Source organism: Klebsiella planticola ATCC 33531 (assembly GCF_000735435.1).
Classification (GTDB): domain Bacteria; phylum Pseudomonadota; class Gammaproteobacteria; order Enterobacterales; family Enterobacteriaceae; genus Klebsiella; species Klebsiella planticola.
This window is the reverse complement of record NZ_JMPP01000022.1, coordinates 57,672-115,342: the sequence shown is the minus strand read 5'-3', so window position 1 is coordinate 115,342 and position 57,671 is coordinate 57,672. Positions and strand designations below refer to the sequence as shown.

Here is a 57,671-nt window from a genome sequence, read left to right as displayed (position 1 = left end):
ACCGACGAGATGATTAAAGCCCGCGTCGTCGAGCTGCTGGATAAATATCAGCTGCGCTATACCCTGGACTGGTGGCTGTCTGGCCAGCCGTTCCTCACCAGCCGTGGCAAACTGGTCGAAGCGGTGGTGAACGCCATTGAGCACTATAATGAGATCAAACCCCAGCTGCTGACCAACGGCGGTACCTCTGACGGTCGCTTTATCGCTCGCATGGGTGCGCAGGTGGTTGAGCTGGGACCGGTGAATGCGACAATTCACAAAATCAATGAGTGTGTTAACGCCGCCGACCTGCAGCTGCTGGCGCGGATGTATCAACGCATCATGGAACAACTGGTCGCCTGACGACCTCGACCTGAAAAGAGGAAGCGCACATGGAATGGCTAATCAACCACTGGTGGATTCTGGTGCTGGTATTTTTGGTGGGCGTCATGATTAACGTCATTAAGGATCTTAATCGCGTTGACCACAAAAAGTTTCTCGCCAATAAGCCAGAACTGCCGCCCCATCGTGATTGTAACGATAAATGGGACGATGACGACGACTGGCCGAAGCACGACCAGCCGAAGAAGTAAGATTTCGGCTCTGCCCCCGGTCAATCCCACACGGCCGGGAATCCCCCGGATAGCGGCGTGATACGCCTTATCCGGGGAGTACGTTCACGAAATCAGTTCGCTTAGAGCAATTCGATAATATCGTCGTCTTTTGGCGTACTGCCGCTCAACGCTTCGTCAAAATAGTGTTTCGGCACGGTATAGCGCAGGCGCTCAAGGGCAAACTGCATACTGCGATCGTCAATCGCGTGCCCCAGATCCTCGACAATATCCAGCGTCACGTCGCCACCCGCCTGCTGAAGCGCCTCCTGGGCCGAAACCGCCCACGCCAGATCGATAACGCGATCCTCGCCGCCGTGAATCAGATGGATGGTTGTCGCGGTGGTTGCCGACTGCGGAAGCGTCGCATACCGTCCGTTAAAGGCGATAACCCGTGATGCCAGCCCAGGCTCGGCTTTGATGCTCTCCAGAGACATAATCGCCCCCTGCGAGAAACCTATCAGTGCCGTCGCCCGCGGACCGACGCCGCTCTGTTTCTGCCAGTAGCGAACGGTCTCAATAAAGGTCGGCATAATGGCATCAATACGCGACTGGCGATTTTCCTCCGTCACCCCCTGAACCGAGAACCACTGGCGACCCGGCGGTGGACCGCAAGGTTCCGCGCCACCGATGCTGACGATCAGCGCATCCGGAAACTGCGGCGCAAACAGGCTACCGATTTGCCCCATTGCAACCGGGTTATCGCCGACGCCATGAAACAGCAACAGCAGCTGTTGGGCAGGTGTCGCAGGGCTTTGCACAATAAAATGGTCGTGTTTCATGGCTGTCTCCTTAGTTTACGTGGGCAGTTTACGCCGCACGCGGAATATGACCATGACATTTAACTGAATGAGTTAGTTAAAAAAATTGCAGTTCCCCAACCTGCTGACGCAGTCTCTCCGCCCGCGATGCGTCGAGGTTCAGCAGCGCCAGTCCCGCTTCTTCGCGCAGCCTGGCCAGCAGCGCTTTGCGTCCGGACAGACGCAGCCCGGCGCAAATCTCCGCTTCATCCTGGCGTTGCAGACGGGCGCGAAGCGCCGGAAGCGGCAGCCCGCAGTGAAACAGCAGGCGGTTCAGGCTGCCAATCACCGCCAGCAGCGGGCGATGGGCAAACGCGAACCCCGCCACATCCAGCCAGTCGTCATCCGTAAGCATAGCTGCTGGCGCCATCGGCCGCGGGAATAACGCTTCTCGCCACTCCCATAGCCAGAACTCATCGCGCGCCAGACGCTGCGACTCCCGTAGAACCAGTTCGTGCCCCGCAGGGGTTAACGGATAAAGCGCCATCGCCGTGTAGCACCCGCTGCTTGCCTCACGATGGGTACCTAAACGCACCAGCGTAAAACCGCAGCGCTGCCAGAAGCGCCCTAGCTCTGGCGTATAGCCAAAGCTGACCGATAGATAATCGAGGCCGTGGCTTTGCGCTACCGCCCGGGCTACCAGAGCCTGACCAAGCCCCTCGCGTTGTCGGGTCGGATGCACGGCGATACGGGTGATTCGCTGCCCCAATAGCGTAGCAGCCAGCGGGCTTCCGCCATGGGCCGCCAACGACTGCGCCACCAGATTACCGCGCGGGCGGCGAAAACCGGCCCATACCGCCCGACTGAGGGCGGGATCAAGCCCCCCCTCCTCCACCCGCCATACCGCCGCGGCCACGCCGTTGCTCGTGCGGGCGCAGGTAAAATGCTGACCCGGCGCATCCATCATCCGCCGCAAATCCAGCGGCGATGTGCGGTAATGTGCGCCGGAGAGCAGTTGATACATCGCCTCGGCAAGCCCGTCCTGCTGCTGCCAGCTGTCCTGACTCACCGCCTCAAACGTCACCTCGCCCGCTGGAGATTGGGTAAAGGTTTCATCGCCAAACAGGAGTAATTCACTGACCAATGCTTCCAGCGGGCAGCCAGGGGCCCAGCGGATAGGATCAAGCAGACTAAACTGGCGCAGGTGAGGAAAGCTGGCGCAAAACTTGAGCAGAAAACCGCGGCCGGTCCCTTCATAACCCTGCACGGTCGTGGTCAGTAAGGTGCGAGGAAAACGGGTGACCAGCTGGCGAAGCAGCGGCCCGGGAATGGCTGCCGCTTCATCAACGATCAGCCATGACGCTCGAATATCGCCAGCCAGCAACGCATCCGGCGCCATAAAGCGAAAACCGTCACCGGCGAACGTTGCCATCACCTCGGTCGCGCCGCGCGCTGGGGCGGTAACGATGGCATCGCCCGCCAGCTGACGTATCAACATTCCCGCCAGCGCGGATTTTCCCCGTCCGCGCTCGGCGGTAACCGCGGCAATGCCCGCAGGAAGTGTGCTCAGACTGGCCAGAATAGCGGCCTGTTCGGCCTGAGGATGGCCATCAGCTGGATACCAGTGCGGTCGTGGCTCCTCCTCCGGTAGCATCAGCGGTTCATTCTGACGCCAGACGATCGCCTCAGGATTCGCACAGACTCGCTGACAAAAACGGTGGACAAAATGGGGAGTGGGAATAGGCTCCGACGCGTCGCTCCAGCGCAGAGAATCGGCATCGGGCCGCGATGGCCAACAGGTAAAAGAGGGGGTCAGCAGGATCAGCCAGCTTCCCGCTTTCAACGTCCCGCTCAGCGCGGCAAAAGCCGCCGCGTCGAAGCCGCTGCGAGCATCAAAGAAGGCGTGGTGATACTCACGTCCGAGGAGAGATTTGAGGGCTTGCGGCGAGATACAGGGCTCTTCCATAGGCTGCGGCCCCACCCACAGACCATCGCCGGCCAGCCGTTTACGCAGCAGCAGCGCCTGTTGCAGGCACCACGCGTCGTCGCCGCTGAGCACCAGCAGACGACGAATGCCCTGCTGCGCCATCCGCGCCGTCAGGTTAAGTAATTCATCCATTTACAGCGGCGGTCAGAGCGCATGACCAAATGTATTGCACTGCGCCGGGTCTCCACTGTCAAAACCGCGCTTAAACCAGGTATAGCGCTGCTGCGAAGTCCCGTGAGTAAAGCTGTCCGGGACAATGCGCCCCTGGCTTTGCTGCTGCAGGCGATCGTCGCCGATAGCCTCTGCGGCATTCAGCGCTTCCTGCAGATCGCCGGTCTCCAGCACATCCTGATTCTGCATGCTGTGCCCCCAGACGCCGGCAAAGCAGTCCGCCTGCAGCTCCATTTTCACCGACAGGCGATTAACTTCAGCCTGCGACGCGTGTTGCTGCAACTGACGCACTTTGGATTCAATACCCAGCAGCTTCTGCACGTGATGCCCGACCTCGTGAGCAATCACGTAGGCCTGCGCAAAATCGCCATCCGCGCCGAGCTTGTTTTTCATCTCATCATAGAACGAGAGATCGATGTAGACCGTGCTATCAGCCGGGCAGTAGAACGGTCCCATAACGGACTGGCCGGTACCGCAGCCGGTCCGCGTGGCGCCGCGATAGAGCACCAGCTTCGGCTGCGGGTACTGACGGCCCATCTTTTGGAAGATAGCGCCCCAGGTATCTTCGGTATCGGCAAGAATCACCTTCGTAAACTTCGCGGCCTGCTCTTCCTGCGGGCTGACAGAACGTTGGGTGGTGGTTTGCTGCTGTGAAACGGGCTCTCCGGTCAGCATTCCGGTCAAATCCACGCCGTAATAGCCCGCAACCAGCACGATAATCAACAGGACGATACCGCCCTTCCCGCTGGGAAGACGGAAACCACCGCCGCCGCCCAGGGGCGAGCCGGAATCATTACGTCGATCTTCTACATTGTCGCTTTCGCGACGTCCTTGCCAGCGCATAGGCACCTCAATCCATCAAATTCTCGAATATGAGAGATCGTAGGCGGTTCGGCGTAGAATTACCACTGGAAACAACAAGAAGAGCGCCAGAAGGTAGAGTGACCTTCTGGCGAAGGGAGGATTAGTCGAGCTTAACGCCAAGGCGATGGGCCACTTCTTCGTAGGCCTCAATCAGGCCGCCGAGGCTCTGGCGGAAGCGGTCTTTGTCCATTTTGTCGAGGGTATTTTTATCCCACAGACGGCTGCCATCTGGCGAGAACTCATCGCCCAGCACCACTTCGCCCTTGAACAGACCAAACTCAAGCTTGAAATCGACCAGGATCAGGCCGGCATCATCAAACAGCTTTTTCAATACGTCGTTGGCTTTAAAAGTCAGTTCCTGCATGCGCGCGAGGTTCTTTTTGCTTACCCAGCCAAAAGTCTCGCAGTAAGACTCGTTGACCATCGGATCGTGCATCGCATCATTTTTCAGGAACAGATCAAACAGCGGCGGATTGAGTTCAATCCCTTCTTCAATACCCAGACGCTTAACCAGAGAACCGGCGGCGCGGTTACGGACTACGCACTCCACCGGAACCATCTCCAGTTTTTTCACCAGACATTCGGTATCGGAGAGCAGCGCTTCCATCTGAGTCGGGATACCGGCTTCTTCCAGTTTGCTCATAATGAAATGGTTAAATTTGTTGTTCACCATGCCTTTACGATCGAACTGCTCAATGCGCGCGCCATCCCCTGCTGAAGTATCGTTACGGAATTCGAGTACCAGCAGATCCGGATTCTCCGTGCTGTAAACGGTTTTCGCTTTACCACGATACAACTCAGCTTGCTTTTGCATCTTTGTCACTCCAGTGAAGATATAGACGATAAAAATTGCGCTTTTCTGCCGACGCACACGTTTGCGTCACTATACATGAAAAAGGGCTGGATTGCTCCAGCCCTGTTTATTACTTACTGAATGCGGCCTGGAATACGGCTACCAGGGCGTCATTCTGCGACTGCGTCAACGTATGGCCTTTCGGATCGATGAACTGCAGACTGCTGCGGTTATCGAGGTCACCGACCTGCAGTTTGTAGTCACCTGAAACCAGCTGCGGATCGCTGGCGCCCAGCGCCTGCCAGCTGCTGTCAGACAGCGGCTTGTAGGTCAGCGCCATGCTGCCTTGCGAGCGGGTGCTATCCGTCACCTTCATGCCCACTTTTTCCAGTGCGCCCGGCAGACGTTGCCACACCATGTTGAACGGTGCGCGAACAACCAGCATTGGCAGCCCCGTATCGTCGGCAGCGCTCTGCACATCGAAGGTGGCGCCGGCATTTTTCTGCGCCGCATTCTGCGCATTGGTGGCGTTCATATCCAGACCTTCGGAAATGACGTTCAGCATTGAGGTGCTATAGCGTTGCAGAGAAGCCGGATCGGATACCGGTTTCCCGGCCTGCTCCAGATTCACCAGCTTCACGATAACCGCCTGCTGATAACCCTGCGGTTTCACTGAGATTTGATAGCGACCACGATACTGCTGGTCTTCATCGAGGCGATTCCATTCAACCCAGTCGGTATTCAGCGTCTGGCTGGCATCGTCACGTTTGGTGATGACATAGTTCTTAGACTGTATGATGCTGGCTACCTGCGCCCACAGCGAACCGCTACGACCGTTCTCGACCATCAGCGTGGCGGTATCACCATTGAACTGAGTACGAGCGCCGCTCACCAGTGCCAGAGGCTGAGCCGGTGGGCGGATGTCCAGAGCTTTGCCCACTGCGCCTGTGCTGGTCGCAACCGGAATATTATAATCACCAACCTGAACCGGCAGAATCATACCCGCAGGTGCGTGAAGTTCACTGAGCGGCGTAGCTTGCAGATAGACCTCATCGCCTCCCACCTGACGTTTGTAGCGTGAGTCGGAACTACAGGCCGCGAGAAGCAGGACCAATGAAACACCCGCAACCTTCGTCAGGCGCGACTTCTGTACTGAGTAAGCCATCAAATCTCCCTAAACTTTACAGCAAACCGGCATGCTTCAGCGCTGCGGTAACGGCCTGAGTACCCTGTTCGGTAATCGGCGTCATCGGCAGGCGCAGCGTATCGGTTGCCACAAGACCCAACGCCTTACATGCCCATTTCACGGGGATCGGGTTGGGTTCGACAAATAATTTTGTATGCAATGGCATCAGACGTTGGTTAATTGCACGAGCTTGCGCAAACTGGCCTTCTGCAGCCAGTCGGCACATATCCGCCATTTCGCGAGCCGCAACGTTCGCCGTTACGGAAATCACGCCCTGACCGCCGAGCTGCATAAAGTCCATTCCGGTGGCATCATCGCCGCTCAACAGAATAAAGTCATCTGAAACCAGCTCTTTGATCTGATGAACACGACTTAAGTTCCCCGTCGCTTCCTTAATACCAATAATATTTTTTACTTCCGCCAGGCGACCGACGGTTTCCGGCAGCATGTCGCAACCGGTACGGGACGGCACATTATACAGAATTTGCGGCAGGTCGGTGTGTTCTGCGATGGCTTTAAAGTGTTGGAACAGCCCTTCCTGGGTCGGACGATTGTAATAAGGAGTGACCGTCAGGCAACCGACAACACCGCTATTGTTAAAACGTTTGGTCAGGCTAATCGCCTCTGCGGTTGCATTTGCACCGGTACCTGCGATGACCGGGATACGCCCGTCAGCAAGTTCAAGCGTCATCATCACGACATCGCCATGCTCTTCATGGCTGAGGGTCGCGGATTCTCCGGTAGTCCCTACCGAAACGATCGCCGAGGTTCCGCTGGCGACATGGTAATCAATCAGTTTTTTCAGGCTTGACCGGCAGACATTACCGTTTTCATCCATCGGCGTGACAAGCGCTACAATACTTCCCGTGAACATGGGCCATCCTCAGAGCTGAAGTGCGACAAGATTCTCAATGTTACGTTTGGTGCCGTAATAAAAGCAAGAGACCCGATGCCATCAGGGATGTTGTATGCCGGTTTTTTTTATGCTTTCCTAATGTTACCTCACCTTTTTAAAGGAAGAACAGGTTTGACCGCCTCATTACAACACTATCTGGTTATTACCGCTTTGGGCGCTGACCGTCCCGGCATCGTGAACACCATCACCCGCCACGTCAGCAGCTGCGGCTGTAATATCGAAGACAGCCGGCTGGCCATGCTTGGTGACGAATTCACGTTTATCATGCTGCTTTCAGGTTCATGGAACGCGATTACGCTTATCGAATCGACCCTGCCGCTGAAAGGTGCTGAGCTGGATTTGCTGATCGTGATGAAGCGGACGACCGCGCGGCCTCCTCAGGCCATGCCAAACACCGTCTGGGTCCAGGTTGAGGTACCGGACTCGCCGCATATTATCGAGCGTTTCACTGCCCTGTTTGACGCGTGGAATATGAACATCGCCGAACTGGTTTCTCGTACCCAGGTCAGCGGTGATGACGATTCAGCGCAGTTGTTTATTCAGATAACCGCACACAGCCCTGCAACACAAAATGCATCAAATATCGAACAAGCGTTCAAAGCCCTATGTACAGAACTGAACGCACAAGGCAGTATTAACATCGTTAATTATTCACAACATGATGAACAGGATGGAGTTTGAGTAATGAATCCACTGAAAGCCGGTGATCTTGCACCGAAATTTAGCTTACCGGACCAGGACGGCGAGGAAGTAAATTTGACCGACTTCCAGGGACAGCGTGTTCTGGTTTATTTTTACCCGAAAGCCATGACCCCGGGTTGTACCGTTCAGGCCTGCGGCCTGCGCGATAATATGGATGACTTAAAAAAAGCGGGCGTTGAGGTGCTGGGTATCAGCACTGATAAACCGGAAAAACTCTCCCGTTTCGCCGAAAAAGAGTTGCTGAACTTCACGCTGCTGTCTGATGAAAATCACCAGGTGTGTGAGCAGTTTGGCGTCTGGGGCGAAAAATCGTTTATGGGGAAAACCTACGACGGTATTCACCGCATTAGCTTCCTGATCGATAGCAACGGCAAAGTCGAACACGTGTTTGATAACTTTAAAACCAGCAATCACCACGATGTGGTGCTGAACTGGTTGAAAGAAAACGGCTAACGTTCTACCTGACGCAGGACGCCGGGTCGCAATTCACTGACCCGGCGTCCGTTTTCTTCCCTGCGTTTTCCAGCGCGGACTATTTCTTCTCGTCTTCCACCGCCAGGCCATCCGGCCACGCATGCACCACCGCTTTGATCAGGGTTGCCAGCGGAATCGCAAAGAAGACGCCCCAGAATCCCCACAGCCCACCGAAGATAACCACCGACAGGATAATCACCAGCGGATGCAGGTTGACGGCTTCTGAAAACAGCACGGGTACCAGCAGGTTACCGTCCAGCCCCTGAATAATCAGGTACACCGCAAACAGGCTCCAGAACTCCGGGCCTGCGCCAAACTGGAACAGCGCCACGCCGACCACCGGAATGGTCACCACGAAGGCGCCGATGTAGGGAATCAGTACCGAGAACCCGACCAGCACCGCCAGCAGCAGCGAATAGTTGAGATCAAACAGGATAAAGCCAATCCACGTTGCCACGCCGACGACAATCATCTCCAGCACCTTACCGCGGATATAGTTGGTAATCTGCTGGTTCATCTCTTTCCATACCTGCCCCGCCAGCCCGCGGTTGCGCGGCAGCACGCGGCGCACGGCATTCAGCATCTGCTCTTTATCTTTTAACAGAAAGAACACCATCAGCGGCACCAGCACCAGATAGACCGCCAGAGTCAGTAAACCGACCAGCGAAGCCAGAGAGTATTTGACCACCGAATCGCCGACGGTAAGCACGCGGTTGCGCATATTATCCGCCATGGCGTCGATAATCCCGGCGTCCATCAGCGCCGGGTAACGGCGCGGAACCGTGGCAGCAAAATCGGACAGCTTATTGAGCATGCCAGGCATATCGCGAATCAGATAGATACCCTGCTGCCAGGCAACGGGCATCACCACAAACGCCATCAGCAACAAGACGCCCACGAACAGAATCAGCACGAACGAGGTTGCCCAGGTTCGCGAAAGCCCTACGCGCTCCAGCCTGACGGTTGGCCATTCCAGCAGATAAGCCAGCACGATGGCGACCAGCAATGGCGCCAGCAGGCCGCTGAAAAAGAACATGATCCCGAACCCGGCCAGCAAAATAACCAGCAGCGCTATCGCTTCCGGATCGCTAAACCGACGACGGTACCACTGCATTAACATCTCAAGCATAAAACCCTTCCCTGAAGCGCGTAGCGGCAAAAAAACCGAGGGAATTGTATCTAAATGTCACCTGAAAGACTTCGCTTTTATTAGCAAAGCCACAAACATTCACGCTGGTGTGAATATCATATTTTCAATAGCCTCAACGCCAGCTAAACTCGCATGACGCGCGGAAATGGAACATTACGCCGCCCAATCGGTCAAACTGGCACACCCACATTACAGGACAGAGGTTATGTTCAGGCAGTTAAAGAAAACGCTGGTGGCAACCGTCATAGCGTCGCTGACGCTGGGTTCGATTTTGCCTGCTTTTGCTGACTCCGCAGATACCCTGCCCGATATGGGAACCTCTGCGGGAAGCACGCTCTCTATTGGCCAGGAAATGCAGATGGGGGACTACTATGTGCGCCAGCTACGCGGTAGCGCGCCGCTCATCAACGACCCTCTGCTGGTGCAATATATTAACGGATTAGGTATGCGTCTGGTCTCACACGCTAACTCTGTTCGCACCCCTTTCCACTTTTACCTGATTAATAACGACCAGATAAACGCCTTTGCTTTCTTCGGCGGCAATGTCGTGCTGCACTCCGCTCTGTTCCGCTATTCAGATACCGAAAGCGAACTGGCGTCGGTCATGGCGCACGAAATCTCACACGTCACCCAGCGCCACCTCGCGCGGGCAATGGAAGACCAAAAGCGCAACGCCCCGCTGACCTGGGTCGGTGCGCTGGGCTCGATTCTGCTGGCGATGGCCAGCCCGCAGGCCGGGATGGCGGCACTCACCGGTACGCTGGCGGGAACCCAGCAGGGGATGATCAGTTTTACCCGTCAAAACGAAGAAGAAGCTGACCGCATCGGGATTCAGGTGCTGCAGCGCTCCGGTTTTGATCCGCAGGCGATGCCGGCCTTTATGGGGAAACTGCTCGACCAGTCGCGTTACTCTACCCGTCCGCCGGAAATGCTGCTGACTCACCCCCTGCCGGAAAGCCGTCTGTCTGACGCCCGCAACCGCGCAAACCAGATGCGTCCTGTGGTTGTCCAGTCTTCCGCCGATTTTTACCTGGCCAAGGCCAGAACCCTGGGAATGTATAACTCCGGGGAAAATAAGCTTGGTGACGATCTGCTGAACGCGTGGGCGAAAGGCAATATCCGTGAACAGCACGCCTCCCAGTACGGGCGAGCGCTGCTGGCCATGGGAAGCAATAATTACGATCTGGCGCGCAAAACGCTGCAGCCTCTGCTGAGCGCCGATCCGCAGAACGCCTGGTATCTCGACCTGGCGACCGATATCGATCTCGGACAGAAGAAAACGGCCGATGCGATTAACCGGCTGAAAAATGCTCGCGAAATTCGTACCAACCCGGTTCTGCAGCTGAACCTTGCCAACGCATACTTACAGGGCGGACAAGCGGCGGAAGCGGCGCAAATCCTTAACCGCTATACCTTTAGCTACAAAGATGACAGCAACGGCTGGGATCTGCTGGCGCAGGCTGAAGCAAGCCTCGGCCATCGTGACCAGGAGCTGGCGGCGCGTGCAGAAGGTATGGCGCTGGTTGGCCAGCTCGATCAGGCGATTACTCTGCTGAGCAGCGCCAGCTCGCAGGTGAAACTGGGCAGTTTGCAGCAGGCGCGCTACGATGCGCGTATCGACCAGCTGCGCCAGCTGCAGGAACGATTCCGCCCCTATCAAAAAATGTAAGGAGACAACATGTCTGACGCGGTAAAAATCTATCACAATCCCCGCTGCTCCAAGAGCCGCGACACCTTAAGCCTGTTGAAGGCTAACGGTATCGATCCTGAAGTCGTGCTCTATCTGGAGACGCCGCCGGATGCAGACACGCTGCGCCAGCTGTTGAAAATGCTCGGCATGGTCAGCGCCCGCGAACTGATGCGCCAGAAAGAGGATCTGTATAAATCCCTGGAGCTCGCTGACCCGCAGCTTAGCGAGGACGCGCTGATTCAGGCCATCGTCGATAATCCGAAGCTGATGGAGCGCCCGATTGTCGTCAGCCATGGCCAGGCGCGGATCGGCCGACCGCCGGAGCAGGTTCTGGAAATCGTCAACTGATGCCGATGCGCCATCGTGGTTTTACCGTGATGGCGCAGCGAGTGAACGACGAGGGACGCGGATTTGGCAGATAGCCGAGATCCAGCCCGGCTAGAGCTTGAGGATCTCTTTCACGAAAGGAATGGTCAACTTACGTTGCGCGGTAATCGAAGCGTGATCGAGCTGATCGAGCGTCATAAACAGTGAGCGCATTTCACGATCTAACCGTTTAAGCAAGAAACGACAGACGTCTTCCGGCATCTCAAAACCCCGCAGACGCGCGCGCAGCTGTAGCGCCTGCAGCTTATCTTCATCCGACAGCGGCTGTAGCTTGTAGATTTGCCCCCAGTCGAGGCGCGACGCCAGATCCGGCAACCCGAGATTCAGCTGGCGCGGCGGACAATCGCCGGTAATCAACAAACGCGTTTTACCCGATTCGAGGATCCGGTTATAGAGGTTGAAAATGGCCATTTCCCACGGCTCGTCGCCGGCCACGCACTCGATATTGTCAATGCAGACCAGCGAAAGCTGCTCCATCCCGTCGAGCACTTCCGGTACAAACCACGTACGCTTATCCAGGGGAACATAGCCCACCGCGTCGCCGCGCTGGGAAAGCTCCGCACAGGCGGCATGTAACAAGTGACTGCGCCCCGCCCCTTCGCGTGACCAGATATAGATGTACCCGCTATGTTCCTGCCGCAACACATTCTGTAAGGCAGCAAGAAGAGAAGGATTATCACCCGGCCAAAAACTCGCGAAAGTTTCATCATCGGGAAGATACAGTGGCAGAGAGAGCTGTGCCGGTGCGTTCAGATGGACCTCATCATAGGCTTACAGAAAAACGCGAAGAGTTTATCACGAAGTATGCCTCGAGAGAACCGGGCGGGATCGCCGCCCGGTTGCAGGATTAATGTTTTACTTCTTCACTGTCGGCCGCATCCAGCACAACCTCTTCCGGACGCAGGACGCTGATCAGTTTGAAAATCAGACTCAGACCCACGCCGACAATTGTCGCCAGCGCCATGCCTTTCAGCTCCGCCGCGCCAATGTGCACTTTCGCGCCGCTGACGCCAATGATCAGAATCACGGAGGTCAGAATCAAATTCTGCGCCTTGTTGTAGTCCACTTTCGACTCGATCAACACGCGGATACCGGATGCGCCGATCACCCCGTACAGCAGCAGAGAAACGCCGCCCATTACCGGCAGCGGGATAATCTGAATCGCCGCCGCCAGTTTACCCACGCAGGAGAGCAGAATCGCGAAGACTGCCGCCCCGCCGATAACCCAGGTACTGTAGACGCGGGTGATCGCCATCACGCCGATGTTCTCGCCGTAAGTGGTGTTGGGCGTCGACCCAAAGAAGCCGGAGATCATCGTCGACAGGCCGTTCGCAAACATCGAACGATGCAGCCCGGGATCGCGGATCAGATCTTTTTTAACGATATTCGCCGTCACCACCAGGTGGCCGACGTGCTCGGCAATCACCACCAGCGCAGCAGGCAGAATGGTGAAGATAGCAAACCATTCAAAACGCGGCGTGTAGAACGTCGGCAGGGCGAACCAGTGCGCCTCGGCGATCGGCGTAGTGTCGACAACGCCCATCACGAAAGAGAGCGCGTAGCCGACCAGTACGCCGATGAGAATCGGGATAATGGCCATGAAACCGCGAAACAGCACCGAACCGAAAACCGTCACCGCCAGCGTCACCATCGAAATAATGATGGTTTTACTATCCGGCGACTGCCCGTCAGCCGGCAGCAGGCCGGCCATATTGGCAGCGACGCCCGCCAGTTCGAGGCCGATAACCGCGACAATGGCCCCCATGGCCGCCGGCGGGAACATCACGTCCAGCCAGCCGGTGCCGGCTTTTTTGACAATAAAGGAGACGATGCAGAACAGCGCGCCGCACATAATGAAGCCACCCAGCGCCACTTCATACCCCAGCGGCAACAGCAGCAGAACCGGGGAGATAAACGCGAAGCTCGATCCGAGATAGGCCGGGATTTTTCCCTTACAGATGAAAAGATACAGCAATGTCCCAATACCGTTAAACAGCAGGACGGTAGCCGGGTTGATATGAAACAGAACGGGCACCAGAACCGTTGCGCCAAACATAGCGAACAGATGCTGCAAACTCAGTGGGATAGTCTGTAAAAGCGGCGGTCTTTCACTCACCCCGATTGCGCGGCGCGTCATAGCGTTTTCCTCTAAGAGTCGTTTATTAGTTGCTGTGAGTTTGTTTTATTCAAAAAAAAGCCGACTCTTAAAGTCGGCTTCTTATTATCTATGCAATCACTTGGTACCAAAAATCTTATCGCCGGCATCGCCGAGCCCCGGAATAATGTATCCGTGCTCGTTGAGGCCCTGGTCAATGGATGCGGTATACATCTCAACATCCGGATGCGCTTTCTCCAGCGCGGCAATCCCTTCCGGCGCCGCCACCAGAACCAGCACCTTAATGCTGGAGCAGCCCGCTTTTTTCAGCAGGTCGATAGTGGCGATCATCGAACCACCGGTTGCCAGCATCGGGTCAACCACCAGCGCCATGCGTTCGTCGATATTCGACACCAGCTTCTGGAAATAAGGAACCGGCTCCAGCGTCTCTTCGTCACGATAGATCCCCACCACGCTGATACGCGCGCTCGGTACGTGCTCCAGAACCCCTTCCATCATCCCCAGACCGGCGCGCAGAATTGGCACAACGGTGATTTTCTTCCCTTTGATCTGCTCGATTTCTACCGGACCATTCCAGCCCTCGATGGTGACTTTCTCGGTCTGCAGATCGGCAGTGGCTTCATAAGTCAGCAAGCTACCTACCTCTGAGGCAAGTTCACGGAAGCGTTTGGTGCTGATGTCGTGCTCACGCATCAGGCCCAGCTTGTGTTTGACGAGCGGGTGTTTCACTTCCACAATCTTCATTCTCTTTCTCCTCTGAGGGGCAGCCACAAAAAAAATCGCGGGATTATACCGCTTTTTTCCATTTGCGCCATAGCCGATATGTTTGACCGGGATCAACCAAAATGCTTTGCGCTGCCTGAGCCAGTATAAAACAAAATAAAAAAACCCCGCGCAGGCGGGGTCGCACAAGGCTTGAGGGGAGTTTTACAGCGTTTCGCCGTTGCTGCTGATAACCTGTTGATACCAGGAGAAAGATTGCTTCCGGCTACGGTCCAGCGTCCCGTTGCCTTCGTTATCTTTATCGACGTAGATAAATCCGTAGCGTTTCTTCATTTCACCGGTACCGGCGGAAACGAGGTCGATACATCCCCATGGGGTATAGCCCATCAGGTCAACGCCGTCCTCAACCACCGCTTTTTTCATCTCGGCAATATGCGCGGAGAGATAATCGATACGGTAGCGATCGTTCACCGTGCCGTCAGCTTCGCGCACGTCGATGGCCCCAAAGCCGTTCTCAACAATAAACAGCGGCAGCTGGTAGTGATCCCAGAACCAGTTCAGGGAGTAGCGCAGACCCACCGGGTCAATCTGCCAGCCCCAGTCTGACTTCTGCACGTACGGGTTAGAGACCAGGCTTTGGGTCTCGTCATAATCCAGCAGCGGATTATCATCGGTCGCTTTAGTGGCAAACGACATATAGTAGCTAAAGCCAATATAGTCGACGCAGCCCTCGGCCAGCGCCTGACGATCTTCTGCGGTGATATCCAGCGCAAAACCGCGGCGCGCGAAGTAGTTCAGCAGATGCAGCGGGTACTTACCGCGGACGTGAACGTCGGTAAACCAGTAACGGCGATGCATGGCGTTCATTGCCATCATCATATCGTTCGGGTCGCAGGAGAACGGATAAATCGGGCACATGGCAATCATGCAACCCACCTGCAGCGATGGATTTATCTGGCGAGCGGCTTTTACCGCCAGCGCGCTGGCAACCAGCTCATAGTGCGCCGCCTGATACATCACCGGCTCGCGATCTTCATCCGGCAGATACTTCAGACCTGAGTTGGTAAACGGGGCAAAATCTTCATGGAAGTTAGCCTGGTTATTGATCTCATTAAAGGTCATCCAGTACTTCACTTTGTGCTGATAGCGATCGAACACCACTTTCGCAAAGCGGACGAAGAAATCGATCAGCTTACGGTTACGCCAGCCGCCATACTCGGTCACCAGATGGTAAGGCATCTCGAAGTGAGAGAGCGTAATCACCGGTTCAATGCCGTACTTCAGACATTCATCAAACAGGTCGTCATAGAACTGGAGCCCTGCTTCGTTAGGCTCCAGCTCATCACCCAGCGGGAAGATACGTGTCCAGGCAATCGAAGTGCGGAAGCATTTGAACCCCATTTCAGCAAACAGCTGAATGTCTTCTTTATAACGATGGTAAAAATCAATCGCCTCATGATTGGGGTAATTTTTCCCCGGCAGTACGCCATCGGTGATTTCACGCGGCACGCCGTGTGCGCCGGCGGTCATCACGTCGGCCACGCTGACGCCTTTACCCCCTTCCTGCCAGCCGCCTTCCAGCTGATGCGCCGCCACCGCGCCGCCCCACAGAAAACCTTCTTTAAATCCAGACATGTTCTCTTCCTTATGAGCGATCGCCGTTAAGCGATCGGTTTTGCTGATTAAAATGGTAAACCGCCCCCATCAAACCGGCATCGTTGCCGTGGCTGACGGTGTCGAGATAGTCCGCGATACCGAACCAGGCCAGATGTTCGCGCAGCAGCGCCAAAAAGCCCGGCCGTTCCACAATGCCGCCGCCGATGAAAATGGCCTGCGGATCAAAAATGTTCACCAGGTTATACAGACCGGTACCGAGACCGTTGAAAAAGTCAGCCACCAGCCGCTGGCAAACCGCATCGCCCGCCTCGTAGCGATCGAAGATCTCTTCACCGGTTACCGCTTCCAGCGATTTACCGACATGCCCGGCATAGCGGTCGCGCAATACGCGCATCGTGCAGTTTTCATTCATTGAAGAGCGGCGCACATCGCGGGCGCCGGGGCGTTCGGTCTGCATATAGCCGAATTCGCCCGCGCGAAAACGCGCGCCATGCACCAGCTGGTTGTGACAAAAAATCGCGCCGCCGACGCCGGTGCCGATTGTCAGGACCAGAAAGTCACTCATGTCGACCGCCTTACCCTGCCAGCGCTCGGCGAGCAGGACGCAGTTAGCATCGTTTTCGATGGCGACCGGAAGCCCGGTCTGTTGTTCCAGCCAGCGCTTAATCGCAAAATTATCGAACTGACGGATTGCGCCGCCCATTTCGATAAAGCCGGTGTGCGGGTTGACATAGCCAGGCGCGCCGATCGCCACGCCTTCACACGTCGGGTGAGCAGCAATCCACGCCAGCATCGCTTGCAGTATCTGGTCGCCGTCGCTGTCAATAATCGACTGCTTACCTTTTTCAAGCAGTTCGCCCGCAGCGGTGCTGACGCCCATTTTTAACGCCGTTCCACCGATATCAAATGCGGCAATGTTCATCCCGTCTCTTCCTCCTGAATCCCCGCAGAATCAACCTTCGGCTCTCCTGAACAAAAAAAGAAACCGGTTTCAGTGGCATGATGGCTATTCCCGATGTCAGAGGCAAGTACAAGAATGTACCCGGTTTCATTTTCGTGAACCGCTTCAAATTTGTTCATATCGCAGCCGATTAACGCCGACTGCAAAGCAGGCTCGCAAACGTTTGCTTTCCCTGTTAGAATTGCGCCGATTTTTCTTGCTACCGCAAATGTGTGGAGATTTCGCAGTGACCGATAAAACCTCTCTCAGCTATAAAGATGCCGGCGTAGATATTGATGCAGGCAACGCGCTCGTCGACCGTATCAAGGGTGTGGTGAAGAAAACCCGACGCCCGGAAGTGATGGGTGGACTGGGCGGATTCGGCGCACTGTGCGCATTGCCGCAAAAATACCGCGAGCCGGTTCTGGTTTCCGGCACTGACGGCGTCGGCACCAAGCTGCGGCTGGCGATGGACCTGAAGCGCCACGATACTATCGGTATTGACCTGGTGGCGATGTGCGTCAATGACCTGGTGGTCCAGGGGGCAGAACCCCTGTTTTTCCTCGACTACTATGCAACCGGTAAACTGGATGTCGATACGGCAGCCAGCGTCATCAGCGGCATCGCAGAAGGCTGCCTGCAGTCAGGCTGTGCGCTGGTTGGCGGCGAAACGGCGGAAATGCCGGGCATGTACCACGGCGATGACTATGACGTCGCGGGCTTTTGCGTCGGCGTAGTAGAAAAATCAGAAATTATCGATGGTAGCAAAGTTGCCGATGGCGACGTGCTGGTCGCGCTGGCCTCCAGCGGTCCACATTCCAACGGCTACTCGCTGGTGCGCAAAATTATCGAAGTCAGCGGCGTCGATCCGCAGACCACCGATCTGAATGGTTCGCCGCTGGCCGACCATCTGCTGGCGCCGACCCGCATCTACGTTAAGTCGGTGCTGGACCTGATTGCTAACGTTGAAGTCCACGCGATTGCCCACCTGACCGGCGGCGGCTTCTGGGAAAACATTCCGCGCGTTCTGCCGGATAACACCCAGGCGGTCATCGACGAGTCCTCCTGGCAATGGCCAGAAGTGTTCAACTGGTTGCAGCAGGCCGGTAACGTCAGCAGCCATGAAATGTACCGTACCTTTAACTGCGGCGTCGGCATGGTTATCGCCCTGCCGGCAGACGTCGCCGACAGCGCCATCGCGCTGCTGAACGAGAAAGGTGAAAACGCGTGGAAAATCGGCTATATCAAAGCTTCTGATTCCGAACAGCGTGTGGTCATTGAATGAAAAACATTGTGGTGCTGATTTCCGGTAACGGAAGCAATTTGCAGGCGATAATTGATGCCTGCGCCCGAAAGCAGATTAACGGCACCCTGAGAGCGGTATTCAGCAATAAGGCCGACGCGTTCGGCCTTGAACGCGCGCGTGAGGCCGGTATCCCGGCCCATGCGTTGTCGGCCAGCCAGTTTGCCAATCGCGAAGCCTTCGATCGCGAGCTGATGCATGAGATCGATGCTTATGCGCCGGATCTGGTAGTGCTGGCAGGCTACATGCGGATCCTTAGTCCGGCGTTTGTCGCCCATTATCAGGGGCGCCTGCTGAATATCCACCCGTCGTTGTTGCCAAAATACCCGGGGCTGCATACGCATCGCCAGGTACTGGAAAACGGTGATGAGGAGCACGGTACCTCGGTGCATTTCGTCACCGATGAGCTCGACGGTGGTCCGGTCATTCTGCAGGCCAAAGTGCCGGTTTTTGCCGGGGATAGCGAAGACGAGATTACCGCCCGCGTGCAGGCTCAGGAACATGCCATCTATCCGCTGGTGGTGAGCTGGTTTGTGGACGGTCGTCTGCGCATGGAGGGGAATCAGGCCTGGCTTGATAACACCCCTCTGCCACCGCAGGGCCATGCGGCCGAAGAATAATCATCAGCGTCTCCGGCACTCGCCAGAGGCGCCTTTTATTGGTTCAGCGCCAGCCGCTTTCCCCCGGTTTTGTTCAAATCAGCGATGATTTTTGCCCTGTATATCTCCAGGCACGGCCTCGCTTTGCACACAATATGGGCACTCGCTCGCCATCGTTTTTGTTCACAGCACATTGAAAGAAAACTGTCATACTTCTTTGACATAGTTGGACATTCAATGGCAAAGCTCGCCATAATGAAAAAGCAACATCAATCAACCGGAGTGTGAGTTGTAATGGGCCAGGAAAAGCTATATATCGAGAAAGAACTCAGCTGGTTGTCCTTTAACGAACGCGTACTTCAGGAAGCGGCGGATAAAAGCAATCCACTGATTGAGCGCATGCGCTTTTTGGGCATCTACTCCAACAACCTCGATGAATTTTATAAAGTGCGCTTCGCTGAACTTAAGCGCCGCATCATAATTAGCGAAGAACAAGGGAGTACCGCCCATTCTCGCCATTTGTTAGGCAAAATTCAGGCCCGCGTTCTGAAGGCCGATCAGGAATTTGACAGCCTGTATAATGAGCTGCTGCTGGAAATGGCGCGTAACCAGATCTTTTTGATCAATGAACGCCAGCTCTCGGTGAATCAGCAGTCCTGGCTACGCAACTATTTTAAACAGTACCTGCGTCAGCACATCACCCCGATCCTGATTAACCCTGAAACGGACCTGATCCAGTTCCTGAAAGATGATTACACCTATCTGGCGGTCGAAATCATCCGCGGGGAAACCATCAACTACGCCCTGCTGGAGATTCCGTCAGATAAAGTCCCGCGGTTCGTCAATCTGCCGCCGGAAGCACCGCGTCGCCGCAAGCCAATGATCTTGCTTGATAACATCCTGCGTTACTGCCTCGATGATATCTTTAAAGGCTTCTTTGACTACGATGCGCTGAACGCCTACTCGATGAAAATGACCCGTGACGCCGAGTACGATCTGGTGCACGAGATGGAGTCGAGCCTGATGGAGCTGATGTCTTCAAGTCTGAAACAGCGTCTGACGGCGGAACCGGTGCGTTTTGTTTATCAGCGCGATATGCCGGACACCATGGTTGAAATGCTGCGCGAGATGTTCTCCATTTCACGCTACGACTCAATGCTGCCCGGCGGGCGCTATCATAATTTTAAAGACTTTATCGGCTTCCCGAACGTCGGTAAGGCTAATCTGGTCAACAAGCCGCTGCCGCGCCTGCGCCACACCTGGTTCGATAAGTTCCGCAACGGGTTTGATGCCATTCGCGAACGCGACGTGCTGCTGTACTACCCGTATCATACCTTTGAGCACGTGCTGGAACTGCTGCGCCAGGCCTCATTCGATCCGAGCGTGCTGGCAATCAAAATCAATATTTATCGCGTTGCCAAAGATTCACGCATCATCGACTCGATGATCCACGCCGCCCATAACGGGAAAAAAGTCACCGTGGTGGTGGAGCTGCAGGCGCGTTTCGACGAAGAAGCCAACATTCATTGGGCGAAACGTCTGACCGAAGCGGGGGTACACGTTATCTTCTCCGCGCCGGGGCTGAAAATTCACGCCAAGCTGTTCCTGATCTCGCGCAAAGAGGGAGACGAAGTCGTCCGCTACGCGCATATCGGGACCGGTAACTTCAACGAAAAAACCGCCCGTCTGTACACCGACTATTCGCTGCTGACGGCAGATGCACGTATCACCAATGAAGTGCGCCGCGTCTTTAACTTTATCGAAAACCCATATCGACCGGTGAGCTTCGATTACCTACTGGTTTCACCGCAGAACTCGCGTCGCCTGCTGTATGAAATGATCGACAGAGAAATCGCCAACGCCCAGAACGGTCAGCCTTCTGGCATCACGCTGAAGCTGAACAACCTGGTCGATAAAGGACTGGTGGATCGACTTTATGCCGCGTCAAGCTCCGGGGTTCCCGTTAACCTGTTGATTCGTGGCATGTGCTCTTTGATTCCTGGGCTGGAAGGGATCAGCGAAAATATTCGCGTCACCAGTATCGTCGACCGCTTCCTTGAGCACGACCGCGTCTATGTTTTCGAAAATGGCGGCGACAAACAGGTTTGGCTCTCCTCTGCTGACTGGATGACGCGTAATATTGACTACCGTATTGAGGTCGCCGCGCCGCTGCTGGATCCGCGTTTGAAGCAGCGCGTACTGGATATTTTTGATCTCTTATTCAACGATACGGTCAAAGCACGCTATCTTGATAAAGAACTGAGTAATCGCTATGTGCCGCGCGGCAATCGCCGTAAAGTGCGCGCACAGCTGGCGATTTACGATTATCTCAAATCACTCGAACAACCCGACTAACCTATGCCAATAAACGAAAAAACCCCTCGTCCGCAGGAGTTCGCTGCGGTCGACCTTGGTTCAAACAGTTTTCATATGGTGATCGCTCGCGTCGTCGACGGAGCCATGCAGATCATCGGCCGCCTGAAACAGCGGGTTCACCTGGCCGATGGACTGGATGAAAATTCCGTGCTCAGCGAAGAGGCGATCGCCCGCGGGCTTAATTGCCTGTCGCTGTTTGCCGAACGCCTGCAGGGTTTTTCTCCCTCCAGCGTCTGCATCGTCGGGACACACACCTTACGCCAGGCCGCCAACGCCGCGGAATTTCTCAAGCGCGCGGAAAAGGTGATTCCCTATCCGATAGAGATAATCTCCGGTAACGAAGAGGCGCGTCTGATTTTTATGGGCGTCGAGCATACGCAGCCGGAACGGGGCCGTAAGCTGGTCATCGATATCGGCGGTGGGTCGACAGAGCTGGTGATTGGCGAGGATTTCGAACCGCGTCTGGTTGAGAGCCGTCGTATGGGCTGCGTCAGCTTCTCGCAGATCTATTTCCCCGGCGGCACCATCAACAAAGAGAATTTCCAGCGCGCGCGTCTGTCGGCCGTGCAGAAGCTGGAAACGCTGGCGTGGCAGTTCCGCATCCAGGGCTGGAATGTGGCGCTGGGCGCCTCCGGCACCATTAAAGCTGCGCAGGAAGTGCTGGTGGCGATGGGTGAGAAAGACGGTTTTATCACCCCGGAACGCCTTGAAATGCTGGTGGATGAAGTGTTGAAGTATAAAAACTTTGACGCGCTCAGCCTGCCGGGTCTGTCGGAAGAACGCAAAGCGGTGTTTGCTCCTGGGCTGGCTATCCTCTGCGGCGTTTTCGATGCGCTGGCGATCAAAGAGCTGCGCTTGTCTGATGGCGCGCTGCGTGAAGGCGTGCTGTATGAGATGGAGGGACGTTTTCGCCATCAGGATATCCGCAGCCGCACCGCGCAAAGTCTGGCAAACCAGTACAACATTGACCGCGAACAGGCGCGTCGGGTACTGGAAACCACCACCCATATATTCGAGCAGTGGCAGGAACAGAACCCCAAACTGGACAACCCGAATCTGTCGGCGTTGTTGAAATGGGCGGTGATGCTGCACGAAGTGGGGTTGAATATTAACCACAGCGGAATGCACCGCCACTCGGCTTATATTCTGCAAAACAGCGATTTGCCGGGCTTCAATCAGGAGCAGCAAATGCTGATGGCGACGCTGGTTCGCTATCACCGTAAAGCGATCAAGCTGGATGATTTGCCCCGCTTTACGCTGTTTAAGAAAAAGCAGTTCCTGCCGCTCATTCAGCTTTTACGCCTTGGTATTTTGCTGAACAACCAGCGTCAGGCGACCACCACCCCGCCCACGCTCAGGCTGAAGACCGAAGCCAATCACTGGACGCTGGTCTTCCCGCACGACTGGTTCAGCCAGAATGCGCTGGTGCTGCTCGATCTGGAAAAAGAACAGCAGTACTGGGAAGGCGTTCCTGACTGGCTGTTGAAAATCGCCGAAGAAGAGCCGGACAGCAAAAACTAGTCCCGAGGCCGGGTTGCTCTCACCCGGCCCGTTTCTTCCCCGTCAACTCGCTTCAGCCGTCACCAGAGACGCCAGTGGAACCGGTTGGCCAATCTCATACCCCTGCAGATAATCAATCCCCAATGACAGCGCCGCCTGTCGAATCTCCGGCGTTTCCACATACTCCGCAACCACCTGCATATTCTTCATCCGCGCCAGATGGCAAATCGATGCCACGACCTGATAATCAAGACTGCTGGAGTGCAAATTACGAATAAAGCTGCCGTCAATCTTCAGCAGATCAACGTTCAGAGTTTTCAGGCGCGCGTAGCTGGCATAGCCGGTACCAAAGTCATCGATTGCCACCCGACACCCCAGCGCCTGCAAATGCGCCAGCGTTTGCCGTGCCTGCTCAGGGTTGCTGAGCGAATGGTTTTCCGTTAACTCAAATAGTAACTGCCACGGTTCAACATGATACTGCGCCAGCAGTCGTTCCACCTCGCCAGGGAACTGGCTCCTGCTGACGGAGGCCGGCGAAAGATTCACCGCCAGCCGCAGCCCGGGTAAAACTTTTCGGTGCAGGTTCATAAAGGCGAGCGTATTCTCCAGCACCCACAGGTCAATACGGGATGACAGGCCAAACTCATGCGCCACCGGGAGAAAATCATCCGGGTAAATGAGCTTCCCGTCATCTCCCGCCATGCGCAGCAGAACTTCATAATAGTTGTCACCGCGAATACCGACGATCGGCTGCGCCATCAGACAAAAACGATTCTGCTCCAGCGCCTGCTGGATCTGGTTCATCATCGCCACTTTATCCCGTAAGCCATGCTGAATATGCACCGCCCCGCGACGCTGCATATTTTCTGGCTGGCCGCTGGTCAGAGACAGATCTGCAATATTATTCAGCTCGCCTAAAAGCAAATAGAGGTGCTTCACCGGTGAGCGGACGCTGCAGTAACTCATCCCTACCGCAGGCTGCAGAGGTATACCATCCCAGATAAAGCGAAACTGTCGTATACGCTCATCCAGCGCGGCAATACGCGCCTTATGATCGCCGCTGTTCAGACGGAGTACCAGCTCGTGTCCTGACAGATGGTGAACGGCCTCGTTCGGCTGGAGTAAGTCGCCCAGATGTTCAGCCAGTTTTTGTTTATATTGAATGCGCAGCATAACGCCATAATGGCGCCCCAGCAGCTCCAGCTCAGGAATGCGTAAAAAGCACAGCACCGACCACATTGAACTGTCCAGCGACCGACTCAGCGCCCGTAAATTGGGCATATGGACAACCGGATCGAGAAACGCCATCCGCCGTACCCTGGCATGAATCAGACGCTGCTGGGTCGCCAGCATGGCCATATAAGTAATAATAAATGAGAACACCAGATAGCTCGAAGAGGTAATGGCCAGCTGATTGTCATATCCCGGAGAAAAAGGCAAATAGCGATAATGAAAGTGAATAATGATGATTAAAACCGGCGTCCAAATCATTGCGATACAGCGATAGCCAAAGCGCATCGCTCCCCACAACATTACCGGCATGAGTAATGACAATGTATAGTTTGTGCTAAATATCGTACTCTGACCATTCAGCGGTATTAATAACAAACCCAATAACATTAACAATGTTATCGACCATAAAACAAATTCACCACATTTTATTTTTGGATCAACCTGTAACTTCGCTTGTGAAATAAAACTACGCAGATAAAAAGGATTGCGAAGAATACGAATCAAGAAATAGCACAGCGGAACACCGGTTAAACCGCCCACCATCAAGGCCTGAAAAGTAATCAGCGAGCGTAAACTTAACGGATCAACCCCAGCCAGTTCCGTCATCCGCGGGTGCATGCCAAGATACTCGGCAACCTGAGAAAGCACGAGAAAAATGAACGAAGGCAGCAGCATCTGCCAGAACAGACGATACGGCATCAGGCTCACGTTACCATGGTAAATATGCTGCCGGCGCGGCACAAAAATCCGATAGCCGCCCCAGCACAGAACCGCCGGGATAAGAAAATGAAAAACGACCACAATGGCTTCCCACGGACTCATTCCCCGGGCCACGGTGCACAGCAGGCCGATGATAATGCCGGGCAGCGCCGCCACATCAAAAAACAGCATAAGACTCTGGACCAGCGCCAACGGCAAATAGTAAAGCGAAACTTCACTACCGCCCAGCTCAGCATAGGTATTTGCCCCTCGTGCCAGAGGCAGTAAAAGCAGGGGTAAAATCAGCGGCAGCGCCCACCATTTATCCCGATATTGTCTGTATCGTTTAATTATTTTCATTGATGCTCGACAGATAACCCAAATTCCCGCAGGGTATATTCAGGCAGGCATCCAACCTAACCATCCTAGCCGCATAAGGAATACCTACGCGGAACAGGCAAGAGATTTTAGTTATCAGCACACGCGGACTGTTGATATAAATCAATAAACCTTTTAGCTATGATTAATAAAGCTTATTTTTATGCGTCTGTTCGAATGAAAGAAAAAGGATGTGAATGTGATAATTATCTTACATAACATTAAGTAATGTTTGAGCGGCGGATTTTTACATCCTCATCAATTGACCCTGCTGCATTCCTGTGCCTTAATACCCTTATCGCCCCAGTTGTGGGTATACCTCAAGGAACCTTTTGTGAGTCAGGCACCCAGTATGCGTAAACGACATCGATTTAACCGTCGCATGACCCGTATCGTACTGCTTATCAGCTTTATCTTCTTCTTTGGACGCTTTGTCTACTCTTCTATTGGCGCCTGGTATCATCATCAGGACAAGATCGAGTCCCAGCAATCGACGCTCCCGGTTGATACCACGCCGCGGGAATAAGCCAGCACATTACGGTGCCAGCCAGTACGGCATGACATTGCTTTAAACGGTAAACTGCACCTCTCGCAGCAGGCGCAGCATTTCGCCGATCCCTTTGCTGAGAATTTTATCCTGACGCATCACGACTCCCAACTGACGGTGGAGTACTGGCGTCAGCGATTGAACGCGTAACCCCTGCCGATCGTCATGATGCGCCACCGCCATGCGTGGAACAATGCTGTATCCCAGTCCGGCACGCACCATTCGCTTGATGGCTTCAATACTGCCCAGCTGCATCACTGGCGAAATATCGCGCCCGCTAGCACGAAACCAGCCATCAATCAGCTCCCGGGTTCCGCTTCCGGCCTCAAAGGCAATCAGCGGCAGCGCCTGCAGCACCTCCGGCGTCAGCTCCAGCGGCAGCGCATCCTGTCCGCAGGCAAAAATAAACACAAACTCCTCTTCCACCAGCGGGGCTATTGCCAGGTTGCGCCCGTGCGCCGGAAGCGTGACCAGTCCGAGATCGAGTCGGTTCTCCTCCACGGCACGCACGATATCCAGCGTATTGCCGGTCGTCACGCCTACCGTCAGCAGCGGATGCGCCTGCCGCAACTGCTGTAAGACAGGCGGTAACAGATGAATGCAGGCCGTGGCCCCCGTTCCGAGCGTTATCGCGCCGCTGATTTCGCGACTAAACTCGCTGACCGACAGCACCGCCGCGCTGACCGCTCGTTCAATATTGTCACCGTGAGCCAGCAGAGCCATACCGGCCGCCGTCGCTTTAATCCCCCGTCCGGTCCGCTCAATCAACCGGGTCTGCAGAAACTGTTCCAGCTGACGGACCTGCAGACTGACCGCGGGCTGCGATAGCCCCAGGATATCCGCAGCAGCAGAGAAGCTCCCCCGCTGTACCACCAGTCGAAAAGTAGCCAGGTTTCCCAGATTAAGCGTCGTCATCTCAAAGTTTCTCTTATAAGGGTCATAAACGAACGAGTCTGCCTGCACAATAGCGCGCAGGTTATGCTGCCGACAACTGCATAACAGACTGAGATACGAATGAAAAATACGGAAAACAGACGCGCCGCGCCCGCCATGCTGACGCTTGCCGCTGGATGCAATCAGCTGATTAACTGGGGAATTTCATTTTATATGCCGGGCACTTTTGCCCGGGCTATCGGGCAGGACACCGGCTGGCCAGAGACACAAATCTACCTCGGCCTGACGATCGCCATGTTGATAATGGCGCTAATCTCCCCGTTTGTCGCCCGCCTGCTGGCCCGCTTTGGCGGCCAACAAATTGTGGTCAGCGGCACGCTGGCGATCGCCGCAGGCTGTTTCATGATGGCCGCTATACCTACCCTATCCGGTTGGCTGGGTGCCTGGCTACTTACCGGTATCGGAATGCGTCTGGCGCTGTATGATGCGCTGTTCGCCGCGCTGGTGAATCTGTACGGACAACAGGCAAGACGAACCCTTTCCCGCGTGACGCTGGCTGGCGGCCTGGCTTCCGCTCTGTTTTGGCCACTGGGCGCATTTTTGTTGACGATGATGAGCTGGCGGGAGGCGTTGCTGGTTTATGGCCTGCTGGGCCTGTTCAGCGCACTGTTGCTCTGGCGAATGCCGAATGCCAGGCGACCGGCGGCGATACCCCCGAAAGCGCATCGGCCCACTTCTCACCAGCAGAGACGCGTTGGTCTGCTGTATGCGGCGCTGATCGCGCTGGTGACGTTTGTTTCTAACGGAACCTCCACCCATTTGCCGGAATTTATTGCCCACTACGGTCTGCCAGTGGCGGCGGGGATGCTCTGGGGCATTGGCCAGACCGGCGCCCGTTTTCTGGAGGTCGCCTCGGGTTCGGTGCTCACGCCGCTTCGACTTACGCTGCTGACCACGTTGCTGATGCCGGTCTGTTTCGCCCTCGGTCTGAGCGGGCCATATCTCATCTGGGCGGCCGGCGGATTTGTGCTGGGCTATGGCGCCATCAATGGGTTAACGACCGTGTTTAAGGCCACGCTACCGCTACAGCTTTTTGCCGCCGAGGATTACGCCAGCCGCACCGGTATCCTGTTGATCCCCGCCCAGCTGCTGGCCGCCGCCTCGCCGTTTGTCTACGCCTGGTTAAATCAGCAGTTCGGGGTGCAGGGGAGCTTAGGTGTTTCCGCTGCGCTGACGCTGGTGGTCGCCGGGCTGGCGCTGGCCATTGCCCGGAGCCAGTCCGACCAGCCTCCAGAGGCGATGCCGGCAGCCATTGATTCCTGAACTTCGTGGCGATACCTGCACGCGCCTTAGCGAGGAGGTATCTCCCCGTTCTTCCGACAGACCATCGCGATAAAACGATCGCGGACGGCATCTACCACCTGTGGATTCCAGGCAACGCCAACCTGCCATTGCGCGCCCTCCCCCGTCACGGTAACGAGCGTTATGCCCGCCGGCAGGAGATGACATGCGCCGGCGGGAAGCAGCGCAACACCATTTCCGGCGGCAACCAGCGCCAGCAGCGTATGAATATCGTCAGCATCCGCCACAATGTCAGCGGTCAGGCAATTGATTTGCAGGAAATGCGCCGTTTGCTGTGCCAACCCACGGCCGCGCCTTGGGTTAATTTGCAGCAGCGGGAACTGTCGGAGCACCGAGGCGATATCCGGGAGCGCCTGCGTTGCGCCAGCGGGCACGGCAAGCACCAGGCTCTCTTCCATCAGCGCCTGGGCCTCCAGCGCGTCCGGAACGGGCATCCGCACGAACCCGGCATGCAGCTGCCCCTCCAGCAGCATTCGATACTGCTCGTGGGAAGCGATATCGTTGAGGGAGACGTCAATATCGGGAAACTGCTGGCGAAAGGCTTTAACTTGCGCCGGGGCCAACTGGAAGGTTGAGATGCCGAATCCCAGCGCCAGCGTGCCGACGTTTCCGCGCCGGACCTGCTCCGTCCAGGCACAAAACTGGTCATGCTGCGCCACAAAATGGCAGGCCTGAGAATAGATAGCCTCCCCCGCCGCGGTTAGCTGTGCTCCCTGCCGCCCCCGCTGAAAAAGGGTCATGCCCGTCAGATGCTCCAGGGTCTGGATTTGTTTCGTCAGCGCCGGTTGGGTCAAACAAAGCCGCTCCGCCGCCGCATGGTAGCGCCGCTGCTGGGCCAGGGTGACGAACGCCCGTATTAATCTGATGTCCATTCCAGTCCCTTATCAAACGCGGAGAAAGCGTGATTATACATCCTGTGTCTCTGCTGGCGTAATGCGCTCAGTTTTTAGCAACGAGAAGAGACCTATGAACAACGAACTTCAGGTAGCTACGGTACAGTTCTGCCACCGCGCTAATGATAAGTCCTATAACCTGGGCATTATGGAACGCTTTATTCATCAGGCAGCCGGCGAAGGTACCCGCATTCTGGCCTTTCCCGAAATGTGCATTACCGGCTACTGGCACGTTATCGATCTCAGCGCCGAAGAGGTGGGGTCGCTCGCCGAGCCCATTGACGACAGTCCTTCCCTGGCGAGAATTGCCCGCCTGGCACAAAGTTACGAGATGGCCATTGGCGTGGGGCTGATTGAAAGAGCGAGTGACGATCGCCTGTATAACACCTACGTCGTTTGTATGCCGGATGGCCAGAGACATATCCACCGCAAGCTGCACGCCTTTGAACATCCGGCGATAGACCAGGGGGATAGCTTCACCGTCTTCGATACGCCGTGGGGAGTGAAAGTTGGCGTTCTGATCTGCTGGGACAATAATCTGACGGAAAATGCACGAGCTACCGCGCTGCTGGGCGCGGATATCCTGCTGGCCCCTCATCAAACCGGCGGTACGAACTCCCGCAGCCCGTTCGGGATGAAGCCCGTACCCGTAGCCCTTTGGGAGAACCGGTATCAGGATCCTGACGCGCTGAAAGCCGCGTTCTAGGGCCGTAACGGTCGGGAATGGTTGCTCCGCTGGCTGCCCTCAAGAGCGCACGATAACGGGATGTTTATCTTATTCAGCAATGGCGTCGGGCTCGACAACGGGGAGGTGCGTACCGGCAATGCGATGATTATCGATCCCTATGGCCGCATTATTGCAGAAACCGATGCGTTTGAAGACACCCTGGTCTGCGCCACGCTGGATTTAAGCCTGCTTACCATGTCCACGGGCCGACGCTGGATTCACGGCAGACGCCCCGAGCTCTATGCGATTCTGAGCCAGAATCAGGGTTATGAACGCGATGCTCGCAGCGCGCGTTTCTCAACGGAAGTGCCCCAGTTCAGCGATAAAACTCAGCATTAATCCGGCGGCAGAAAAGAAAAAGCCCCCTGTAAAAACAGAGGGCTTCGTTTAACAATGCCGGGGAGTTATTCCCACTCGATCGTTGCCGGCGGCTTGCCGCTGATGTCATAGACGACGCGGGAAATGCCGTTGACTTCGTTGATGATGCGGTTGGAGACGCGGCCAAGGAAGTCATAGGGCAGGTGCGCCCAGTGCGCGGTCATAAAGTCGATGGTTTCGACCGCACGCAGGGAAACGACCCAGTCGTACTTACGGCCATCGCCCATGACGCCTACAGAGCGGACCGGCAGGAACACGGTGAACGCCTGGCTCACTTTGTTGTAGAGGTCGGCTTTATGCAGCTCTTCGATGAAGATAGCATCCGCCCGACGCAGCAGGTCGCAGTACTCTTTCTTCACTTCGCCCAGTACGCGAACGCCGAGACCCGGCCCCGGGAACGGATGACGGTACAGCATGTCGTACGGCAGGCCCAGCTCCAGACCAATCTTACGCACTTCGTCTTTGAACAGCTCACGCAGCGGTTCAACCAGCCCCATCTTCATCTCTTTCGGCAGGCCGCCCACGTTGTGGTGAGATTTGATGACGTGCGCTTTACCGGTTGCAGACGCAGCGGATTCGATGACATCCGGGTAGATGGTACCCTGCGCCAGCCATTTAACGTCTTCCAGCTTCAACGCTTCTTCGTCGAACACTTCGACGAACACGCGACCGATGATTTTGCGTTTGGCTTCCGGATCGTTCTCGCCTTTCAGCGCGTCCAGGAAACGCTTCTCGCCTTCCACGTGAACGATGTTCAGACCGAAGTGGTCACCGAACATGTCCATAACCTGCTGGGCTTCGTTCAGACGCAGCAGACCATTGTCCACGAATACGCAGGTCAGGTTTTTCCCGATAGCGCGGTGCAGCAGCATTGCGGTCACGGAGGAGTCCACGCCGCCGGAGAGGCCGAGGATCACTTTGTCATTGCCAACCTGCTGGCGGATACGCTCAACGGCATCGTCGATGATTTTTGCCGGCGTCCACAGAGCTTCACACTGGCAGATGTCGCGCACGAAGCGCTCCAGCATACGCATACCCTGGCGGGTGTGGGTCACTTCCGGGTGGAACTGCACGCCGTAGAAGCGTTTTTCTTCGTTCGCCATAATGGCAAACGGGCAGGTTTCAGTGCTGGCAACGGTAACAAAGTCAGACGGGATCGCGGTAACTTTGTCGCCGTGGCTCATCCAGACGTCGAGCAGCGGCTTGCCTTCAGCGGTCAGGGAGTCTTCAATACCGCGCACCAGCGCGCTATCGGTAACAACTTCAACCTGCGCATAGCCGAACTCGCGCTCATTAGAACTTTCTACATGGCCGCCCAGCTGCATTGCCATGGTCTGCATACCGTAGCAAACGCCAAACACCGGTACACCGGCTTCGAACACATACTGCGGCGCGCGCGGGCTGTTATGTTCAGTGGTGCTTTCCGGGCCGCCGGAAAGAATGATGCCGCTAGGATTGAACTCACGAATCTGAGCTTCCGTTACGTCCCAGGCCCACAGCTCGCAATAAACCCCTAATTCACGTACGCGACGCGCAACCAACTGGGTGTACTGAGAACCGAAGTCCAGGATTAGAATGCGATGTTTATGAATGTTATCCGTCATTGACGTTTATTCCAGAGCAGTAGCGATTAAATAAAATCGCCCGGCGCATGACCGGGCGATGAAAATCAGGAGCCCATGCGGTAGTTCGGGGATTCCTTGGTGATCGTCACGTCGTGAACGTGACTTTCCTGGATGCCAGCACCGCTGATACGCACGAATTCCGCTTTGGTACGCAGGGTGTCGATGGTACCACAACCGGTCAGTCCCATACAGGAGCGCAGGCCCCCCATCTGCTGGTGAATGATCTCTTTCAGGCGACCTTTATAGGCAACGCGGCCTTCGATACCTTCCGGTACCAGTTTGTCCGCAGCGTTGTCGCTCTGGAAGTAACGGTCAGAGGAGCCTTTGGACATCGCACCCAGAGAACCCATACCGCGATAAGATTTGTAAGAACGCCCCTGGTAGAGCTCGATTTCACCCGGGGACTCTTCGGTACCCGCCAGCATGGAGCCGACCATCACGGCAGCAGCGCCAGCAGCGATTGCTTTCGCGATATCGCCGGAGAAACGGATACCGCCATCGGCGATAACCGGAATGCCGGTACCTTCCAGCGCTTCTACCGCGTCGGAGACGGCGGTAATCTGCGGGACACCAACGCCGGTGACGATACGGGTAGTACAGATAGAACCAGGGCCAATACCTACTTTCACCGCGCTCACGCCCGCTTCAGCCAGGGCACGTGCGCCGGCACCGGTGGCCACGTTGCCGCCGATGATTTGCAGGTCAGGATATTTAGCACGGGTTTCACGAATGCGCTGCAGAACGCCTTCAGAATGGCCGTGGGAGGAGTCGATCAGCAGAACGTCAACGCCTGCAGCAACCAGCGCATCTACGCGCTCTTCGTTGCCTGCGCCTGCGCCAACCGCTGCGCCGACGCGCAGACGACCATGCTCATCTTTACACGCATTCGGTTTACGTTCCGCTTTCTGGAAATCTTTAACGGTAATCATGCCGCGCAGATGGAAGCCATCATCAACAACCAGCGCTTTTTCAACGCGTTTTTCGTGCATTTTGGCAAACACGACTTCGCGGCTTTCGCCTTCGCGCACGGTAACCAGACGCTCTTTCGGCGTCATGTAAACGCTGACAGGCTGGTTCAGGTCGGTCACGAAGCGGACGTCGCGACCGGTGATGATACCGACCAGTTCGTTGTCTTCGGTCACCACCGGATAACCAGCAAAGCCGTTACGCTCGGTCAGCACTTTTACTTCACGCAGGGTGGTGGTAGGCAGTACGGTCTGCGGGTCGGAAACCACGCCGGACTCATGTTTCTTCACGCGGCGAACTTCTTCCGCCTGACGCTCGATGGACATGTTTTTGTGAATAAAGCCGATGCCGCCTTCCTGTGCCAGGGCAATTGCCAGGCGCGCTTCTGTTACGGTATCCATGGCTGCGGAGAGCATAGGAATATTCAGACGAATGGTCTTCGTCAGCTGGGTGCTGAGATCGGCAGTATTCGGCAGAACGGTAGAATGAGCGGGAACGAGGAGGACGTCGTCAAACGTCAGAGCTTCTTTAGCGATACGTAGCATGGGCAATATCTCGACCAGGGTGGATAAATATTGCCGTGGCATTATACAGAGCGTAACCGATTGCATCTACCCTTTTTTGAAAATAATACTTGCGATCGTCCATCATCAGGTTACTATCGACTGAATAACCTGCTGATTTAAAATTTGATCTTGCTCACATGTTGCCATCTCAATCCCCTGCAATTTTCACGGTCAGCCGCCTAAACCAGACGGTTCGCCTGCTGCTGGAACAGGAAATGGGCCAGGTCTGGATCAGCGGCGAGATCTCAAACTTCAGCCAGCCCTCTTCCGGCCACTGGTACTTCACCTTAAAAGACGATAACGCCCAGGTGCGCTGCGCGATGTTCCGCAATAGCAACCGTCGGGTTACTTTTCGCCCGCAGCACGGACAGCAGGTACTGGTACGCGCCAATATCACGCTGTATGAGCCGCGCGGCGACTATCAGATTATCGTCGAGAGCATGCAGCCTGCCGGTGAAGGGCTGTTACAGCAAAAGTATGAACAGCTAAAAGCGCTGCTGGCGGCGGAAGGTCTTTTCGATCAGCAGCATAAGCAAGCGCTCCCCTCCCCTGCGCGCTGCGTAGGCGTCATCACCTCGAAAAGCGGCGCGGCGCTACACGACATTCTGCAGGTGCTGAAAAGACGCGATCCGTCGCTGCCGGTGGTTATCTACCCAACGTCGGTTCAGGGCGACGATGCGCCAGGGCAAATCGTTCGCGCCATACAATTAGCCAACCTTCGCGAAGAGTGTGATGTGCTGATCGTTGGCCGCGGCGGCGGTTCTCTGGAAGATTTATGGAGCTTCAACGATGAACGGGTAGCGCGGGCGATTTTTGCCAGCCGCATTCCGGTCGTCAGCGCCGTCGGCCATGAAACCGACGTCACCATCGCCGATTTTGTCTCCGACCTGCGGGCGCCAACTCCTTCAGCCGCTGCAGAGATTGTCAGCCGCAATCAGCAGGAGCTGCTGCGCCAGCTGCAGTCCGGCCAGCAACGTCTGGAAATGGCGATGGACTATTTTATCGCCAACCGTCACCGTCGTTTTACCCAGCTGTTCCATCGTCTTCAGCAGCAGCATCCGCAGCTGCGATTAGTACGCCAGCAAACGGCGCTGGAAAGGCTACGCGAGCGGATGCGCCTTGCGCTTGAAACGCAGATGAAACGCGCCGATCAGCGTCAACAGCGCGTCATTCAGCGGCTGAACATGCAAAACCCGCAGCCGCGCATCCACCGTATTCAGTCACGCATTCAGCAACTCGAGTACCGCCTCGCCGAGAGCATCCGCTCGCGTTTAAGCGAGCGCCGCGAGCGCTTCGGAAACGCGGTTACCCATCTGGAGGCCGTGAGCCCGCTAGCAACGCTGGCCCGCGGCTATAGCGTAACCTCCGCCAGCGACGGTAAAGTGCTGAAGCAAACCAAACAGGTGAAGACAGGCGATCTGCTGACCACTCGTTTAAATGACGGCTGGGTCGAAAGCGAAGTCAGAACGATTACGCCGGTGAAGAAAACCCGGGCGAAGAAAAAGTAACACCGGTTATTCTACCGCCGCCCACTCCACGCGTTTTTTCGAAATCAGCCCGTGCCCGTTCTGGCAAAAATAATCCACTGCGCCACACGCTTTTAAAACCTCCAGCGGCTTGTGGCAATCCGGACAGCGGGCTTCCAGGGCAAAGTCTTTCGCACAGTGCTGACAGTGTGCATTGTGATCCTGTCGTGCCAGCGGCGCGCGACAGATGGGGCATGCGAGTTCCATGATGATTCCTTACCGAATGTTCGTCTATCCAGTTTACCACGGCGGCGGTTCAGTGTGGCCCACGCAATTGTTGCTGTAATTCAAGCAATAGCGCCACTTCGCCGATCCGTCGCTGCGTTAACCGGGACACTTCCTCGGGAGCGCGAACAAACAGGCTGTCTTTCCCCAGAATATGCTCGCCCAGGCAATGCTCATAGATAGCGCCCGGCCGCCGCCAGCGCTCAATACGATCGCCATCAATCAGCTCCACCACTTCGCAATTATCGCGCCGGTCCTGATTGATAATGCGTCCATCGCGTAACCAGATGCGCACTCCTTTTTGTCCTCCCGCCGGTCCGGCATATTTGTTTAGCCAGATATTGAGCGGGATACCGCTGAGTTCCCCCTGCAGATGGGCATTGCCTTCCGCGGTTTGCGTATCACCACGGGCAATGGCATGACCCAGCCGATCGCTGGCCTGCCGGATTTCAAGGTGCATCTCATCCGTGCCACCACAGTAGCGGATTGTTTCGCGCAACATCGCCAGCACATGCGTACCAATATCAAGAATCACGCCGTCAGGATGGCGCAACTGGCGCGTATCCGGCTCACCGGTGGCAAAATTGAGCGCCACGGGTTCGCCCTGGTCGTTAAATCCGCTGGGCTCCTGCAAAAAGCCGTCAATACGCACGATATCCTGGATTGACGACAGCAGAGGCCGGCGGGACTGCAGCTCATCTTCCCCCTGCCAGCGATCGTCCAGCTCACCCAATGCCCGCTTCAGCGCGCCGTCCCGCGCCATCCAGTGATCGAGCGCCAGTACCCGCCGCGCATGCCGCGGCTCGCTGAGCAGCTCACGCAGACGGGTCATTTGTTCAAGGGTCGCCACAACCGGTTTTTCCACCACAATGCGCGGACAGGCTGATGCCAGCGCCGCCTCCAGCACCGAAAGATGCTGCAACGACGCGGTGGTGATAAATAGCAGATCTAACGGTTTTTCGAGCAGTGCCGCTAATGACTCACAGCGGGTTATCCCCGCTAATCTCCTGGCAGGATTCACATCGAAGCCCCAGCATTCGCTCATGGGGTTCCCCAGATGCCTCAGCGCGGGAAGATAAGCGGTTTCGACTACCGCGCCCAGCCCAACAAATCCAGTCTGCATAGTGACCTGCCAGTAAATTGGTGGAAATAATAGGGGTATTATACACATCGAACGGGCGACGAACGTGATTCACCAATATCACGGGTTGTTGAGAGATAAAAAAACCCGCCAGCGGCGGGTTTCTCTTATTTGCTTTTCTTGATGTGTTTAATCAAGCGCTTACGCTTACGCATCTGGTTCGGCGTCAGGGTATTGCGTTTGTTGGCAAACGGGTTTTCCCCTTCTTTGAACTGGATACGAATCGGCGTCCCCATGACGTCCAGCGACTTGCGGAAGTAGTTCATCAGGTAACGCTTATAGGAGTCCGGCAGGTCTTTTACCTGGTTACCGTGGATGACCACAATCGGCGGGTTATAACCACCGGCATGGGCGTATTTCAGCTTCACGCGACGGCCGCGCACCAGCGGCGGCTGATGATCTTCTGCCGCCATGGTCATGATACGGGTCAGCATCGCCGTCCCGACGCGACGAGTTGCGCTGTCATACGCTTCGCGTACGGATTCGAACAGGTTACCGACGCCGCTACCGTGCAGTGCGGAGATAAAGTGAATCCGTGCAAAGTCAATGAAGCCCAGACGGAAGTCCAGCGTCTCTTTAACCTGCTCTCTCACTTCCTGGCTCAGGCCATCCCACTTATTGACCACAATCACCAGCGAGCGGCCGCTGTTGAGGATAAAACCGAGCAGAGAAAGATCCTGGTCGGAAATCCCTTCACGCGCATCGATAACCAGCATCACCACGTTGGCATCTTCAATGGCCTGCAGCGTTTTGATGACCGAGAATTTTTCGACCACGTCGGTAATTTTACCGCGCTTACGCACGCCCGCGGTGTCGATGAGCACGTATTCACGTTCGTCGCGCTGCATCGGAATGTAGATACTGTCGCGCGTCGTCCCCGGCATGTCGTAGACCACCACGCGGTCTTCGCCGAGAATACGGTTGGTCAGCGTGGATTTCCCCACGTTCGGACGGCCGACAATCGCCAGCTTAATCGGCAAATCTTGCGGGTTGAAGTCGTCTTCTGGCTCTTCCGCTTCTTCACCGTTCTGTTCCGCTTCAAACTGCGCCCAGTACGCCGCATCTTCATCGACCTCTTCCGACGGGTCGATCTCTTCGGCCCACGGCAGCAGGACGTGCTCCAGCAGGCTGGTCACGCCGCGACCGTGAGACGCAGCGATCGGATGGATATCGCCGAGGCCCAGTGACCAGAAGTCGGCAATCGCCTGATCGGCATCAATGCCGTCGGTTTTGTTCGCCACCAGGAAAGTCGGCTTTTCACGGGAGCGAAGATGTTTGGCGATCGCGGTATCAGCAGGCATCAGGCCCGCACGCGCATCGACCATAAACAGCACGACGTCCGCCTCTTCAATCGCCAACAGCGACTGTTCCGCCATACGGGTTTCAACGCCATCTTCTGTGCCATCGATACCGCCGGTATCGATACAGATAAATTCACGACCTTCAACTTCAGCACGACCGTACTTACGGTCACGAGTCAGCCCCGGGAAATCCGCGACCAACGCATCACGAGTGCGCGTCAAACGGTTGAAAAGCGTGGATTTTCCAACATTAGGGCGCCCGACAAGCGCGACCACAGGTATCATGTTAAATGCCTCTTACAAATTGCTATGCAACATCGATTTAACGACGTTTTTAAAAAAGTCAAAACGGCCCCTGTCTGCCAGGAGCCGTTTCTCAATTCGCACTATACCCGTTGTCTCTCAGTGAACTTCGCTACCGGCTGCGTTGCCGGCCGCCGCGAAGAAACTCAAGAGCCGCGGGGTAAGCCGCCACGACTAACGCGTAATAGAATACAGCGTGCCGTCTGTTGCCTGGATCAGCAGTCGACCATCGGCTACCACCGCGTCGGTACGGAAGCCGGAGCTATCCACTTTCTGCTGAGCCACAAAGTGACCATCTTCCGGGTTCACCCAGTGCATATAGCCTTCGCTATCACCGACCACCAGGTTGCCATTATACAACACCGGCGCAGTCAACAGGCGATGCAATAGATCGCTTTGCGTCCACAGCGTCACGCCACCTTCGGTGGAGAGCGCCAGGATGCGGTCATTCTGATCGACCAGGTAGATACGGTTGCCGTCAACGATAAAGTCGTTCACGGAACCCAGCTCACGCTTCCACATGATCTGGCCGCTGCGCAGATCCAGCGCGGTCAGGTTGCCATTATACGCCAGCGTGTATACCACACCGTTGACGATAACCGGGGTCGTATCGACATCATTCAGACGATCGATTTCCGTCGGTCCGGTCGCCTGGGAGATACGCTGTTGCCAGATAATCTGCCCTTGTTGCATCAGCACGGCGCTCACGCGGCCGTTATCGCCGCCAACGATGGCTGCGCCATAGGCGGTCGCCGGTGCCGATTCACCGCGCAGAGACAGCGCCGGCATATCCAGGTTAACGGTCCACTTCACCGCCCCATCCGCTTCATTCAGCGCCTGCAGCTGACCGTTGCTGGTGTGAACCAGAACCATGCCGTCGCTGACTACCGGACGAGAAATCGCTTCGCCCGCAACGCGAGCCTGCCACGCCACGGTACCATCGCTGGTATTCAGGGCGAACAGCTGCGCTTTTTCGCTGCCGATATAGACATGACCGCCGGAAACGGTGATGCCGCCAGAGAGCAGCGCAGGCGTGCGAGAGAACCAGCCGTCTTTTTCAGCCAGGTTAACCGACCACACCTCTTTACCGTCATCAGCATTCAGCGCTTTGACGGTGCCCTTACGATCGGCCGCATAGACGACGCCATCGGCGAAAGCCGGGTGCAGGTTAGAATAGAAATCGCCGATACCATCGCCAACAGAGGTGCTCCAGGACGTGGACGGCGTAAACTGATTTTCCACCGTCGGCAGCGGTGACATTTTCACCACATCTTCTTCGCTGTTAAACAACGAACAACCGCTTAATAAGGTAACGGAAAGCAGCCCTGGCAAAAGTAATTTACGCAATTGCATCGAGTCCCTCTCAGATGGACAGATTATTTATTTTCATACGCATCATTTCGCTGAGCGCAGGTGAAGCATCGCTTTTCACGCCAGCTTCCCAGGCTGCGCGAGCGCCTTGCTTATCGCCTTTGTTAAGCAGAATCTCACCACGGAGATCGGCGACAATAGCGGCCCAGCCTTCACCTTTAATACCCTCAAGGGTTTTCAGCGCTTCATCAGGTTTCTTCAGCTGCAGCTGCACACGCGCAAGACGCATATTGATAACCGACTTCAGGTTATCATCCGGCGCGGCGGCCAGGCCCTGCTGAAGCTGCTTTTCGGCATTTTGCAGATCGTTCTTATCGACAAAACGCTGGGCCAGCTCCAGAGAAGCAAACGCGCCATAGCTGTTTTTGCTATCGGCGGCAAATTTTTCCGCCGAACCGATCGCTTCCGGCTTGTCTGATTTGAGCGCGGAAATGGCGTTTTCATAGGCTAAAGAGGATTCTCTCGCCGTATCCTGCTGATGAGAACTCCAGTAGCGCCAGCCAACCAACGCGCCAATCCCTAAAATCACACCAACGGCCAGCGCTTTGCCATTTTCGGCAAAGAAACGCTTGAGCGCATCGACCTGATCGTTTTCGTTGTTATACGTTTCCACGCAGTCCTTCTCCTGACTAATGATTCCCGGGAGATTAACCCAGAAGTGCGCGCAAATGCGCAGCAACGCTATCCTGCGTTACGGTAGTTTGCTCACCTGAGCGTAAATCCTTCACTACCACGTTTCCGTCAGCAATTTCTGATTCACCGACCACCAGAGCAACGCGAGCGCCCCATTTATCCGCGCGGGCAAACTGTTTCTTAAAGTTGCCGCCGCCGTGGTTGGTCATCAGCTTAGCGCCGGGCAGCTCATCACGAACCCGCTCAGCCAGACGCATCGCTGCAGACTGGGTATCGGTTCCGGAAGCCACCAGGTATATATCGACAACAGGATCGGCTTTAAATTCCGGATTTACTGCCTGAACCAGTAAAACAAGACGTTCCAGCCCCATAGCGAAGCCTACGGCCGGCGTTGCACGCCCGCCCAGCTGCTCTACCAGACCATCATAACGACCGCCGGCACAGACCGTTCCCTGGGAACCGAGGCTGGTGGTCACCCACTCAAACACGGTACGGTTATAATAATCCAGACCGCGCACCAGACGCTGATTGACGGTATAGCGAATACCGGCATCGTCCAGCAGGGCACACAGGCCCGCGAAATGCGCTTTGGAGTCTTCATCCAGATAGTCGCCCAGCGCGGGTGCGTCGTTGAGCAGCGCCTGCACCTGCGGATTTTTGGAATCCAGGACACGCAGCGGGTTGGTATACATGCGGCGTTTGCAGTCTTCGTCGAGCTTATCTTTAAACTGCTCAAGATAGGCAACCAGCGCATCGCGATAGGTTGCACGCGCTTCCAGCGAACCGATGGAGTTCAGCTCCAGCGCAACGTGGTCAGCGATGCCCAGCTCACGCCACCAGCGAGCGGTCAGCATGATCAGCTCAGCATCGATATCCGGGCCCTGCAGGCCAAAGACTTCAACGCCCATCTGGTGGAACTGGCGATAGCGCCCTTTCTGCGGACGTTCGTGGCGGAACATCGGCCCGACGTACCACAGGCGCTGTTCTTGATTGTACAGGAGACCATGTTCGATGCCGGCACGTACGCAGCCCGCCGTCCCTTCCGGACGCAGCGTCAGGCTATCGCCATTGCGGTCCTCAAAGGTGTACATCTCTTTTTCAACCACGTCGGTTACTTCACCGATCGCGCGTTTGAATAACGGGGTCTGCTCTACAATCGGCAAACGGATTTCGCTGTAACCGTAGCTGCCGAGCACCTGTTTCAGTGAGCCTTCAATGCGCTGCCAGAGAGCGGTCTCGCCCGGCAGATAATCGTTCATGCCACGGATGGCTTGAATGTTCTTTGCCACGTTTATTCTCTTTATCTATATACAAAAATGAACCCCGACGCCGCGCGTCTGCGGGTTCAATCATACACGGGAAGTGATACACCGCCCCGGATTATTTCTCTTCGACCTGCTGAACATTGATGCGACGCGCTTCATCGAGCATCGAGGCTTTCGCACGGATCCGCGCTTCCAGCTGATCGATCATATCGTCGTTGTCCAGCCTGTCTCTACGCACGCCATCTTCATAAAGGCCGCTTTTTTTATTGCCGCCGGTCACGCCAAGCGTCGAAACCAGCGCTTCGCCCGGACCGTTCACCACGCAGCCGATAATCGAAATATCCATCGGCGTAATAATGTCTTCCAGACGTTGTTCCAGCGCGTTAACGGTGCCGATAACATCGAACTCCTGACGCGAACAGGTCGGGCAAGCGATGAAGTTGATCCCGCGAGCGCGGATGCGCAGGGATTTCAGAATGTCGAAACCGACCTTGATCTCTTCAACCGGATCCGCCGCCAGGGAAACGCGCAGGGTGTCGCCGATCCCTTCTGACAGCAGCAGCCCCAGGCCGATCGCCGACTTCACCGCGCCGCTACGCGCGCCGCCGGCTTCAGTGATCCCAAGGTGCAGCGGCTGATCGATCTGTTTCGCCAGCAGACGATACGATTCTACCGCCAGGAAAACATCGGAGGCCTTCACGCTGACTTTAAACTGATCAAAATTGAGACGATCGAGATGATCGACATGGCGCATAGCTGATTCCAGCAGCGCCTGCGGCGTTGGTTCGCCGTACTTTTCCTGCAGATCTTTTTCCAGCGAACCGGCGTTGACGCCGATACGGATAGGAATGTTTTTATCGCGGGCGCAATCAACCACCATACGGATACGTTCTTCGTTACCGATGTTGCCCGGGTTGATACGCAGACAGTCCACACCGTACTCCGCCACTTTCAGGGCGATACGGTAGTCAAAGTGGATATCGGCGACCAGCGGGACGTTGACCTGCTGCTTGATAAGCCTGAACGCTTCCGCTGCATCCATCGTCGGAACGGAGACGCGGACGATATCCGCGCCTACGCGCTCTAAGGCTTTGATTTGGTTTACCGTCGCAGCCACATCGGTGGTGCGAGTATTGGTCATCGACTGTACGGCGATGGGAGCACCATCGCCAATCGGCACATTCCCAACGTAAATACGTTTTGATTTTCTACGTTGAATCGGAGCCTGGTTATGCATGAAAAATCTCCCGCGTTACCCGTCTGTTACTGCGCCGGTGATGTTTCGGCATTAAGGGTCAGACGCGCAACCTGGTTAGTTCTGATAAAACGACTTAAATCGACGGGTTTACCCAGATACTGAATCTGTACCGCTGCCGGTGCGCCAATTTTCAGTTTATAAGGCGCCTGACCGCTCAGGTTCAGATTACCGCCCTTACGTTGCAAACCGCTGAACAGTTTCTTGCCGGTTGCATCGCTCACTTCCAGCCAGCAGTCGGCAGAGAAGTTCAGAACCAAATCCTGGGCCGCAGCGGCCGTAGCGGCTGCATTAGCCGGGGCGGTTGGCAGTGGAGAAGTCGGCGCCGCGGCAGCCGGTGCGCTATCGACATTGGCCTGAGACGGCGCCACAACGGCGTTATTATCAACCGGTGCCTGGGTAGAGGCCGTCGGTGCAGGGGGGGTATCAACCGGCGCGCTGTTGGCAGTGCTATCCGGCGCCGTATTGCTGGCGCCGGTATCCAACGGAATACTCTGGCTGCTGTCGCCCGCATTCAGTTCAGCGGTTGACTGGTCGGCCATCGAGGTAATTTCTTCCTGCTGGGCCTTATGGTCTTGCCACCACCAGGCGCCGCTGAGGCCAATGACCACAAACAGTACCAGCCAGGTGAAGCTCATCAGCCAGCCGTCACGCTTTTTACGACGTTTTCCCAGGGAGAAGCTCTGCATCGGCGCAACTTTCGCGGCACGAATCGGGGCCTGTTTTGCCATCATTGGCAGCAGTTCATCTTCCGGAATGTGCACAAGGCGCGCATAGGAGCGGATGTAGCCGCGCAGGAAGGTAGAGGCCAGGTCGGCCGGCGCCTTGTCGTCTTCAATATCACGAACCGTGGAAACTTTCAGGCATAAGCGCTCCGCCACCGCTTGCTGGCTGAGTCCGAGTTGTTCACGGGCATGACGTAGACGCGTGCCCGTCGTATTTGCTTCTTGATGGTCTTGAGTGGCTTCAGTGTTCATTCGACAACTACTGGTACGTGAATTTAAAGTTCAGCGCCGGTTTACCCCGCGCCGCGAAACATCTGCTAAACGTCACACGAAGAGTATAAGTCCGTATGACCCACTATCACAGATACTTATCAATATTGAATGCTAAGCGGTTGTAGTGCCGCTACATACTGCCTCAAAGTCGACAAAAACGCACCGTAATTATTGCCCGAATCAGCGTATTTCGCCTGGCGATTAGGCATAAATCCGCAGCGCATGCTTCATGGCGTGCGCTGCGTCATTTATCAGACCGTCTTCACATCAATGGCTTCGCCCTGCATGCGTTTACGCAGCGTACGTTTGGTCCGGTCGATAACGTCGCCGGCCAGCTGTCCACAGGCGGCGTCAATATCATCGCCGCGCGTTTTACGCACGATAGTGGTAAAGCCATATTCCATCAGCACCTTGGAGAAACGGTCGATACGGCTGTTTGAACTACGGCCGTAAGGCGCGCCCGGGAACGGGTTCCAGGGAATGAGGTTGATCTTGCACGGCGTATCTTTCAACAGCGCCGCCAGCTCATGGGCATGCTCGGTACCATCATTGACGTGATCCAGCATGACGTACTCAATGGTGACGCGCCCCTGGTTGGCATTGGACTTCGAAATATAGCCGCGGACCGAGTTCAGGAAGGTCTCAATGTTATATTTCTTGTTGATCGGCACGATCTCATCACGAATGGTATCGTTGGGCGCGTGCAGAGAAATCGCCAGCGCCACGTCAATCATATCGCCGAGTTTATCCAGCGCCGGGACCACGCCTGAAGTAGAAAGCGTCACGCGACGTTTCGACAGGCCAAAACCGAAATCGTCCAGCATGATTTCCATCGCCGGGACGACGTTAGTCAGGTTCAGCAGCGGTTCGCCCATCCCCATCATCACCACGTTGGTGATCGGACGTTGGCCGGTAATTTTGGCCGCACCGACGATTTTCGCCGCGCGCCATACCTGGCCGATAATTTCTGAAACCCGCAGATTGCGGTTAAAGCCCTGCTGCGCCGTCGAGCAGAATTTACACTCTAAAGCGCACCCAACCTGCGACGAAACGCACAGCGTCGCACGATCGTCTTCCGGAATATAAACCGTTTCCACACGCTGATCGCCGACGGCAATCGCCCATTTAATGGTACCGTCGCTGGAGCGTTGCTCCTCAACGACTTCCGGCGCGCGAATCTCCGCGACTTCCTTCAGCTTGTTGCGCAGCACCTTGTTGATATCGGTCATATCATCAAAGTTGTCGCTGCAGTAGTGATACATCCATTTCATCACCTGATCGGCGCGGAAGGGTTTTTCACCCATGTTTTTGAAAAACTCGCGCATCTGCTGACGGTTCAGGTCCAGCAGGTTGATTTTGGCATCTTTGTTCGGCACCGTCAGAGCGGCGGTATCAGGTGTGACAATATGTTCAGACATAATCTATTCCGGCCTCGTTGTTACACGTTATGGCCCCAGGAGGGTTGAAAAAAGAAACGCCCCTATGAACGAGTGCTCGTCCAGGGGCGCTGCATTGTACAAATTCTGCTGCATCAATACCACGTTTGCACGCGGCAATGATGAAAAAATCTGTTACTGCGTACTTGAGCCTCTATGGCTTTTCGATTGTCGAAAAGATGAGGCTCTGAATCTCCAAAATATTTCACGTCACGGCGAAGCGACAAGTTCGCAAATCCCCGGGAGCATAGATAGCTATGTGACCGGGGGGCGCGAATGAAGCCAACAAAGCGGTGGCGTGAAAGACGCAGGGGATTAACGAGTGCGCGGGCAAACCTCGCCTTCAGCGAAGAAGAACGCGATTTCGCGAGCGGCAGATTCAACGGAGTCGGAACCGTGGGTGCCGTTCTCGGTGAAGCTGTCGGCGTAGTCTGCGCGCAGAGTGCCTGCCAGCGCGTTGTCCGGGTTGGTTGCGCCCAGCAGGTCACGGTGACGCTGAACGGCGTTTTCGCCTTCCAGAACGGAGACCACGATCGGGCCGGAAGTCATGAACTCAACCAGACCGTCAAAGAACGGGCGACCTTCGTGCTCAGCGTAGAAACCGCGAGCCTGTTCAACGGTCAGGTGCAGCATTTTGGTACCGACGATTTTGAACCCTGCAGCTTCAAAGCGAGAAAAGATGCTGCCAATAACGTTTTTTGCCACCGCGTTTGGTTTGATGATGGAAAAAGTACGTTCAATAGCCATGATTACCTCTAATAAAGTGTTCTGTTGTTGCGCATACGATCGTATGGCCTGGCGCGCATTATAATGAGCAACACCGACGCTGCCTATGGATGAAGGTAACATTTTGTTAAAATAAGACGAGTTTTAGCAACACATAAAACAGGGGAATTGGGCATCTGCCGCTATTGCAGCGTAAAATTCGCCGTCACCACCTGGCCACTCTCGTCCATGACCACCAGTTGATAACGATCGGGTTGCGCCAGCGGAAGCGTCGCACTGGCGCCGGCGGCGGTCTGGGGTTCACCATTAATAAACCACCAACGCCGCCCTTCGCCACCGGTTGTCTGCAACGCCAGCATGACCCGCGTCGTTCCCGGTAAACGTTTAATCACCGCCCCCTCGCGCACGCCCGACAGCACCAGCGGCGCCACGTCCGTCGCCTGCGGCGGCGGGCAGTCCGGTGAAACCGCGCCTGAGCGGGCAGCCCGCCGCTCCGCAGGAGGCAGCCAGGGCTCCAGCGGCAGCGGCCAGACATCGACGAGCTTCCGCACCGCGCCAGGGCAATCCGCCGCCACCCGCCGTCCCTGTTCATCTAACCAGACAGGGAAGCGAATACCGCGCCCCTCTTCCTGGCCCGGTAACAGCAGCGTCGGCGGCTGGCTGTCATCCAGCAGCCATGTCGCCAGTCGACGTCGACAGTTGCTATCGCCTGGCGCCAGGCTCTGCCCGCCAGGCCAGCAGATCGTTGCCGCGCTGACCGTCTGCGGACGCGGGTCGGTGGGCAGGCCGCCGCGCCCCATAGCCGGTCGCGCCAGCAGCATATTATTGACCTGATTCAGCAGAGGCACCGCGCTGGCGAAACCAAACTGCCCCACCACCGGGGTGCCATCCGGCCGTCCGGTCCAGATCCCGATCAGGTAGCGGGCATTGACGCCAACGGCCCAGGCATCGCGGTAGCCGTAGCTGGTCCCGGTTTTCCACGCCAGCGGAACCACCTGCACCAACGAAGCGTCCGGCACCGGCTGGGCTTCGCCAGCCAGAATTCGCCGGATTATCCATGCCGCGCCCGGCGACAACAGCGGTCTTTCCACCAGCGGGTCGTCCGGCGTCATCCGCAATCGCGCGACCTTGCCATGGCGGGCGAAGGCGCTATATCCGGCCACGATATCTTCCAGTTTTGTTCCCGTCCCGCCGAGGATCAGCGACAGGTTGGGTTCCGCACCGGCCGGTAATGTCAGCGGCAAACCGGCATTGCGTAGGGTGGCGGCGAAGCGCTTCGGCCCGTAGGCTTCAAGCACCTGAACCGCCGGAAGGTTCAGCGAGCGCACCAGCGCTTCGCTGGCGCTGACCGGCCCATGAAAACCGCTATCAAAATTTCCGGGACGGTAATCGCTAAAGCGGCGCGGCACATCCTGTAATAAAGATGCCGGATGAATCAGCCCGTCATCCAGCGCCATACCGTACACAAACGGTTTTAAGACCGAACCCGGCGAACGCAGCGCCGAGACCATATCGATATGCCCGAAGCGGCTATCGTCGGAAATATCCGCCGAACCGACCCAGCCCCGCACTTTCATATTGGTGTGGTCGACGACCACCATCGCCAGCGAACTGCGCGGCGGCAGGCGCGCCTTCCAGTTGAGCGCCAGATCTTCCAGCTGGCGCTGGAGCCCGGCATCCAGCGTCGTCACCACTTTCTCTTTACGGCTGCTCGCCAGTAGCCGACGGGAAAACAGCGGGGCCAGCTGCGGCATCTGTCGTGGAAACAGCCATACCGGTTCTTCAATCGCCTCTTGTACCGCCTTATCGGACCAGACGCCCTGACTGCGCATCCGCGCCAGGACTTTATCGCGCGCGGCCTGAGCCCGCAGCGGCCAACGGTCCGGACGTAAACGACTCGGCGCCTGCGGCAGCACCGCCAGCAGGGCCGCTTCGCCATAGCTCAGCTGCGCAGGGGGTTTACCGAGATAGGCCCAGCTGGCAGCGCCAATCCCCTGCAGCGTCCCGCCAAAGGGGGCGCGGTTAAGATACAGCGTCAGGATCTCGCTTTTTGATAAATGCCATTCCAGCTGCAGCGCGCGCCAGAGCTGACGCAGCTTGCCGCCGAAGGTACGGGGATGGGGATCGAGCAGCCTCGCGACCTGCATGGTCAACGTGCTGCCACCGGAGACGACTCGCCCGGCGGTCAGGTCTTGCCAGGCCGCGCGAATAACCGCAAACGGGTTCACGCCCGGATGCCGCCAGAACCAGCGATCTTCATACTGGATCAGCGCCTGCAGATAGCGCGGTGACACATCATCGAGAGCGACCGGATAGCGCCAGACCCCCTGCTTATCCGCAAAGCGCCACAGCGGCGTGCCATCTTCCGCTACCACCACCCGGGCCGGCGCCACTTCATGCAGCGGTAACGGCCACAGACGATCGGCCGCCAACACCGCCAGCCATAGCATAACGACCAACGCCGCCAGCCAGCGCCAGCGGCGTTTTACCTGTCGCAGCGGCCGCATTTACGGGGTAACAGTCAGCGGGCCGCTGGCCGTGCCGGTCGCCCGCCACTGCGGAATATACATCGACTCTACCTGCGGCTGCGGAACCTGATATGTTCCCGGCGTGACCGCGCGCGCCAGATACACCAGCGTCACCGGCTGCCCTTCGTTAATCGCCACGGCGGCGACGAAGCGATCGTCGCGGAACTCGATGTGCTGAATATCCGCCTGCTGCATCTGGTTAAGCAGGTTCTGTACCGCGTCGCCGTTCTCCTGCAGGCTGGCGCTGCTGTTCGCCAGGTTCTGGTTTTCCAGCTCGAGTCCCGCCGGTAGCAGGTCCACCACCAGCGCATCCGGAACGTTGCGTTTGGCGGTGACTTCCAGCTTCACCAGCACCAGCTCGCCGCTACGCAGCGAGGTCAGGGACTTCTGCTGACCGCGGGTATCAAAGATTTGGCGTTCAATGCCCAGTACGTTTCCCGTGGCCTGCGGCGCAGTGAGCGGGTATCCGCTGCTATCGAGACGCAACCAGAGCGGGCGATCGCCGGTGTTGCTGACCTGCAGGGTCGCCAGCTGTTCAGCGCTCAGAGTGCGGGTCTGCGCTTTATCCGCCGAGAGCGGCTGCGCCTGTAGCGACGTTTGCGCCTGCCAGCTGCCGGGTAAGTCCTGTAATGTCCGGCCGGCCAGGAACAGCGCATTGGTCTCCTGGGTTGAGAGCCAGCGCTGACCGTAGGCCTCTTCCGCAAGGTTGCTCAGTAAGGTGTTCTGCGCATCCGGCAGCAGTTGATTCTCCTCCAGCAGGGCCAGCTTCAGCGCATCATCGCGCAGCGCGCTGCCATAATCACCCAGCCAGCGGTCCGTATCCTGACGCGGCGTACTCATCGCCAGCGTCAACGCCTGCTCGGCGCGCGGCGCATCGCCCATCGCTTTGAGGGCGATCCCCAGCTGCAGCAGAGGCAGGCCAGAACGCGCCTGCTCATGACGGCTCCAGATTTCGCGGAGGGCGCCAAGGGGCGCTTTTTGCTGGCGGGCCAGCACCAGGGCGGCATAGGCCTGCGCGGCGAAACGGCTGGCCGCCGCGTCATCGCTGTAACGAACGGTCATCAGTCCCGGTTCCTGCAGATAGCGCAGCAGACGCTGGTTACCGTTATTCATCGCCTGAGCCGGTACGCTATAGCCCTGCTCACCTGCTCTCACGAGGAAATCCATGGCATAGGCGGTCAGCCAGTACTCTTCCGGCCCCTCTTTGTCCCACAGGGCAAATCCGCCATCGTCACGCTGCATATGCAGCAGTCGGGAAATACCGATGTCCACCGCCGCACGGCGTTTTTCATCGCTGTCGCCGGCGATGCCCAATGCTTTGAGCTGCGCGGCGTTGGTGTAAAGCGACGGGAACAGACCGCTGGCGGTCTGTTCCAGGCAGCCATACGGATAGGCTTTCAGGTCGCGAATATAGCGGGCGAGATTCAACGGCGGCTTACCGCTGAACACCAGTTGCCCCTGCAGCGTCGCCGGTGAGAAGCCCTGCGTCTGCCCGGCTGGCGCCTGCCAGCGTTCCCCCGGTTGCAGCACCGCGCCGCTATTCACGGTTTGCGCCGGGTAGGCCGGACGCACGCCAATTTTCCACTGTTTCTGCATCGGGGTGAAGGTCTCACCCGGCAGAGCCACGCCGGTAATCGTGGCGTTCACCTGACCATCGCCAAAACCATCGCGGGCGCTCACCGGGACAAACAGCGTACTGCGCGCGCCGGGCGCCAGCTGTAGCGGAGGAATGGCCGCGCCATCGAGCTGCAGCAAACCGCTGGCGCTCAGCGCCACGTTCAGCGTTTGCGGCCTGTCGGTGAGATTACGCAGATCCAGCGCCAGCCGGGTTGCATCGCCGCTGGCGAGGAAGCGCGGCGTATTCAGCTCGGCAATCACCGGCGCGGCCACCACCACTTTCTCGTCGCTGCTGCCAAAATCATCGGCGGTCCACGCCTGCGCCATCACCCGCAGCTCGCCGTTGAAATCGCCAATCGGCAGCATCACAACCCCTTCACCACGCTCATCCAGGACCACCGGCTGCGCCTGTTGGGCAATAATCGTGACGTGGTTAACCGGCGGTTTACCGCCGCGTTTGAGTTCATCGCCGTCGCCGCCGAAACGCAGGCTGGCGAGACGCCCCTGCCCTTCAATCACCTGACCGTAGATATCATAAATATCCGCGCCGTAACGCTTCTGACCAAAGAAAGCCTTCCACGGATCCGGAGTGGCGTAATCGGTAATATTCAGCACGCCGCTGTCCACAGCGGAGAGCAGCACATTGACCTGTTTTGGCACTTCTCCCTGCGCCACGCTGGCTTTGATTTTCACCGTCAGCGGCTGATTCGGACGTATTTTTTCTGGTGCATCCAGCGCAAGCGTCAGGCGACGGTTTTCATCGCCCAGCGGCAGGTGCAGCAGACCCACCGCCCGTTTCGGCGTCGCCGAGCGAGATTTATCTCCGGGGCGAATCACCAGGGTGCTGAGGTAGAGATCGTGACGGTTCCAGGCTTTATCGACCGGAATCGATAGCGCCATGCCCTCCGCCGGGACGTCAATTTCCTGCCACCACAGCGGCCCTTCGCTGGATTCGACCATCGCATAGCCTTTCCCCGCCGCAGGCGCCGCGATGTGCAGTTTGATTGTGTCGCCCGGTTTATAGGCCGCTTTGTCCAGTTTCATGGTGACCCGATCCGGACGCGCAGCCCCTGTGCCATCGCTGTTATCCTGCCAGCTGTAGCCCGCCCAGAAACGCACGCTGCTGATGACGTCATCGGGGCCTTTCACTTCCAGGCGGTAGGATCCCCACTCCACCGGGAAACTCACTTTCGCCGTTTGCCCGGCCTGCAGATCGAGAGATTGTTCGCCTTCTTGCAGATCTTTTTGATCGAACTGCGACTGCCAGCCTTCGCTGTCAGACCAGTTCCAGTAGTAGTCGCGGCGCTCGCGAATCAGCCGCACCTGTAGCCCAGAGACCGCTTTTTTCTCGCCTTTGGCATCGGCATAGACAATCTCAAACGCCGCGCTGCTGTTTTCTTCGACCACCGGCTGTTTCACCGTACTGTCGGTACGGTAGTCGTAGACCTCTTTAAGGGCAAATTCAGGGCGGATCCCCGGCAGCGTATCGGCCGGCCAGATCGGCTGCTGTACGGTACGGGTAACCGGGCGGCCACCTGACTCCAGCAGGCTGGCCTGTAAAACCACCTGCAGCGGCGAATGGCTATCCTGCCACTGGCTGGCGGTAGTCACGTCGGCATGGCCTTTTTCATCCAGCGTCGTCTGGACTTCATCCAGGCTGCGGGAGAGGTTTTCTTCGGCAATATCACCAAACTGGAAGCCCGGCAGCGCCGCAACCGCATCGCGCAGCGGGCGCAGGAACAGTTTCCCCTGCAGCTGATTGCCGCTGGCCGGGGCGCCATACAGATAGGCGCCGGCAACGTTAAAGTGCACATCGGCATCCATGGCCAGCGGTCTATTTTGCGGCGTCAGATTCAGCGCCATACGCTCAGGCATAAAATCTTCAACGTGGAAATCCCACTCGCGCGGCTGATTGTCGCCGGTGCTGGCGCGGATATGCCACATACCGGTCGCCGCCCCACTATCAAGCGGCCAGGTAAACTGATACAGACCGTTGAGCGGTTTGCTGACCAGCGAGCGGATCACCTGACCATCCGGCTGCACCACCTCGAACTTCACCGGCTGCTCGGCCAGCGGTTTGCCGTCGCCGTCACGGAGCAGCGCGTTAAGGATCACCGTTTCTCCCGGACGATAAAGATCGCGCGGACCAAACATAAAGAGCTGCTTGCTGAATCCCGGAGCGCCGGCAATCGAGAACTCGGCCAAATCCAGTGCGGGAAGTTTGAGATCCAGCAGGGTGGTCTGCCCGTCTTTTCGCGCCAGCAGCAGCGCCGCGTCTTTATCATCGTTTTGCAGGGTAACGTGCCCCTGGGCGTCGCTTTTCGCCTCGGCGAGGGTTTGCCCTTTCGTATTCAGCAACTGCACATCGATACCCGATTGCGCCGCACCGTCTTCGAGGCTCTGGGTAAAGACATCCAGCCGGTTGTGATAACGGTGCGCCGACACGCCGATATCGCTCAGCGTAAACAGCGTTGCGGCGTTGCTATAGCTGTAGCGTCCCGCCGGATTCATCACCGCTACGTAAACACCCGGCTGCTGCAACGGCTTAATATCCGCCAGCGGCAGCAGCAGTTTCTCCCGCGTGTTGCGCGCCGGATTGAGATCGAAACGCCCGGTATAGACCAGATCGGCCATTTTCAACAGCTCGTCAGACTCCCAGTTACTCAATGAGTTACGGTATTCCCATTGGCTGACGAAAGCCGACAGCGACTCCGGCTTGATACGGAAAAAGTTTACGTCGACGTTATCGACGTTCAGCGCCATCACCGGCAGCCCGGCGACCACTTTGCCCGGCAGCAGCGAACCGCGGCTGGCGAAGCCAATACTCGGGGCAATGTCGCGGGTCGCGATGGTTTTTTCAAAATGGGTGTCAAAGGTGGCGGCGTTCAGCGCGCTCAGCGTCGGGTCAACGGAGACAATCAGTTCGCGTTTCGGCTCAAGATGGCGCAAGCGTAGCTCTTTCAGATTCGGCGCCAGTTCCCATGCGCCGTCAACCTTGCCGCTTTTTTTGTCGACAAGATGCACGCTGCGGGAGAAATCCTGATCGGGATTAAGCGGCACAGAGAAGGTGAGCACCATCGCCGCCGCGCCGTCCAGCTGGATTTCCGAGGCATCAAGCAGCGTCAGCGCCTTGCCTTTGCTTTTTTCCGCCAGCGCCGCCAGTTGGGCGCTATCGAGCTTTGCCCCGCCTTTGTCTGCAGAGGAAGAGGCGGCCGGTGCGACAGCCTGCGGTTTACCGCTGTCATCACAGGCGGTCAGCGATAGTGCAGTCAGTAGCGCCAGAGACAATGCCGCTAAACGAAATGGTTTCATCCTTTAACCCCTCGGCCGAAAGACCGGATACCAACAGTGAACACAGTATTATGCGCCAACGACGGAATTACCAATAGCCACCATAATAGAATCTGGCTAAGCCTATTTTAAGGAACGTCGCGGCGTCGCAACTCCGGTGCTCTGAGCTTGTCAGCCGTCGGGAAAACGTCGACAATTCATTGAATGATGGATAATAAAACGGAGGCCCCCCATGTCCACCTCGTTTTTTGTCGCCGCCGACTGGCTGGCGGAACATATTGATGACCCGGAAATTCAGATTATCGATGCGCGAATGGCGCCGGCAGGTCAGGAAGCCCTGCGTGATATGGATGCGGAGTATCGCGCGGGTCATATTCCCAACGCCGTATTTTTCGATATCGAAGCCCTGTCGGATCACACCAGCCCGCTGCCGCATATGATGCCGCGCGCGGAGGCTTTTGCCGTGGCGATGCGCGAACTGGGGGTCAGCAGCGATAAACATCTGGTGGTTTACGATGAAGGCAATCTCTTCTCAGCCCCGCGCGCCTGGTGGATGCTGCGCACATTTGGCGTCGAAAATGTCTCGATTCTCGCCGGCGGCCTGGCCGGCTGGCAGCGCGATGAACTGCCGCTTGAGCAGGGAGTTCCCGAGATTCCGGAAGGCGAATTTGACGGACGCTTCGATCCGGAAGTGATCAAACGGCTGACCGATGTGCTGCTGGTTAGCCATGAGGGATCGGCGCAGATCGTCGATGCGCGTCCGGCCGGGCGTTTTAATGGCCTGGTGGATGAGCCTCGTCCGGGGCTGCGTCGTGGCCATATTCCCGGCGCGCTCAACGTACCGTGGACCGATCTGGTGATTAATGGCGAACTAAAAACCGTTGATGAGCTGAATGAGATTTTCATTCGCCAGGGCGTGGATTTCGAGCGACCGATTATCGCCAGCTGCGGCTCCGGCGTCACGGCAGCGGTGGTGGTGCTGGCGCTGACGACGCTGGGCGTCAACGGCGTCTGCCTGTATGACGGCTCGTGGAGCGAATGGGGCGCACGTAGCGACCTGCCGATCGAACCGGCGCAATAAGAACAACAGCGGGGGCCTCGGCCCCCGCGGCTTTAGATAATGCGGTTCTGTTTGAAATCGCGCAGGAAACTGCCCCAGCGCTTTTCATAGAATGGCGTGATATGAGCCATCATAAAATGACTGATCCCCTTTTCACCTTCAACCACCTGACAGATATCAATCGGCTCATCACCCGGTAACGTATCGGTCGCCACGCTGCCTGCCGCCTGGATCACCTCTTCGATATCGCCTTCGGCTTCAATCCCGATCAGCAGGTTTGCCGGCGCATCAGCGCTATCTTTAATTGAGCACAGAAACGCCCGTCTGACGGTCTTCATCGTTTTAAACAGCGTCGTCAGCGAATCAATCATCTGCGCCGGTGGCTCGGCGACTTCAGACAACAACAAAGATTCGCCGCCTTCGAGCACGGTTTGGGTGCTGAGCGGACTGCCCTCTTCCCCCAGCAGATGGCGGATCTCATTGGGCATAAACTCTTTACCGGTTGCCAGCTTCGCATTGAGGAACAGCGTTTCGCCGAGCGTCATCGCAAACAGCGTCCGGGCCGGCATCACCACAAACGATTGTTCATCTTCCACCGCCTGCTGCAGCGCTTCCAGAGAAGTGAAAAACGGAATCACCGAGGCGCCATCGTCTTTCTCCCAGTGCTGCAGATCGACGGCGCTCTCTTCGACAATCTGTTCGCCTTCCGCCGCCGCCCCCGGAACCCACACGGTGGATTCCAGCAGCGTACGGAAAAATGCGGGGCGGTGGCCCGGCTCGGTCGCCGCCTTTTCCAGCAGAGTTTCTAATTCATTTTTAGTTTCGGACATAGTTTGGCTACTTCACAATTGCCCGCTTGCGCGGGCCTACGGGTTCTGTAGGCCGGGTAAGCGTAGCGCCCACCCGGCAAAAAAGATTACTCAGCCGTCAGCAGGTTCGCTATGGTACGTACGCCGAGGCCGGTGGCGCCGGCAGACCACTGCTCAACCGCCGCTTTGCGGTAGGTCGCCGAGCAGTCGATGTGCAGCCAGCCCTGATGATAATTTTCAACGAAATGCGACAGGAAACCGGCTGCGGTGCTGGCGCCAGCCGGATAGGCTGCGCTGCCGGTGTTGTTCAGCTCGGCGAAGTTAGACGGCAGTTGACCACGGTGGAACTCGGCCAGCGGCAGGCGCCAGAAGGCTTCATTTTCCGCCTGCGCGCTCGCCAGCAGACGGTTAGCCAGCGGGTCATCAAAGCTGAACAGCGCGTGGTAGTCATTACCGAGCGCGGTTTTCGCCGCCCCGGTCAGGGTCGCGGCATCGATGATCAGCTCAGGTTTCTGCGCCGAGGCGTCAATCAGACCATCCGCCAGCACCAGACGGCCTTCAGCGTCGGTGTTCATGATTTCCACGGTCTTGCCATTGCGGTAGCGAATGATGTCGCCCAGTTTAAAGGCGTTACCGCTGATCAGGTTGTCTGCACAGCACAGATACAGCTTCACGCGTTTGTTCAGGCCGCGGGTAATCGCGAACGCCAGCGCGCCGGTAACCGTTGCCGCGCCGCCCATATCGGACTTCATCGAATCCATAAACGCGCTTTGTTTGATGCTGTAGCCGCCGGAATCGAAAGTGATCCCTTTGCCGACCAGGCAGGCATACACCGGGGCTTCTTTATCACCGGTTGGGTTGTAATCCAGCGCCAGCAGTACCGGCGGACGCTCGGAGCCGCGGCCAACGGTATGCAGGCCAAGGTAGCCCTGCTCGCGCAGGTCTTCACCTTTCGTGATACGGTAAGTCACGTTGTCGCAGGCGACGCTGCACAGCAGATCGACGGCGCGCTGAGCCAGCTGTTCCGGACCGAGCTCTTCCGCCGGCGCGTTAATGGTATCCCGCACCCAGTCAATAATCGTCAGGCGATTGTCCAGCTCGCTTTTCTGCACGTCGTCCAGCGCCGGCCATTCCACCTTGCGGCTGCCTTTCGGCCCTTTGTAGCCGGCCCAGAATGCCCACGCGCGGTCGGTATCCCAGCCTTCGCCGCTCAGCGCAACGTGTTTGATCCCCATCCCGTCGACTTTACGCGCCGCACGCTGAATCAAACCGAGATCGTCTTTACCGTTCAGATGCAGGGTGATGCCGTCATTATTAATGCTGTAAGCCGCTTTTTCTCCCCAGCGCGCGTCGGCGGGTTGGGTCGTCAGCGTAATCCTCATGGCTTCGGTCATTTTATCTTTATCCTTATTTGGCAAAAGGGCCGCCAAAAGGCAGCCCATATTATTTTTCCGATGTTTCACGCTGCAGGAGAAGGCGGTCAGCCGCTCATTCGCCGGGCCCACAGATGACTGTGCGGCGGGAGTGAGCAAACATGACCCACGCATCTGCAGCGTGAAGCATGTTGCGGAAATTATTCTGCTTCATCTAACCAGACTAGCAGAATCGCCTCCAGAATTTTTTCATTGGATGCGGTCGGATTGTCATCAAAATCTTCCAGCTCGCAAATCCACTGATGCATATCGGTGAAGCGAACGGTTTTCGGGTCGAGATCCGGGAAGGCGTCATACAGCGCTTCGCCAATTTCACGACTATCGGTCCATTTCAGTCCCATATTAATGCTCGCGTGCGTGGTTGATAGTATAACGCGGGATCTCGACGACCAGATCATCGTGGGTCACGCGCGCCTGGCAGCTCAGACGGCTGTCGGGCTCCAGCCCCCAGGCCTTATCCAGCATATCATCTTCATCTTCGGTACTTTCGGCCAGCGAGTCAAAACCTTCACGCACGATGCAGTGGCAGGTGGTGCAGGCACAGGATTTTTCGCAGGCGTGTTCAATCTCAATGCCGCTACGCAGAGCAGCATCCAGAATGGTCTCACCGATCTCAGCTTCCACAACTACGCCATCCGGGCACAGGTCCTGATGGGGCAGAAAAACAATCTTTGGCATATTAAACCTCGTCCACGGATTGGCCTTTCAGCGCAGTACGGACCGACTGGTCCATGCGGCGTGCGGCAAATTCCTGGGTTTGTGTGTCTGTATTTTTAATCGCATCTTTAATCGCGTCGGCGTCATCGCCTGCGGCAACCGCACGCAGCTGCGCCGTTGCTTCATCGATAGCCTGACGTTCTGCGGCGCTTAGCAGCGCGGCATCGGCGGCCAGCGCACTTTCCAGGCTCTCAAGAACGCGCGCGGCTTCCACTTTTTGCTCGGCCAGCATACGCGCCTTGATATCCTGTTCGGCGTGACTCATCGAATCTTTAATCATGGTGGCGATTTCGCCATCGGTCAGACCGTAGGAGGGCTTGACCTGAATGGAGGCTTCGACGCCGGTCGATTTCTCCATCGCGGTCACGCTCAACAGGCCATCGGCATCCACCTGGAAGGTGACGCGAATGTGCGCTCCGCCCGCCGGTAACGCCGGAATACCACGCAGCGCAAAACGCGCCAGCGAACGGCAGTCCTGCACCAGTTCGCGCTCACCCTGCATGACGTGGATAGACATCGCCGTCTGACCATCTTTAAAGGTGGTGAACTCCTGCGCACGCGCCACCGGAATCGTGGTGTTGCGCGGAATCACTTTCTCCACCAGGCCGCCCATCGTCTCCAGCCCTAAAGAGAGCGGAATAACGTCGAGCAACAGGAGTTCGCTATCGGGTTTGTTGCCCACCAGGATATCGGCCTGAATCGCGGCACCAATGGCCACCACTTTGTCCGGATCGATAGTGGTCAGCGGCGTGCGGCCAAAGAACTCACCGACGCGCTCACGAACCAGCGGCACGCGGGTTGAACCGCCGACCATGACCACTTCCAGTACCTCTTCCGCCGCCACGCCCGCATCTTTCAGCGCGCGACGGCAGGCTAACAGCGTGCGTTTCACCAGCGGCGCAATCAGCTCGTTAAACTGGTCACGGGTAATAGCGCCTTGCCAG

Annotated in this window: 46 protein-coding genes and 3 pseudogenes (2 of these 49 cut by a window edge); 15 read left to right on the top strand and 34 right to left on the bottom strand. The window is 56.8% G+C overall.

Translation table 11 applies throughout. The features are described 5' to 3' along the window. A protein-coding gene (gene dapE / locus GRPL_RS14875; protein WP_032695538.1) for a succinyl-diaminopimelate desuccinylase crosses the window boundary here: on the top strand, positions 1-342 show its 3' portion. The gene continues 786 nt to the left of window position 1, outside the view; 342 of the gene's 1,128 nt are visible here — the last part of the coding sequence; the start codon falls outside the window, past its left edge; its stop codon occupies positions 340-342. Between the two features lie 29 nt (positions 343-371). Continuing rightward, entirely contained in the window at positions 372-572 is a 201-nt protein-coding gene (locus GRPL_RS14880; protein ID WP_004866145.1) for a YpfN family protein, read from the top strand. Between the two features lie 101 nt (positions 573-673). Here the strand turns inward: GRPL_RS14880 and ypfH are convergent, their stop codons facing one another. The 6 genes from ypfH to dapA form a co-directional block, all read right to left on the bottom strand. Next, positions 674-1,372: an esterase gene (ypfH, locus tag GRPL_RS14885; RefSeq protein ID WP_004866158.1), complete on the bottom strand. Its 699-nt coding sequence runs from the start codon at positions 1,370-1,372 to the stop codon at positions 674-676. 76 nt (positions 1,373-1,448) lie between these two features. Beyond that, positions 1,449-3,449 (bottom strand): tRNA(Met) cytidine acetyltransferase TmcA, encoded by a 2,001-nt coding sequence (locus tag GRPL_RS14890; RefSeq protein ID WP_032699034.1) that lies wholly within the window; start codon positions 3,447-3,449, stop codon positions 1,449-1,451. Between the two features lie 12 nt (positions 3,450-3,461). After that, positions 3,462-4,331: a KPN_02809 family neutral zinc metallopeptidase gene (gene ypfJ, locus GRPL_RS14895; RefSeq protein WP_032686532.1), complete on the bottom strand. Its 870-nt coding sequence runs from the start codon at positions 4,329-4,331 to the stop codon at positions 3,462-3,464. A 121-nt stretch (positions 4,332-4,452) separates the two neighbouring features. Continuing rightward, complete coding sequence (gene purC, locus GRPL_RS14900; protein ID WP_004866167.1) at positions 4,453-5,166, bottom strand: phosphoribosylaminoimidazolesuccinocarboxamide synthase; 714 nt, start codon at positions 5,164-5,166, stop codon at positions 4,453-4,455. 109 nt (positions 5,167-5,275) lie between these two features. Next, a complete protein-coding gene (bamC, locus tag GRPL_RS14905; RefSeq protein ID WP_032686530.1) occupies positions 5,276-6,310 on the bottom strand; it encodes an outer membrane protein assembly factor BamC in 1,035 nt (344 codons plus the stop codon). Between the two features lie 16 nt (positions 6,311-6,326). After that, positions 6,327-7,205, bottom strand: a complete 879-nt coding sequence (dapA, locus tag GRPL_RS14910) for a 4-hydroxy-tetrahydrodipicolinate synthase (protein ID WP_032686529.1) — start codon at positions 7,203-7,205, stop codon at positions 6,327-6,329. Between the two features lie 153 nt (positions 7,206-7,358). On the opposite strand from dapA, the gene GRPL_RS14915 reads away from it, so the two are divergent. Further along, positions 7,359-7,928, top strand: coding sequence for a glycine cleavage system transcriptional repressor (locus GRPL_RS14915; RefSeq protein WP_004866176.1), 570 nt, complete (start codon positions 7,359-7,361; stop codon positions 7,926-7,928). Between the two features lie 3 nt (positions 7,929-7,931). After that, a complete protein-coding gene (bcp, locus tag GRPL_RS14920; RefSeq protein WP_032686528.1) occupies positions 7,932-8,402 on the top strand; it encodes a thioredoxin-dependent thiol peroxidase in 471 nt (156 codons plus the stop codon). Between the two features lie 79 nt (positions 8,403-8,481). On the opposite strand, the gene GRPL_RS14925 is transcribed toward bcp, so the two are convergent. Further along, positions 8,482-9,552, bottom strand: a complete 1,071-nt coding sequence (locus tag GRPL_RS14925; RefSeq protein ID WP_032686527.1) for an AI-2E family transporter — start codon at positions 9,550-9,552, stop codon at positions 8,482-8,484. A 226-nt stretch (positions 9,553-9,778) separates the two neighbouring features. Between GRPL_RS14925 and bepA the strand changes: the two genes are divergently transcribed. Beyond that, positions 9,779-11,242 (top strand): beta-barrel assembly-enhancing protease, encoded by a 1,464-nt coding sequence (gene bepA, locus GRPL_RS14930; protein WP_032699033.1) that lies wholly within the window; start codon positions 9,779-9,781, stop codon positions 11,240-11,242. A gap of 9 nt (positions 11,243-11,251) precedes the next feature. Next, complete coding sequence (arsC, locus tag GRPL_RS14935; protein ID WP_032699032.1) at positions 11,252-11,611, top strand: arsenate reductase (glutaredoxin); 360 nt, start codon at positions 11,252-11,254, stop codon at positions 11,609-11,611. A 90-nt stretch (positions 11,612-11,701) separates the two neighbouring features. On the opposite strand, the gene GRPL_RS14940 is transcribed toward arsC, so the two are convergent. The 5 genes from GRPL_RS14940 to bglK all read right to left on the bottom strand — a co-directional run bounded on the left by GRPL_RS14940 (position 11,702) and on the right by bglK (position 17,028). Then, entirely contained in the window at positions 11,702-12,403 is a 702-nt protein-coding gene (locus tag GRPL_RS14940; RefSeq protein ID WP_071824600.1) for a DnaA inactivator Hda, read from the bottom strand. 94 nt (positions 12,404-12,497) lie between these two features. Continuing rightward, positions 12,498-13,787, bottom strand: a complete 1,290-nt coding sequence (gene uraA, locus GRPL_RS14945; protein ID WP_032686524.1) for a uracil permease — start codon at positions 13,785-13,787, stop codon at positions 12,498-12,500. Between the two features lie 96 nt (positions 13,788-13,883). Then, on the bottom strand, positions 13,884-14,510 hold the full coding sequence (gene upp / locus GRPL_RS14950) for a uracil phosphoribosyltransferase (RefSeq protein ID WP_032686523.1): 627 nt from the start codon (positions 14,508-14,510) through the stop codon (positions 13,884-13,886). A gap of 183 nt (positions 14,511-14,693) precedes the next feature. Then, positions 14,694-16,124, bottom strand: a complete 1,431-nt coding sequence (locus tag GRPL_RS14955; protein ID WP_032699031.1) for a 6-phospho-beta-glucosidase — start codon at positions 16,122-16,124, stop codon at positions 14,694-14,696. A 10-nt stretch (positions 16,125-16,134) separates the two neighbouring features. Beyond that, positions 16,135-17,028: a beta-glucoside kinase BglK gene (gene bglK, locus GRPL_RS14960; protein WP_032686520.1), complete on the bottom strand. Its 894-nt coding sequence runs from the start codon at positions 17,026-17,028 to the stop codon at positions 16,135-16,137. 265 nt (positions 17,029-17,293) lie between these two features. Here bglK and purM point away from each other — a divergent pair, with 265 nt between their 5' ends. The 4 genes from purM (at position 17,294) to ppx (ending at position 22,845) form a co-directional block, all read left to right on the top strand. Further along, entirely contained in the window at positions 17,294-18,331 is a 1,038-nt protein-coding gene (gene purM, locus GRPL_RS14970; protein WP_032686519.1) for a phosphoribosylformylglycinamidine cyclo-ligase, read from the top strand. Continuing rightward, positions 18,328-18,969, top strand: coding sequence for a phosphoribosylglycinamide formyltransferase (gene purN, locus GRPL_RS14975; protein ID WP_032699030.1), 642 nt, complete (start codon positions 18,328-18,330; stop codon positions 18,967-18,969). The genes purM and purN overlap by 4 nt, the downstream gene beginning before the upstream one ends. 273 nt (positions 18,970-19,242) lie before the next feature. Continuing rightward, the gene (ppk1, locus tag GRPL_RS14980; protein ID WP_032686518.1) at positions 19,243-21,303 is read left to right on the top strand and encodes a polyphosphate kinase 1; all 2,061 of its coding nucleotides are present in this window, start codon (positions 19,243-19,245) and stop codon (positions 21,301-21,303) included. 3 nt (positions 21,304-21,306) lie between these two features. Then, complete coding sequence (gene ppx / locus GRPL_RS14985) at positions 21,307-22,845, top strand: exopolyphosphatase (protein ID WP_032686517.1); 1,539 nt, start codon at positions 21,307-21,309, stop codon at positions 22,843-22,845. Between the two features lie 42 nt (positions 22,846-22,887). Here ppx and GRPL_RS14990 read toward each other — a convergent pair whose 3' ends face one another. After that, a complete protein-coding gene (locus GRPL_RS14990; protein WP_032695543.1) occupies positions 22,888-25,116 on the bottom strand; it encodes a sensor domain-containing phosphodiesterase in 2,229 nt (742 codons plus the stop codon). Between the two features lie 370 nt (positions 25,117-25,486). Between GRPL_RS14990 and GRPL_RS26750 the strand changes: the two genes are divergently transcribed. Next, positions 25,487-25,660 carry a YfgG family protein gene (locus GRPL_RS26750; RefSeq protein WP_032686514.1) on the top strand — a complete coding sequence of 58 codons (174 nt, stop codon included), beginning with the start codon at positions 25,487-25,489 and terminating at the stop codon, positions 25,658-25,660. A gap of 42 nt (positions 25,661-25,702) precedes the next feature. Here the strand turns inward: GRPL_RS26750 and GRPL_RS15000 are convergent. Continuing rightward, positions 25,703-26,622 (bottom strand): annotated as a pseudogene (locus GRPL_RS15000) (LysR family transcriptional regulator). 73 nt (positions 26,623-26,695) lie between these two features. Between GRPL_RS15000 and GRPL_RS15005 the strand changes: the two are divergent. Next, positions 26,696-27,898: an MFS transporter gene (locus GRPL_RS15005; protein WP_032699029.1), complete on the top strand. Its 1,203-nt coding sequence runs from the start codon at positions 26,696-26,698 to the stop codon at positions 27,896-27,898. A 26-nt stretch (positions 27,899-27,924) separates the two neighbouring features. Here GRPL_RS15005 and GRPL_RS15010 read toward each other — a convergent pair whose 3' ends face one another. Continuing rightward, positions 27,925-28,809: a LysR family transcriptional regulator gene (locus tag GRPL_RS15010; protein ID WP_032699028.1), complete on the bottom strand. Its 885-nt coding sequence runs from the start codon at positions 28,807-28,809 to the stop codon at positions 27,925-27,927. A gap of 94 nt (positions 28,810-28,903) precedes the next feature. Here GRPL_RS15010 and GRPL_RS0125620 point away from each other — a divergent pair. After that, a pseudogene (locus GRPL_RS0125620) lies at positions 28,904-29,896 on the top strand (nitrilase family protein). A gap of 65 nt (positions 29,897-29,961) precedes the next feature. Here the strand turns inward: GRPL_RS0125620 and guaA are convergent. Both guaA and guaB read right to left on the bottom strand, forming a co-directional pair. Beyond that, positions 29,962-31,539: a glutamine-hydrolyzing GMP synthase gene (guaA, locus tag GRPL_RS15015; RefSeq protein ID WP_032686509.1), complete on the bottom strand. Its 1,578-nt coding sequence runs from the start codon at positions 31,537-31,539 to the stop codon at positions 29,962-29,964. A gap of 65 nt (positions 31,540-31,604) precedes the next feature. Further along, positions 31,605-33,071: an IMP dehydrogenase gene (gene guaB / locus GRPL_RS15020; protein WP_032686508.1), complete on the bottom strand. Its 1,467-nt coding sequence runs from the start codon at positions 33,069-33,071 to the stop codon at positions 31,605-31,607. Between the two features lie 158 nt (positions 33,072-33,229). Here guaB and xseA point away from each other — a divergent pair, with 158 nt between their 5' ends. After that, a complete protein-coding gene (gene xseA / locus GRPL_RS15025; protein WP_032695547.1) occupies positions 33,230-34,600 on the top strand; it encodes an exodeoxyribonuclease VII large subunit in 1,371 nt (456 codons plus the stop codon). A gap of 6 nt (positions 34,601-34,606) precedes the next feature. Here xseA and GRPL_RS15030 read toward each other — a convergent pair whose 3' ends face one another. The 12 genes from GRPL_RS15030 to GRPL_RS15085 all read right to left on the bottom strand — a co-directional run bounded on the left by GRPL_RS15030 (position 34,607) and on the right by GRPL_RS15085 (position 52,729). Beyond that, complete coding sequence (locus GRPL_RS15030; RefSeq protein ID WP_032686505.1) at positions 34,607-34,825, bottom strand: zinc ribbon domain-containing protein; 219 nt, start codon at positions 34,823-34,825, stop codon at positions 34,607-34,609. 49 nt (positions 34,826-34,874) lie between these two features. Beyond that, on the bottom strand, positions 34,875-35,966 hold the full coding sequence (locus GRPL_RS15035) for a Gfo/Idh/MocA family oxidoreductase (protein WP_032699027.1): 1,092 nt from the start codon (positions 35,964-35,966) through the stop codon (positions 34,875-34,877). Positions 35,967-36,091: 125 nt separating this feature from the next. After that, positions 36,092-37,570 carry a ribosome biogenesis GTPase Der gene (gene der / locus GRPL_RS15040; protein WP_004866324.1) on the bottom strand — a complete coding sequence of 493 codons (1,479 nt, stop codon included), beginning with the start codon at positions 37,568-37,570 and terminating at the stop codon, positions 36,092-36,094. 192 nt (positions 37,571-37,762) lie between these two features. Then, on the bottom strand, positions 37,763-38,941 hold the full coding sequence (gene bamB / locus GRPL_RS15045) for an outer membrane protein assembly factor BamB (RefSeq protein WP_004866328.1): 1,179 nt from the start codon (positions 38,939-38,941) through the stop codon (positions 37,763-37,765). Positions 38,942-38,951: 10 nt separating this feature from the next. Further along, positions 38,952-39,572, bottom strand: coding sequence for a YfgM family protein (locus GRPL_RS15050; RefSeq protein WP_032686503.1), 621 nt, complete (start codon positions 39,570-39,572; stop codon positions 38,952-38,954). 34 nt (positions 39,573-39,606) lie between these two features. After that, a complete protein-coding gene (hisS, locus tag GRPL_RS15055; protein ID WP_032695549.1) occupies positions 39,607-40,881 on the bottom strand; it encodes a histidine--tRNA ligase in 1,275 nt (424 codons plus the stop codon). A gap of 91 nt (positions 40,882-40,972) precedes the next feature. Further along, entirely contained in the window at positions 40,973-42,094 is a 1,122-nt protein-coding gene (gene ispG / locus GRPL_RS15060) for a flavodoxin-dependent (E)-4-hydroxy-3-methylbut-2-enyl-diphosphate synthase (RefSeq protein ID WP_032695550.1), read from the bottom strand. A gap of 26 nt (positions 42,095-42,120) precedes the next feature. Further along, complete coding sequence (gene rodZ, locus GRPL_RS15065; protein ID WP_032695551.1) at positions 42,121-43,089, bottom strand: cytoskeleton protein RodZ; 969 nt, start codon at positions 43,087-43,089, stop codon at positions 42,121-42,123. Positions 43,090-43,361: 272 nt separating this feature from the next. After that, the gene (gene rlmN, locus GRPL_RS15070) at positions 43,362-44,528 is read right to left on the bottom strand and encodes a dual-specificity RNA methyltransferase RlmN (protein ID WP_004866345.1); all 1,167 of its coding nucleotides are present in this window, start codon (positions 44,526-44,528) and stop codon (positions 43,362-43,364) included. Positions 44,529-44,861: 333 nt separating this feature from the next. Beyond that, positions 44,862-45,293 carry a nucleoside-diphosphate kinase gene (gene ndk / locus GRPL_RS15075; RefSeq protein WP_004866348.1) on the bottom strand — a complete coding sequence of 144 codons (432 nt, stop codon included), beginning with the start codon at positions 45,291-45,293 and terminating at the stop codon, positions 44,862-44,864. A gap of 161 nt (positions 45,294-45,454) precedes the next feature. Beyond that, positions 45,455-47,779: a peptidoglycan glycosyltransferase PbpC gene (pbpC, locus tag GRPL_RS15080; RefSeq protein WP_032699026.1), complete on the bottom strand. Its 2,325-nt coding sequence runs from the start codon at positions 47,777-47,779 to the stop codon at positions 45,455-45,457. Then, the gene (locus GRPL_RS15085; protein WP_032699025.1) at positions 47,780-52,729 is read right to left on the bottom strand and encodes an alpha-2-macroglobulin family protein; all 4,950 of its coding nucleotides are present in this window, start codon (positions 52,727-52,729) and stop codon (positions 47,780-47,782) included. 211 nt (positions 52,730-52,940) lie between these two features. On the opposite strand from GRPL_RS15085, the gene sseA reads away from it, so the two are divergent. Then, a complete protein-coding gene (gene sseA, locus GRPL_RS15090; RefSeq protein WP_032695554.1) occupies positions 52,941-53,789 on the top strand; it encodes a 3-mercaptopyruvate sulfurtransferase in 849 nt (282 codons plus the stop codon). Between the two features lie 32 nt (positions 53,790-53,821). Here the strand turns inward: sseA and sseB are convergent, their stop codons facing one another. The 5 genes and pseudogenes from sseB to hscA all read right to left on the bottom strand — a co-directional run. Further along, the gene (gene sseB / locus GRPL_RS15095) at positions 53,822-54,598 is read right to left on the bottom strand and encodes an enhanced serine sensitivity protein SseB (RefSeq protein ID WP_032686493.1); all 777 of its coding nucleotides are present in this window, start codon (positions 54,596-54,598) and stop codon (positions 53,822-53,824) included. 86 nt (positions 54,599-54,684) lie between these two features. Further along, positions 54,685-55,971: an aminopeptidase PepB gene (gene pepB, locus GRPL_RS15100; protein ID WP_032686562.1), complete on the bottom strand. Its 1,287-nt coding sequence runs from the start codon at positions 55,969-55,971 to the stop codon at positions 54,685-54,687. A 179-nt stretch (positions 55,972-56,150) separates the two neighbouring features. Continuing rightward, positions 56,151-56,351: a Fe-S cluster assembly protein IscX gene (iscX, locus tag GRPL_RS15105; protein WP_004866369.1), complete on the bottom strand. Its 201-nt coding sequence runs from the start codon at positions 56,349-56,351 to the stop codon at positions 56,151-56,153. Between the two features lies 1 nt (position 56,352). Continuing rightward, positions 56,353-56,688, bottom strand: a complete 336-nt coding sequence (fdx, locus tag GRPL_RS15110) for an ISC system 2Fe-2S type ferredoxin (protein ID WP_004866372.1) — start codon at positions 56,686-56,688, stop codon at positions 56,353-56,355. Position 56,689: 1 nt separating this feature from the next. Then, a pseudogene (gene hscA, locus GRPL_RS27715) lies at positions 56,690-57,671 on the bottom strand (Fe-S protein assembly chaperone HscA); it runs 870 nt beyond the window's last position.

Excerpts from the sequence above, each read along its gene's own strand:
- GRPL_RS14880 (WP_004866145.1), top strand. The coding sequence starts at position 372 with ATGGAATGGCTAATCAACCACTGGTGGATTCTGGTGCTGGTATTTTTG.
- ypfH (WP_004866158.1), bottom strand. The coding sequence starts at position 1,372 with ATGAAACACGACCATTTTATTGTGCAAAGCCCTGCGACACCTGCCCAA.
- GRPL_RS14890 (WP_032699034.1), bottom strand. The coding sequence starts at position 3,449 with ATGGATGAATTACTTAACCTGACGGCGCGGATGGCGCAGCAGGGCATT.
- ypfJ (WP_032686532.1), bottom strand. The coding sequence starts at position 4,331 with ATGCGCTGGCAAGGACGTCGCGAAAGCGACAATGTAGAAGATCGACGT.
- purC (WP_004866167.1), bottom strand. The coding sequence starts at position 5,166 with ATGCAAAAGCAAGCTGAGTTGTATCGTGGTAAAGCGAAAACCGTTTAC.
- bamC (WP_032686530.1), bottom strand. The coding sequence starts at position 6,310 with ATGGCTTACTCAGTACAGAAGTCGCGCCTGACGAAGGTTGCGGGTGTT.
- dapA (WP_032686529.1), bottom strand. The coding sequence starts at position 7,205 with ATGTTCACGGGAAGTATTGTAGCGCTTGTCACGCCGATGGATGAAAAC.
- bcp (WP_032686528.1), top strand. The coding sequence starts at position 7,932 with ATGAATCCACTGAAAGCCGGTGATCTTGCACCGAAATTTAGCTTACCG.
- GRPL_RS14925 (WP_032686527.1), bottom strand. The coding sequence starts at position 9,552 with ATGCTTGAGATGTTAATGCAGTGGTACCGTCGTCGGTTTAGCGATCCG.
- bepA (WP_032699033.1), top strand. The coding sequence starts at position 9,779 with ATGTTCAGGCAGTTAAAGAAAACGCTGGTGGCAACCGTCATAGCGTCG.
- arsC (WP_032699032.1), top strand. The coding sequence starts at position 11,252 with ATGTCTGACGCGGTAAAAATCTATCACAATCCCCGCTGCTCCAAGAGC.
- uraA (WP_032686524.1), bottom strand. The coding sequence starts at position 13,787 with ATGACGCGCCGCGCAATCGGGGTGAGTGAAAGACCGCCGCTTTTACAG.
- upp (WP_032686523.1), bottom strand. The coding sequence starts at position 14,510 with ATGAAGATTGTGGAAGTGAAACACCCGCTCGTCAAACACAAGCTGGGC.
- GRPL_RS14955 (WP_032699031.1), bottom strand. The coding sequence starts at position 16,124 with ATGTCTGGATTTAAAGAAGGTTTTCTGTGGGGCGGCGCGGTGGCGGCG.
- bglK (WP_032686520.1), bottom strand. The coding sequence starts at position 17,028 with ATGAACATTGCCGCATTTGATATCGGTGGAACGGCGTTAAAAATGGGC.
- purN (WP_032699030.1), top strand. The coding sequence starts at position 18,328 with ATGAAAAACATTGTGGTGCTGATTTCCGGTAACGGAAGCAATTTGCAG.
- ppk1 (WP_032686518.1), top strand. The coding sequence starts at position 19,243 with ATGGGCCAGGAAAAGCTATATATCGAGAAAGAACTCAGCTGGTTGTCC.
- ppx (WP_032686517.1), top strand. The coding sequence starts at position 21,307 with ATGCCAATAAACGAAAAAACCCCTCGTCCGCAGGAGTTCGCTGCGGTC.
- GRPL_RS14990 (WP_032695543.1), bottom strand. The coding sequence starts at position 25,116 with ATGAAAATAATTAAACGATACAGACAATATCGGGATAAATGGTGGGCG.
- GRPL_RS26750 (WP_032686514.1), top strand. The coding sequence starts at position 25,487 with ATGCGTAAACGACATCGATTTAACCGTCGCATGACCCGTATCGTACTG.
- GRPL_RS15005 (WP_032699029.1), top strand. The coding sequence starts at position 26,696 with ATGAAAAATACGGAAAACAGACGCGCCGCGCCCGCCATGCTGACGCTT.
- GRPL_RS15010 (WP_032699028.1), bottom strand. The coding sequence starts at position 28,809 with ATGGACATCAGATTAATACGGGCGTTCGTCACCCTGGCCCAGCAGCGG.
- guaA (WP_032686509.1), bottom strand. The coding sequence starts at position 31,539 with ATGACGGATAACATTCATAAACATCGCATTCTAATCCTGGACTTCGGT.
- guaB (WP_032686508.1), bottom strand. The coding sequence starts at position 33,071 with ATGCTACGTATCGCTAAAGAAGCTCTGACGTTTGACGACGTCCTCCTC.
- xseA (WP_032695547.1), top strand. The coding sequence starts at position 33,230 with ATGTTGCCATCTCAATCCCCTGCAATTTTCACGGTCAGCCGCCTAAAC.
- GRPL_RS15030 (WP_032686505.1), bottom strand. The coding sequence starts at position 34,825 with ATGGAACTCGCATGCCCCATCTGTCGCGCGCCGCTGGCACGACAGGAT.
- GRPL_RS15035 (WP_032699027.1), bottom strand. The coding sequence starts at position 35,966 with ATGCAGACTGGATTTGTTGGGCTGGGCGCGGTAGTCGAAACCGCTTAT.
- der (WP_004866324.1), bottom strand. The coding sequence starts at position 37,570 with ATGATACCTGTGGTCGCGCTTGTCGGGCGCCCTAATGTTGGAAAATCC.
- bamB (WP_004866328.1), bottom strand. The coding sequence starts at position 38,941 with ATGCAATTGCGTAAATTACTTTTGCCAGGGCTGCTTTCCGTTACCTTA.
- ispG (WP_032695550.1), bottom strand. The coding sequence starts at position 42,094 with ATGCATAACCAGGCTCCGATTCAACGTAGAAAATCAAAACGTATTTAC.
- rodZ (WP_032695551.1), bottom strand. The coding sequence starts at position 43,089 with ATGAACACTGAAGCCACTCAAGACCATCAAGAAGCAAATACGACGGGC.
- rlmN (WP_004866345.1), bottom strand. The coding sequence starts at position 44,528 with ATGTCTGAACATATTGTCACACCTGATACCGCCGCTCTGACGGTGCCG.
- ndk (WP_004866348.1), bottom strand. The coding sequence starts at position 45,293 with ATGGCTATTGAACGTACTTTTTCCATCATCAAACCAAACGCGGTGGCA.
- pbpC (WP_032699026.1), bottom strand. The coding sequence starts at position 47,779 with ATGCGGCCGCTGCGACAGGTAAAACGCCGCTGGCGCTGGCTGGCGGCG.
- GRPL_RS15085 (WP_032699025.1), bottom strand. The coding sequence starts at position 52,729 with ATGAAACCATTTCGTTTAGCGGCATTGTCTCTGGCGCTACTGACTGCA.
- sseA (WP_032695554.1), top strand. The coding sequence starts at position 52,941 with ATGTCCACCTCGTTTTTTGTCGCCGCCGACTGGCTGGCGGAACATATT.
- sseB (WP_032686493.1), bottom strand. The coding sequence starts at position 54,598 with ATGTCCGAAACTAAAAATGAATTAGAAACTCTGCTGGAAAAGGCGGCG.
- pepB (WP_032686562.1), bottom strand. The coding sequence starts at position 55,971 with ATGACCGAAGCCATGAGGATTACGCTGACGACCCAACCCGCCGACGCG.
- iscX (WP_004866369.1), bottom strand. The coding sequence starts at position 56,351 with ATGGGACTGAAATGGACCGATAGTCGTGAAATTGGCGAAGCGCTGTAT.
- fdx (WP_004866372.1), bottom strand. The coding sequence starts at position 56,688 with ATGCCAAAGATTGTTTTTCTGCCCCATCAGGACCTGTGCCCGGATGGC.